The organism is Pantoea stewartii (genome assembly GCF_011044475.1).
In the GTDB taxonomy this organism is placed as follows: Bacteria; Pseudomonadota; Gammaproteobacteria; order Enterobacterales; family Enterobacteriaceae; genus Pantoea; species Pantoea stewartii.
Genome location: NZ_CP049116.1, coordinates 57,672 through 115,342, shown reverse-complemented (window position 1 = coordinate 115,342; position 57,671 = coordinate 57,672). Strand labels below are relative to the sequence as shown.

At 51.3% G+C, this 57,671-nt stretch carries 51 protein-coding genes (1 of these 51 only partly in view); 26 read left to right on the top strand and 25 right to left on the bottom strand.

Features of this window, described 5'->3' with window-relative positions:
- Positions 1–214: 214 nt before the first annotated feature.
- Positions 215–415, bottom strand: a complete 201-nt coding sequence (locus G5574_RS21990; RefSeq protein WP_155489654.1) for a hypothetical protein — start codon at positions 413–415, stop codon at positions 215–217.
- A 1,071-nt stretch (positions 416–1,486) separates the two neighbouring features.
- Between G5574_RS21990 and G5574_RS21985 the strand changes: the two genes are divergently transcribed.
- Positions 1,487–2,566 (top strand): tyrosine-type recombinase/integrase, encoded by a 1,080-nt coding sequence (locus G5574_RS21985; protein ID WP_039339626.1) that lies wholly within the window; start codon positions 1,487–1,489, stop codon positions 2,564–2,566.
- Positions 2,567–2,626: 60 nt separating this feature from the next.
- Here the strand turns inward: G5574_RS21985 and G5574_RS21980 are convergent, their stop codons facing one another.
- Complete coding sequence (locus G5574_RS21980; protein ID WP_164483304.1) at positions 2,627–3,022, bottom strand: H-NS family histone-like protein; 396 nt, start codon at positions 3,020–3,022, stop codon at positions 2,627–2,629.
- 1,775 nt (positions 3,023–4,797) lie between these two features.
- Between G5574_RS21980 and G5574_RS21975 the strand changes: the two genes are divergently transcribed.
- The 3 genes from G5574_RS21975 (at position 4,798) to G5574_RS21965 (ending at position 6,577) form a co-directional block, all read left to right on the top strand.
- On the top strand, positions 4,798–5,358 hold the full coding sequence (locus G5574_RS21975; protein ID WP_033742402.1) for a non-canonical purine NTP pyrophosphatase: 561 nt from the start codon (positions 4,798–4,800) through the stop codon (positions 5,356–5,358).
- Complete coding sequence (locus G5574_RS21970; protein WP_033742404.1) at positions 5,355–6,149, top strand: SIR2 family protein; 795 nt, start codon at positions 5,355–5,357, stop codon at positions 6,147–6,149. Before G5574_RS21975 ends, G5574_RS21970 begins: the two co-directional genes overlap by 4 nt.
- Positions 6,150–6,262: 113 nt before the next feature.
- Positions 6,263–6,577 (top strand): YebG family protein, encoded by a 315-nt coding sequence (locus G5574_RS21965; RefSeq protein ID WP_006121982.1) that lies wholly within the window; start codon positions 6,263–6,265, stop codon positions 6,575–6,577.
- A 350-nt stretch (positions 6,578–6,927) separates the two neighbouring features.
- Here G5574_RS21965 and G5574_RS21960 read toward each other — a convergent pair whose 3' ends face one another.
- Positions 6,928–7,266 carry a cupin domain-containing protein gene (locus G5574_RS21960; protein ID WP_058702524.1) on the bottom strand — a complete coding sequence of 113 codons (339 nt, stop codon included), beginning with the start codon at positions 7,264–7,266 and terminating at the stop codon, positions 6,928–6,930.
- A 156-nt stretch (positions 7,267–7,422) separates the two neighbouring features.
- Here G5574_RS21960 and G5574_RS21955 point away from each other — a divergent pair, with 156 nt between their 5' ends.
- The gene (locus G5574_RS21955; protein WP_054634027.1) at positions 7,423–9,354 is read left to right on the top strand and encodes a methyl-accepting chemotaxis protein; all 1,932 of its coding nucleotides are present in this window, start codon (positions 7,423–7,425) and stop codon (positions 9,352–9,354) included.
- A 57-nt stretch (positions 9,355–9,411) separates the two neighbouring features.
- Here the strand turns inward: G5574_RS21955 and G5574_RS21950 are convergent, their stop codons facing one another.
- Complete coding sequence (locus G5574_RS21950; RefSeq protein ID WP_033742410.1) at positions 9,412–10,686, bottom strand: Glu/Leu/Phe/Val family dehydrogenase; 1,275 nt, start codon at positions 10,684–10,686, stop codon at positions 9,412–9,414.
- Between the two features lie 496 nt (positions 10,687–11,182).
- A complete protein-coding gene (locus tag G5574_RS21945; protein ID WP_033742412.1) occupies positions 11,183–12,064 on the bottom strand; it encodes a LysR family transcriptional regulator in 882 nt (293 codons plus the stop codon).
- A gap of 104 nt (positions 12,065–12,168) precedes the next feature.
- Here G5574_RS21945 and budA point away from each other — a divergent pair, with 104 nt between their 5' ends.
- From budA to G5574_RS21925, 4 genes are all read left to right on the top strand, one after another.
- Positions 12,169–12,951, top strand: coding sequence for an acetolactate decarboxylase (gene budA / locus G5574_RS21940; RefSeq protein ID WP_033742414.1), 783 nt, complete (start codon positions 12,169–12,171; stop codon positions 12,949–12,951).
- A 15-nt stretch (positions 12,952–12,966) separates the two neighbouring features.
- The gene (gene alsS / locus G5574_RS21935; protein ID WP_033742415.1) at positions 12,967–14,646 is read left to right on the top strand and encodes an acetolactate synthase AlsS; all 1,680 of its coding nucleotides are present in this window, start codon (positions 12,967–12,969) and stop codon (positions 14,644–14,646) included.
- A gap of 25 nt (positions 14,647–14,671) precedes the next feature.
- On the top strand, positions 14,672–15,445 hold the full coding sequence (locus G5574_RS21930) for a (S)-acetoin forming diacetyl reductase (RefSeq protein ID WP_033742618.1): 774 nt from the start codon (positions 14,672–14,674) through the stop codon (positions 15,443–15,445).
- 178 nt (positions 15,446–15,623) lie between these two features.
- Complete coding sequence (locus tag G5574_RS21925) at positions 15,624–16,040, top strand: hypothetical protein (RefSeq protein WP_006121976.1); 417 nt, start codon at positions 15,624–15,626, stop codon at positions 16,038–16,040.
- Positions 16,041–16,255: 215 nt separating this feature from the next.
- Here the strand turns inward: G5574_RS21925 and G5574_RS21920 are convergent, their stop codons facing one another.
- Together G5574_RS21920 and G5574_RS21915 are read right to left on the bottom strand one after the other, a co-directional pair.
- Positions 16,256–16,729, bottom strand: coding sequence for a nuclear transport factor 2 family protein (locus G5574_RS21920; protein ID WP_033742417.1), 474 nt, complete (start codon positions 16,727–16,729; stop codon positions 16,256–16,258).
- Between the two features lie 86 nt (positions 16,730–16,815).
- On the bottom strand, positions 16,816–17,250 hold the full coding sequence (locus G5574_RS21915; RefSeq protein ID WP_006121974.1) for a 6,7-dimethyl-8-ribityllumazine synthase: 435 nt from the start codon (positions 17,248–17,250) through the stop codon (positions 16,816–16,818).
- A 431-nt stretch (positions 17,251–17,681) separates the two neighbouring features.
- Here G5574_RS21915 and G5574_RS21910 point away from each other — a divergent pair, with 431 nt between their 5' ends.
- Complete coding sequence (locus tag G5574_RS21910) at positions 17,682–18,389, top strand: phage antirepressor KilAC domain-containing protein (RefSeq protein ID WP_006121973.1); 708 nt, start codon at positions 17,682–17,684, stop codon at positions 18,387–18,389.
- Between the two features lie 58 nt (positions 18,390–18,447).
- Here G5574_RS21910 and G5574_RS21905 read toward each other — a convergent pair whose 3' ends face one another.
- Entirely contained in the window at positions 18,448–19,245 is a 798-nt protein-coding gene (locus G5574_RS21905; RefSeq protein ID WP_033742422.1) for a MetQ/NlpA family ABC transporter substrate-binding protein, read from the bottom strand.
- A 239-nt stretch (positions 19,246–19,484) separates the two neighbouring features.
- Between G5574_RS21905 and G5574_RS21900 the strand changes: the two genes are divergently transcribed.
- Positions 19,485–19,886, top strand: coding sequence for a cupin domain-containing protein (locus G5574_RS21900; RefSeq protein WP_006121972.1), 402 nt, complete (start codon positions 19,485–19,487; stop codon positions 19,884–19,886).
- Positions 19,887–20,016: 130 nt separating this feature from the next.
- Here the strand turns inward: G5574_RS21900 and G5574_RS21895 are convergent, their stop codons facing one another.
- The 6 genes from G5574_RS21895 to G5574_RS21870 form a co-directional block, all read right to left on the bottom strand.
- A complete protein-coding gene (locus G5574_RS21895) occupies positions 20,017–20,697 on the bottom strand; it encodes an SDR family NAD(P)-dependent oxidoreductase (RefSeq protein ID WP_033742424.1) in 681 nt (226 codons plus the stop codon).
- Position 20,698: 1 nt separating this feature from the next.
- Positions 20,699–21,169, bottom strand: a complete 471-nt coding sequence (locus tag G5574_RS21890) for a NanQ anomerase/TabA/YiaL family protein (protein WP_164483303.1) — start codon at positions 21,167–21,169, stop codon at positions 20,699–20,701.
- Between the two features lie 4 nt (positions 21,170–21,173).
- Positions 21,174–22,331, bottom strand: a complete 1,158-nt coding sequence (locus G5574_RS21885) for a sialidase family protein (protein ID WP_039339480.1) — start codon at positions 22,329–22,331, stop codon at positions 21,174–21,176.
- 1 nt (position 22,332) lies between these two features.
- Positions 22,333–23,754, bottom strand: a complete 1,422-nt coding sequence (locus G5574_RS21880) for a sodium:solute symporter family protein (RefSeq protein WP_006121967.1) — start codon at positions 23,752–23,754, stop codon at positions 22,333–22,335.
- Between the two features lie 77 nt (positions 23,755–23,831).
- Entirely contained in the window at positions 23,832–24,713 is an 882-nt protein-coding gene (locus G5574_RS21875) for a dihydrodipicolinate synthase family protein (protein ID WP_054634020.1), read from the bottom strand.
- A 22-nt stretch (positions 24,714–24,735) separates the two neighbouring features.
- Entirely contained in the window at positions 24,736–25,881 is a 1,146-nt protein-coding gene (locus tag G5574_RS21870; RefSeq protein WP_164483302.1) for an iron-containing alcohol dehydrogenase, read from the bottom strand.
- Positions 25,882–26,384: 503 nt separating this feature from the next.
- Between G5574_RS21870 and G5574_RS21865 the strand changes: the two genes are divergently transcribed.
- Together G5574_RS21865 and G5574_RS21860 are read left to right on the top strand one after the other, a co-directional pair.
- On the top strand, positions 26,385–27,371 hold the full coding sequence (locus tag G5574_RS21865; RefSeq protein WP_006121964.1) for a D-threonate 4-phosphate dehydrogenase: 987 nt from the start codon (positions 26,385–26,387) through the stop codon (positions 27,369–27,371).
- 850 nt (positions 27,372–28,221) lie between these two features.
- Positions 28,222–29,694, top strand: coding sequence for a mannitol dehydrogenase family protein (locus tag G5574_RS21860; protein ID WP_164483301.1), 1,473 nt, complete (start codon positions 28,222–28,224; stop codon positions 29,692–29,694).
- A gap of 38 nt (positions 29,695–29,732) precedes the next feature.
- Here the strand turns inward: G5574_RS21860 and G5574_RS21855 are convergent, their stop codons facing one another.
- The 3 genes from G5574_RS21855 to G5574_RS21845 all read right to left on the bottom strand — a co-directional run bounded on the left by G5574_RS21855 (position 29,733) and on the right by G5574_RS21845 (position 32,729).
- Positions 29,733–30,767 carry an alpha/beta hydrolase gene (locus G5574_RS21855; protein WP_033742440.1) on the bottom strand — a complete coding sequence of 345 codons (1,035 nt, stop codon included), beginning with the start codon at positions 30,765–30,767 and terminating at the stop codon, positions 29,733–29,735.
- 384 nt (positions 30,768–31,151) lie between these two features.
- Entirely contained in the window at positions 31,152–31,247 is a 96-nt protein-coding gene (gene mgtR / locus G5574_RS24060; RefSeq protein ID WP_110268492.1) for a protein MgtR, read from the bottom strand.
- Positions 31,248–31,844: 597 nt separating this feature from the next.
- Positions 31,845–32,729, bottom strand: a complete 885-nt coding sequence (locus G5574_RS21845; RefSeq protein ID WP_164483300.1) for a helix-turn-helix transcriptional regulator — start codon at positions 32,727–32,729, stop codon at positions 31,845–31,847.
- A 169-nt stretch (positions 32,730–32,898) separates the two neighbouring features.
- On the opposite strand from G5574_RS21845, the gene G5574_RS21840 reads away from it, so the two are divergent.
- Positions 32,899–33,804, top strand: coding sequence for a DMT family transporter (locus tag G5574_RS21840; RefSeq protein ID WP_164483299.1), 906 nt, complete (start codon positions 32,899–32,901; stop codon positions 33,802–33,804).
- Positions 33,805–33,808: 4 nt separating this feature from the next.
- On the opposite strand, the gene G5574_RS21835 is transcribed toward G5574_RS21840, so the two are convergent.
- Positions 33,809–34,153 (bottom strand): gamma-glutamylcyclotransferase family protein, encoded by a 345-nt coding sequence (locus G5574_RS21835; RefSeq protein WP_033742448.1) that lies wholly within the window; start codon positions 34,151–34,153, stop codon positions 33,809–33,811.
- Positions 34,154–34,465: 312 nt separating this feature from the next.
- Here G5574_RS21835 and G5574_RS21830 point away from each other — a divergent pair, with 312 nt between their 5' ends.
- Positions 34,466–36,124, top strand: coding sequence for a methyl-accepting chemotaxis protein (locus tag G5574_RS21830; RefSeq protein ID WP_033742450.1), 1,659 nt, complete (start codon positions 34,466–34,468; stop codon positions 36,122–36,124).
- A gap of 252 nt (positions 36,125–36,376) precedes the next feature.
- Here the strand turns inward: G5574_RS21830 and G5574_RS21825 are convergent, their stop codons facing one another.
- The 5 genes from G5574_RS21825 to G5574_RS21805 form a co-directional block, all read right to left on the bottom strand.
- A complete protein-coding gene (locus G5574_RS21825) occupies positions 36,377–39,451 on the bottom strand; it encodes an efflux RND transporter permease subunit (protein ID WP_164483298.1) in 3,075 nt (1,024 codons plus the stop codon).
- The gene (locus G5574_RS21820) at positions 39,448–40,581 is read right to left on the bottom strand and encodes an efflux RND transporter periplasmic adaptor subunit (protein WP_164483297.1); all 1,134 of its coding nucleotides are present in this window, start codon (positions 40,579–40,581) and stop codon (positions 39,448–39,450) included. Before G5574_RS21820 ends, G5574_RS21825 begins: the two co-directional genes overlap by 4 nt.
- Positions 40,582–40,698: 117 nt before the next feature.
- Positions 40,699–41,886, bottom strand: coding sequence for a sensor histidine kinase (locus G5574_RS21815; RefSeq protein WP_164483296.1), 1,188 nt, complete (start codon positions 41,884–41,886; stop codon positions 40,699–40,701).
- On the bottom strand, positions 41,883–42,575 hold the full coding sequence (locus G5574_RS21810; protein ID WP_006121952.1) for a response regulator: 693 nt from the start codon (positions 42,573–42,575) through the stop codon (positions 41,883–41,885). The genes G5574_RS21815 and G5574_RS21810 overlap by 4 nt, the downstream gene beginning before the upstream one ends.
- A gap of 639 nt (positions 42,576–43,214) precedes the next feature.
- Entirely contained in the window at positions 43,215–43,499 is a 285-nt protein-coding gene (locus tag G5574_RS21805; protein ID WP_006121951.1) for a hypothetical protein, read from the bottom strand.
- Positions 43,500–43,674: 175 nt separating this feature from the next.
- On the opposite strand from G5574_RS21805, the gene G5574_RS21800 reads away from it, so the two are divergent.
- Entirely contained in the window at positions 43,675–43,947 is a 273-nt protein-coding gene (locus tag G5574_RS21800) for a hypothetical protein (RefSeq protein ID WP_164483295.1), read from the top strand.
- A 46-nt stretch (positions 43,948–43,993) separates the two neighbouring features.
- Here G5574_RS21800 and G5574_RS21795 read toward each other — a convergent pair whose 3' ends face one another.
- On the bottom strand, positions 43,994–44,380 hold the full coding sequence (locus G5574_RS21795; protein WP_033742461.1) for a bleomycin resistance protein: 387 nt from the start codon (positions 44,378–44,380) through the stop codon (positions 43,994–43,996).
- A 528-nt stretch (positions 44,381–44,908) separates the two neighbouring features.
- Between G5574_RS21795 and arnB the strand changes: the two genes are divergently transcribed.
- Genes arnB through arnF form a run of 7 tightly spaced genes read left to right on the top strand, consistent with a single transcriptional unit; the run spans position 44,909 to position 52,262 of the window.
- Positions 44,909–46,045 carry a UDP-4-amino-4-deoxy-L-arabinose aminotransferase gene (arnB, locus tag G5574_RS21790; protein WP_110268486.1) on the top strand — a complete coding sequence of 379 codons (1,137 nt, stop codon included), beginning with the start codon at positions 44,909–44,911 and terminating at the stop codon, positions 46,043–46,045.
- Positions 46,046–47,026, top strand: a complete 981-nt coding sequence (arnC, locus tag G5574_RS21785) for an undecaprenyl-phosphate 4-deoxy-4-formamido-L-arabinose transferase (RefSeq protein ID WP_033742463.1) — start codon at positions 46,046–46,048, stop codon at positions 47,024–47,026. It abuts the gene before it with no gap.
- On the top strand, positions 47,026–49,008 hold the full coding sequence (gene arnA, locus G5574_RS21780; RefSeq protein WP_033742464.1) for a bifunctional UDP-4-amino-4-deoxy-L-arabinose formyltransferase/UDP-glucuronic acid oxidase ArnA: 1,983 nt from the start codon (positions 47,026–47,028) through the stop codon (positions 49,006–49,008). Before arnC ends, arnA begins: the two co-directional genes overlap by 1 nt.
- The gene (gene arnD / locus G5574_RS21775; RefSeq protein WP_039339451.1) at positions 49,005–49,898 is read left to right on the top strand and encodes a 4-deoxy-4-formamido-L-arabinose-phosphoundecaprenol deformylase; all 894 of its coding nucleotides are present in this window, start codon (positions 49,005–49,007) and stop codon (positions 49,896–49,898) included. The genes arnA and arnD overlap by 4 nt, the downstream gene beginning before the upstream one ends.
- Before the next feature lie 5 nt (positions 49,899–49,903).
- Positions 49,904–51,562: a lipid IV(A) 4-amino-4-deoxy-L-arabinosyltransferase gene (gene arnT / locus G5574_RS21770; RefSeq protein ID WP_058708901.1), complete on the top strand. Its 1,659-nt coding sequence runs from the start codon at positions 49,904–49,906 to the stop codon at positions 51,560–51,562.
- Positions 51,563–51,564: 2 nt separating this feature from the next.
- Positions 51,565–51,888, top strand: a complete 324-nt coding sequence (arnE, locus tag G5574_RS21765; protein WP_164483294.1) for a 4-amino-4-deoxy-L-arabinose-phosphoundecaprenol flippase subunit ArnE — start codon at positions 51,565–51,567, stop codon at positions 51,886–51,888.
- On the top strand, positions 51,885–52,262 hold the full coding sequence (arnF, locus tag G5574_RS21760; protein ID WP_039339445.1) for a 4-amino-4-deoxy-L-arabinose-phosphoundecaprenol flippase subunit ArnF: 378 nt from the start codon (positions 51,885–51,887) through the stop codon (positions 52,260–52,262). Before arnE ends, arnF begins: the two co-directional genes overlap by 4 nt.
- A gap of 128 nt (positions 52,263–52,390) precedes the next feature.
- Here arnF and G5574_RS21755 read toward each other — a convergent pair whose 3' ends face one another.
- The gene (locus G5574_RS21755) at positions 52,391–54,319 is read right to left on the bottom strand and encodes a methyl-accepting chemotaxis protein (RefSeq protein WP_164483293.1); all 1,929 of its coding nucleotides are present in this window, start codon (positions 54,317–54,319) and stop codon (positions 52,391–52,393) included.
- Between the two features lie 587 nt (positions 54,320–54,906).
- On the opposite strand from G5574_RS21755, the gene G5574_RS21750 reads away from it, so the two are divergent.
- The 3 genes from G5574_RS21750 to licT all read left to right on the top strand — a co-directional run.
- Positions 54,907–55,449 (top strand): chorismate mutase, encoded by a 543-nt coding sequence (locus tag G5574_RS21750; RefSeq protein ID WP_033742476.1) that lies wholly within the window; start codon positions 54,907–54,909, stop codon positions 55,447–55,449.
- A 537-nt stretch (positions 55,450–55,986) separates the two neighbouring features.
- Positions 55,987–57,222 (top strand): carbohydrate porin, encoded by a 1,236-nt coding sequence (locus tag G5574_RS21745; RefSeq protein WP_244964703.1) that lies wholly within the window; start codon positions 55,987–55,989, stop codon positions 57,220–57,222.
- A 166-nt stretch (positions 57,223–57,388) separates the two neighbouring features.
- Positions 57,389–57,671, top strand: partial view of a BglG family transcription antiterminator LicT gene (licT, locus tag G5574_RS21740; protein ID WP_033742480.1) — the 5' portion only. 551 nt of this gene lie beyond the right edge of the window; 283 of the gene's 834 nt are visible here — the first part of the coding sequence; it begins with the start codon at positions 57,389–57,391; its stop codon lies off the right edge, out of view.

The following is a 57,671-nucleotide window of genomic DNA, read 5'->3' as shown; positions in this document are numbered from 1 at the left end:
CCCCTTTTTACAGACATAAAAATCGTTCCAACCATTTTCAGAATAACGCGAGCAGGCCAGTTAACGGCCTGCATTTTTTTGCCGGTAAGCTGGCGTTCAGTATGACGTGGCGATCAATCCTGTATTGCACACGAAGTTAATGGGTGTTTAAAGAGTGATGTCTGGCTAACCGACTGAAAAGTAGTACTTTATCGATGTGATTCAGGCGGCAGAATTAACGACTGTCGGCAGAGTGAACAGGCGAGTCGTTCACATGCAGCACGGCCATAGCCGTCACCTTCAGCCTTTGTCTTGCGGTGGCGAAACCGGAAATCGTATTGACAGAGAGCAGCGGTAATTCATCACGCAACGTTTTTAATAATGTCGACATGCCAGTACGGAATTTTAGTACGCCATCGGGCGGTCTGTAGGCCATAATACGCATTCGGACATTTATTGCAGTGAATGCTTATTTTGCCGATATCATAAGAAGATAGTACAACCCTTGTAACACAGCGCGATGCAACGCATGTCAAACTCATCTCCGGGAACAACGTAATGCGATCACTAATTATCATGGGCCTGGTGTGGGTTCTTGCTGCATGTTCTAACTCTGTGGGACACAATTTCGATACGGCGACTATTCAGAAGATTAAACCCGGTCAGACGACACGCGCGGAGCTCATTCGTATGTTTGGACCGCCTGATACAGAATCACCTTACCCCAACGGGCAGCAGGTCATGATGTGGAAATACAGTCAGGCCAGGGCCCTGGATACATCGGCGGGAAAGACGCTTACTGTGCAAACTCAAAACGGACGAGTTTTTAACTATACGTTTAGCAAGAGCTGAAGCGGCTGGTGTTACGCGCAATTGTTTCATTTTCAATGTTAGAGTGCAGTGCCGCTGTATCAAATGCATTCTGACCACATGGTCAACCCGAGAGTGCCTTGTTATCGATAATCTCTCCCGTAGCCCGAGCCAGGTATTGCAGAGATCTTACTGGCGGTGCGACTCATAATTTATGGCAGGGGGCGTACTCATGAAGCGGTAGCACGACGATCAGAACCCCGTAATTTATCTGCGCCTCCTGGTATTAGTGAAGCTGTCTCACTTGCTATTACTGCGCCTGTTCATCTGAACGTGCGCAGAGGTTTCCTGCCCGGATCTCCGTACAGCGAATAGCTGTCAAATGCACAAAACGCATCGCGGAATTTTTGACCGCATACTTTGCAGTTAGCTGACGTATCCCATTCATCGTCTTTATCTCCTGAGAAAGCGCCGTTGTGGAAATAATCCATCATTTATCGCGTTGTTCTCTGCGGGTTTATTAACCAATCCATTTAAAAATAATGAGAGTCTTTCCCTTAATGACTTTCTTAAAAAGCGTACAGCGCTACCATTGTGACTCCAGACTTAACAGGTCTGGAGTCACAGGCTGTTGGAAGGTAGAATCTGGCCGACAGTTTTACGATCAGGAGAGGCAGTGGCAGAAATTTTGACAGAAATGACATCGCCACATGTGGGCCGTCACGTTATGTGTTGGCTCAATCAGATCAGACATGCTTCCTTGTCTGATCTGGATAATTTTGGCGACGAAGGAACAGTGGAGCAGGTTATCCGCGTGTGGGTAAAACTGTCGTTGCTTGTCACCCGACGTCGTCCCGAAATTGCCATATCATCACTACTCAGGCATGTGTTGCCGAATATTGGCACTTTACCGCTAAAAAACCTGACGCGTTTACGATTAAACAGGCTCTATAACGTCCTGATTTCTGAAGGTAAAAAAGAGGAAGCCCGGCGCGTTTTTGCTCTGACTAAACAGTTTTTGTCCTGGGCCGAAATGCAGGGTTACCTGGCGCATTCGCCCGTGGCTTCACTGAGGAAACGTGATATTGCGGGCCGTGCGTCACCTCCACGAAGCCGGCAACTGTCAGACGCGGAGATTTGGGTTTTCTGGCATGGTCTGGATAACTGGTCGTTGTCAGAACAGGTACGCTGGGCCTTACGCCTGTGTCTGGTCAGTGCCCGTCGGCCCGACGAAGTGGTTCAGGCGCGGAAATCAGAATTTAATCTGCAATCCGGATTATGGAAGCAGGGAACACGTAACAAGTCCCAGCGCGAACATACTTTACCCATTTCAGCGTTAATGCGCCGTTGTATTGAGGCCTTAATTGCCGCCAGCGATCCGGCTTCTCCCTGGCTCGTACCTGCGCCGCGTGATGTCATGCAGCCGCTTTCGAAAGGTGCGCTGAATCAGGCACTACGCCGGATGTTGCGTGCGCCTCGGGGATTAGGGCTGGAACCTTTCACGCCGCGTGATTTACGTCGAACGGCACGTTCGAAACTCGCCGCGCTGGACACGCCAAACGATGTGGCAAGAAAAATTATGAATCATGCATTAGAGGGAATCGATCGGGTATACGATACGCATGATTATGTTGTGCAAATGCGGACTGCGCTGGAGCGGTATTCAGAAACGGTTGAGCGTATTACTGAAAGCGACAGCTACCATCATCTCCCTCATCGGTATGAGAATGAGACGCTACAATTAGCCAGTTCATCAATAATGATGATGAGCAGATAATCTCTTAAAACAATGTTTCCAATAAAATGCGCGGTATCGAAATCAATACCGCGCATTTTGTCAGATCAGGAAATCGTCAAGCGAACCGCCAGCGTCCAGCACCTTTTTAATTGGCGATGGTGTACGGCCCTGGCCTGTCCACGATTTAGTTTCACCGTTTTCATCGGTATAGCGATATTTAGCAGGGCGAGGTGCGCGCTTAGCTTTTGTTTTTGTCTCTGTGGGCAAATCAACCAGTTCAGAAATATCAATGCCGTCATTCATCAGCATTTCTTTATACTTAGCTAACTTATCTGCTTTCTCGCGCAGCATAGCTTGCTCAGCTTCTTCTTCTTCACGGCGTTCAGCGACAACGACAGAAAGCTTTTCGAGCATTTCATTTAACACATCAAGCTCAATTTCCCGGGCTTGTGCGCGTAGAATACGAAGGTTATTTAATGCTTTGAGCGCATCCATTGGTTAATCCTTAAATTACAGCGAATATTTAAACAGGGTCATTCTACGAAAAATAATCAAGGAAAGAAATATCTCTTCTGTCTGAAATGTACAAATTTGTTACCGCTTAGGATTATTACGGCATTTTAAACGCATTAAACATACATAAAATTTAAATGCCAGACGCATTGTCAGCGCCTTTTTCGTTGAGGTCCAGGTGATAAACGGTAGCATATTACGGTGACGTATTGAAAATAACGCCCATTTATTTACTTAAAAAAGCAATAAAAATCAGTGTGTAATGCATTGCCTCCTTACCAGTTACAGGGATATTACGGCATAATAAAGTCGCTTCATTCCAGCGCAGGTAAATGATAACGTCAGGTTAATAATTCCCCATGATAAATTGTCCTTATCTTCATTCTGCTCCAAAATGGTTGTGTCTTAATCGCCGGATAATGTGTTAACCGTCTTGTTCATTCCTGTTCACGGGATTAGTTTTTGTGAAGCCAGACGATTACTGAAGTCTGCAACTTTTCTTACAGGACAAATCCTTCTTTTAACACGGTTAGTCAGCGCAATATAGATCGCTATGATGGATAACATTGTGGGTACGCGCGCCTGTCTGTCTTAAGGTTTAATCACACATTTCGTGCTGTAAAGCAGAGCTATAAGCGGAGCGTTGACAAGTGACGGCAAGAATAAAAACGGGTAGCTAATATCATCCTGATGGCCTCTCTCCGTCACTGTACTTAAAGCCAGTCGGGAGGTTATCGTCGCTATAAGAATTTATCAGATCAACAACATTTATATGGCTGCGGACGTGATGCCGTTTGCTTATGAAAACACAACGTATTGCTGCCATTAGATTCTTGCACTTTTCGCTAAGGCGGATATTGTCATCTTTTCCGCTATGGGATGCTTTTCATTCCACGTCTGAAAAGTGAGTCGCTCTGTCTGACAGAATAACGTGCAGGGGGTTTCTGGAACCATTCAAAACCGCTTTTCACATAAACATGCGTAGTGCGGCGTCTTTATCATTTTCCTCAGGATGAATTTTGAAATGCCGGAAGGGTGAACAGTCGGTGTGAAGGGCGGCACTGGTCTGCACATGCCGTACATTAGCAATAAAAGATATAAACGTTCATCGCTGCCGTTTGCAAAACAGCTTTGCCACCGATAAATACACAGGTCCTTGTCAGGGCGTCACGTCCGACTTTCTTCCCGATTCTTTTATACAGCCTCGCCAGAGCACTCTCTGCCAGTGAAAGACAGGTTCAGCCCCTGACGAGTGATGCGGCTTTGACGAACGGAACAGAGAGCGCAGGATAAACGGCTTATGCTATGCGTAATATTTTCGATTCATCTGTCAGGCATTGGATGGAAAATAAAACGTCAGTGACTTGATACTGTCAGTACTATGATGACGCCTGCATCAGTCTGGCTGGCGAACAGAGCCCCTGAAAGAACTTCGCGGCCGGTTTCTCTGTGGCTTACGGTATTTCCGCGCTTTGGAAAGGTGCAAAAACGCAGACGATGCGCAAAAGATGGTGTGTCTTTAAATAGCCAATGCAGCGGGTGCTTATTAAACGGAGCGGTGTTTTACATCATGCCTTATTCGGACTTATTCACGTCCTGCGTTGTTCTGTTTTATCCGCTCTACTCTGTAACCCCGCGTTTTGCGCAAATGTTCACGCCAGAAAGGCGCGAATTTGCGCTACACTCACCAGCGATAACCTCTTGTTCTGTCTCAATGATAAATTTGACTGAGGCAGCGTAATCAACGTGGAAGAAGCATGAAAATCAGATTCCTTTCGGCCAATGAGCAAAAACTGGCGGAGGTCCGCGGAATACTGGAACCTGTGGGCGTGGACGTCGTACCCATCGCGCGTCGCATTGAAGAAATTCAAACGGAAAATGAACTGGATTTAGTGCGAGATAAACTGACGAAGGCCTTCTCTATTATCGGACGTCCGCTTTTTGTTGAGCACACCGGGCTGTATCTGGATGGCCTGAATGGTTTGCCTGCGGGGCTGACGCGTATTTTCTGGAATCGCCTCGGTGCCGATCGCTTTGCATCGCTGGTACAGGGCCTCGACAGTCAGGGTGTAACCGCCAAAACCGTACTGGGTTATTGCGACGGACGCAAAATGTACCAGTTTTTCGGCGAATTGCGCGGCACTATTGCACCTGAACCTGCCGGTCCCCATGGATTCCAGTGGGACTGTATCTTTATTCCCGAAGGATACGATCAAACCTTCGCTGAGATGGGCGAGAAGAAAAACGAAATTTCCAACCGTCGCATTGCGCTGGATCGTTTTGCTGCCTTTTTAAAAACTGCACGAGGCGTGGCATGAAACCTGAGCTCAAACGCGCATACGATTCCGGCAAGCTCATTCTGTTTGCCGGAGCCGGTCTTTCCCGTAATCTCGGCCTGCCTGAATGGCATGAGCTTATCGCTCATCTGGCTAATGAACTGGGGTACGATCCGAAAATTTTTAATACTTACGGTACGCACCTCTCTCTGGCTGAGTACTACAAGCAGAAAAAAGGTTCGTTAGGACCGTTACGAAGCTGGATGGATCGCGAATGGCACCGGCCTGATATTGATGTCCGCAGCTCTGAAATTCATACCATGATCACTCAGGGCAACTTTTCACGCATCTATACCACGAATTACGATCGGTGGCTGGAAGCCGCGCATGAGGCCCATGGCGTGCCTTATTCAAAAGTGGCGAATGCAGCCGATCTGGTTTCACTCACCGAAGATAAACGTCATATCATCAAACTTCATGGCGACTTTGATGACGATACTTCTATCGTACTGGATGAAAGCAGCTACTTTGAACGCCTCTATTTTGATTCGCCGTTAGATATCAAGCTGACCCATGATGTCATGGGCAATTCGGTTTTGTTTGTTGGCTACAGCATCAGTGATTTTAATATTCGTCTGCTCTTCTATCGGCTGACAAAAATGTGGGGGCGCACAGGCCTGGCAACCGCCCGACCCAAATCTTACCTTTTTACCAATCGCAATAACCCGGTGGCAAAAGAAGTATTGGGGCAATGGGGAATCGAAATGATCGTGTCGGAAGAGGACGATCCCCGTAAAGCGTTGGCTGAGTTTATGGAAGAATTACTGGCCTGATGCACACCGAATGGCGTAAGCAGGGCAGGTTTAACCGTTGTGTCTTTTCTTCACTGGAAAACGTCGCCGACTGTGTTATACTGTATAAATAAACAGTATGTGAGGGCAATAAAATGGCTGTCGAAACCAAATTTGTAGTAGTCAGAAAGGGTGAAGAGAAGATGACATTTGCCAATAAGAAAGAGGCCGATGCCTACGACAAAATGCTGGATATGGCAGAGGCGTTCACCGACTGGTTACTGGCACACCAGGCCGATATGGACGAATCGCAGGCTGAAACCTTAGGGTTGTTGCTGGCAGAGCAAAAAGACGCGGTACAGCATATTCTTCGCACCAGCAAATTACCTGGCACGGCGCAAAATGTGTCAGAAACAGCTGACGCGACTGCGCAAAGTGAGAAAAAAGTCCGCGCCGTTAAAGCGGCCTGATGGTTCATTCCAGGCAGTTCATTACCTGTGAACTGCCTGCCTGTTATCACGCACAACGCTCTCTCCATAACGCTTCGCGCGCATTGACTGGTTTGCGCCGTGCTTGCCTGCATTACGATCAGCCAGTCAAATGTGTGATGGCAAAAGCGTAGTGATGGAGATATCTGGCAAGCCAGCCAAAACAAAGCGCAGAGCTGTGAAGCCAGCCAGTATGATTCCACATGAATAAGTCCGGTTTTTCATCCCGCCAAAAAAGAGGGCACAAACTGACATATTTTTTCCGCCCGTTTATTGTTTCAGGTCAAAATCATCGCGATAAGTTACCAAAATTTCACTTTCCCGCCCGGTGTTCAGACGACATCGTGACGATCGCCACGCGTTGTGGGATGAGAAATGACTAAAAAAGTGACGCTGTTATCGCTGATATTGCGAGCCTGATGTTTTGCGCCGGGGGGAATTTCAATTCCCTGTTGCGTCTGCAGATGATGCACCACACCTTCCACCTCAAGGCTGAGCTGGCCTTCCAGCACAAAAAAGAACTGCCGCGATCGCACATGATAATGCCGTATTTCATGTGTTGCAGGCGGCATCTGCTCATAAATAATGCTCAGATCGTGTCTTTTAAGCAGATGCCAACCCTCACACTGCTCACCCCAGAAATAATGTTCTGCGTTCTCTTTCGAAATCATGCGCTTTCCCCCTGATGATGAACGTTGTGATTAAGGTCTGACTTGAGTCATGAGAATTAAAGTTCGTTTATTGAGCGCCGATAGATCCTTAAGGAACATAAAAGCGTCTGTCTGGCAGGGAAGTCAATTAAGTCGATCGATTTCAGGGGAATCCGCATGACTTCTCAACCCGCAAAAAAAACACTGACCACCCGCACCCAGATGCTGCTTGCCGGTGGCCTGACTATTACGCTTGGTTTTACCGTCACTATTGGCGTCCTGAGCTGGCAATCGGCAAAAGAGCAAAAAAACTTAGCGGAAAATTATCTTCAACAGATTGCACAAAGTCGCGGCCTGCAGATTCAGCAAGAGCTGAGTTACGCGCGCGATATGGCACACAGCCTTGGCCAAAGCCTGATTGCCTTACCAAAAGCGGGCGTTAATGACCGGAAAATTGCCGACAAAATTATGGAGTATTCCCTCAGGGCCAACCCTGACTATCTCTCTATGTCCGTGATTTTTGAACCTGACGCGTTTGACGGTCGCGATGCGGAGTTTGTTGGTCAGAAAGGACAGCCACCTCAGGGCCGCTATGCCTGGTTTGTTGACCGCGATCAGTCCGGCAACTATGCCATGCATCCGCTGCTCTCCTATTTGACGCCTGGCCAGGGGGATTATTATCTTGTCCCTCAACAGTCGCGTAAAGATACCCTGATAGAGCCCTACAGCTACCCGTACAACGGCGTGCCAACCTTACTGACCTCGGTTGCCTCACCCATTATCGATCAAGGCAAGCTCATGGCGGTGGTCACATCGGATATTTCGCTTGCGTCATTACAGCAAAAAGTGAACCAGATAAAACCCTGGCAGGATACGGGTTATGCGCTGTTGCTTTCGAACAGTGGCAAAGTGGTATCTTCACCTGTCAAAAATGACGCCGGTAAGGAATGGAAAGGCGACAAAGACAATTTTACCCGTCAGATCGTCGAACATGATGATCCGGTGTTGGGTGAAAGAGCCATGTACACCTGGTATCCGGTGGTGACAGGCAACAGCGATAAGCCCTGGTATGTGGGAATTGTCGCCCCTGTAAGCCAGGTCATGGCCGCCGCGAACCGCCAGCTCTATTGGGCTATCGGTTTAATGCTTGTGAGCATCCTGCTGGTAGGTGCCGTACTGGGGTTATTGTTTAATCGCAAAGTAATGCGCCCGCTTGGTGGCGAACCCGCAGAAGCAGCCCGCATTGCGCTGGCCGTTGCGGAAGGCAAACTGAGCAATGATATTCAGGTCGCGCACGGTGACAACGCCAGCCTGTTTTACGCCCTGCACACCATGCAGAGCCAGTTGCAATCCATTGTGGGCCAGATTAAAGATGCCAGCGCGTCTGTCAGAGAGGGGGCCAGTGAGATAGCCAGCGGCAACCTGGATTTAGCCTCGCGCACCGAACAACAAGCGGCAGCACTGGAAGAGACAGCAGCCAGCATGGAACAAATCAGCGCCACGGTTCGCCTGAACGCGGATAACGCCCAGCAGGCTACGCACCTGACCGGAAATGCGACAACCATTGCCAGCCGGGGCGAAAACCTGGTGGGCCAGGTGGTACAGACCATGTCGCAAATTGATGACAGCTCAAAGAAGATTGGCGATATCACGACCATGATCAACAGCATTGCCTTCCAGACCAATATCCTGGCGCTCAACGCAGCCGTTGAGGCGGCCAGGGCGGGCGAGCAGGGGCGCGGATTTGCGGTAGTGGCCTCTGAGGTCAGAAACCTGGCGCAACGCAGTGCCGGTGCGGTCAAAGACATTGCCGCGCTTATTGAAGAGTCCAGTGCCCGGGTACAAAGCGGCGTCACGCTGGTCAATGAGGCAGGCAAAACGATGCATGAAATGACCCAGGCTGTCTCCTCTGTACAAAGTATCATCAACGAAATCGTTGCCGCGTCAGATGAACAGGCGCGAGGGATCAGTCAGGTGACGATTGCGGTAAATGAAATGGACGGAACCACGCAGCAAAACGCGGCTTTGGTGCAACAAATGTCGGCGGCAGCCAGTTCGCTTGAAGATCAGGCGCAACAGCTGGCCCAGACGGTGCAGCAATTCCGTTAAGTGAAAGCCGCTGAATAAAAACAACCCGCGCACATCGCGGGTTGTTTTTTTACTGGCTTAGCCCGGATAGATACCGCGATCTTTACGGGCCATCAGAATACGCTCACAGGCAACGATATAGGCTGCGGTGCGCAGAGAGCAGTCTTTCTCTTTGGCTTTTTCCCAAACGTGAATCATGGCTTCAGTCATGATTTTATCAGACCGTTTATTAATCTCGTCTTCACTCCAGAAGAAACTGGCCATATCCTGCACCCATTCGAAGTAACTGACCGTCACACCGCCGGCGTTACAGATAACGTCTGGGACCACAATCACGCCACGGTTTGCCAGCACATCGTCAGCATCGGGATAGGTAGGACCGTTGGCACCTTCAAGTACCAGTTTACAGCTCAGGGTCTCAGCGCGTTCACGGGTAATCTGACCCTCAAGGGCTGCCGGAATGAGAATATCCATTTCCGTGTGCCAGAAGGCCTCTTTATCAATGACTTGTGCGCCTTTGAAGCCAGCAATCTGTTTGTTTTCGGCCTGCCATTGCGTCAGTGCATCCATATCAATACCGTCGGCATTGAACAGGGTAGCGGTATGATCCTGAATCACCACGACGCGTGCGCCAGCCTGGCTGAACAGACGTGCCGCTTCACTGCCAACGTTACCGAAGCCCTGAACGGCGACGCGCGCACCTTCAATCTCAATACCGGCACGGCGCGCCACTTCGCGACCTGTAACAAATACGCCGCGACCGGTGGCTTTTTCGCGACCCAGCGATCCACCCAGGTGAATAGGTTTACCTGTCACGACGCCCGTCACGGTGGTGCCCAGATTCATGGAGTAGGTATCCATCATCCAGGCCATAACTTTACCGTTGGTACCGACATCGGGTGCCGGAATGTCTTTTTGTGGACCGATGATGATACCAATTTCGCTGGTATAGCGGCGGGTTAAACGCTCAAGCTCACCTTCAGACAATTTGAAGGGATCTACACGAATCCCGCCTTTAGCACCACCATAAGGCAGGTTCACAGCGGCACATTTGATGGTCATCCAGGCGGAGAGTGCCATGACTTCATTCAGGTCAACATCCGGATGATAGCGGATTCCGCCTTTGCCGGGGCCGCGTGACAGATTATGTTGAACACGGTAACCCTCGAAATGACGAATCGTACCGTCATCCATTTGCAAAGGAATATCAACGATTAAGGCACGTTTAGGATGACGTAACGTATCGATCCAGCGAGAGAGATCGCCCAAATAAGGGGCAACGCGATCGATTTGTTGAAGGTAGGTAGACCAGGCGGATGTACTACTGTCAGACGCGTAAGATAACTTATCCATACAAAACCTTTCTTATCGACGTTATTTATTGTGTTGAGCCGTGGAAAAAACACGCTTTTCAGCGCCTATATAATTTATCACTGCCAGAAAAAATATGATGTCGGCCCGGCACGCATTATCGCTATGCTATTTCGATTAACGCTGAATAAGAGTGAATAATAGTGCAGGTAAACCGGGTAAAATTCCCATTACGGGTGCATAAGGAATGCATAAAAGATGCATAAACTAAAAAATCAACCATTTATCAGTTCTTTGAGAAGGTTCAAAAAGTTAATTAAATGTTAGAAATGGCATTGACTTTTTTGCACCAATGTGGTGCATTAATTCAGCTAATGCGAATGAAAATTTCATTTATGTGAAAACACAAAGGCAACATGAAATAGCCCCGGTGACGCATCAGGGGGATATATTCGCAGCGCTTATTTCCCCTTTTCATACTGCATCTTTCATTTTTCCCGCTTCGTTTCTGCCACCGAAAGGAGTGATCGCTGAGTGTTTAACGCGCAGGAATGAGTGCTAATAAATGGTTCACGGCCTTGGAGGCATTATTACGCCGCCAGGCAAAAGCGACATCCGTAAAGAGCGTATTCTCTGCAATGTCACGAAAGCAAATGTGGGGATTCTGTACGCAAATCATGGATTCAGGGATCAGCGCAATCCCGCAGCCCGCGCCGACCATCCCCAGCGAAGAGCTGATTTGCGGGGCCTGCTGGAAAGAGGAAGACGAAAAACCTGCCCGTAAACAGGCACTGACAATGAGTTCATACAAACTGGGCGAAACTTCACGTGGAAAAATAATCAACGTTTCGTCTGCCAACTCACTTAGCGCAATGGCCGTTTTATGTTTCAGATGATGGTCGGCAGGCAGTGCCAACACCATCCGCTCGGTCGAAATAACCCGCAAATTAAATGACCGACTGCTTTCACAGGGTAAACGAATAAACGCCGCGTCCAGTAGTCCTTCCTGAAGATCCTGTATCAGCAAAGACATGTTTTCTTCGCGGGTCATTAATTCCAGTGCAGGATAGCGGGCTTTAAAGTGCCGAATGATTTCGAACACACGAGGATTAAACGCCACCGAACTCGCAAAACCTAATGACATTTTTCCGCTCATCCCACGGGCAACGCCTCTGGCTTTCTCCAGGGCATAATCGGCCAGCTGAACAATTTCAATCGCATCTGTCAGAAAAGTCTTTCCAGCCTCTGTCAGTTCCACACCACGTGTCAGCCGCTTCAACAGCGGGGTACCAATTTCATGCTCCAGGCGCTGAATTTGTTGACTCAGCGGCGGCTGCGAAATGCCCAGTAGTTCAGCCGCTCGGGTGAAGTGTTGAGTCTGTGCGACCGCAACAAAATAACGTAGATGGCGCAGTTCCATATTAAAAACGTCTCAAAGTTAACAGGTTTTGCTATTGGATTCTGTCGGCAAACGGGACCACCATAATGTTAACACGGCTTAACAGTTAACCCATGAGGCATCCAATGAGCAATTTTGTAACTGATTGTTCCTGCGAGGATCAACTTAAAGATACGGTGAACAAACTGCAAAAAAATATGCCAGAAAGTGTTATGTATCAAACCTCTTTGATGAGTGCACTTCTGAGCGGTGTTTACGAAGGTGAAACCCGAATTGCAGATTTACTGCGTAAGGGCGACTTTGGCCTGGGCACGTTCAACCAGCTCGACGGAGAATTGATTGCATTCGACAGCAATGTTTATCAGTTACGGGCGGATGGCAGCGCCCGTCCTGCCCATCCTGAGCAGAAAACGCCCTTTGCGGTTATGACCTTCTTCCAGCCTCAGCATAAACACACTTTCGAACGTGCTGTTCCACGTCATGAGCTGCACCAGTTAATTGACAGTGAAATCACCTCGGACAATCAGTTCTGTGCCTTACGTGTCAGCGGCCACTTTTCATCGGTACAAACCCGTACCGTCCCGTGTCAGTGCCGCCCATACCGCTCGATGCCAGAAGTGCTCGGCAATCAGCCCATCTTTGAATTTTCTCATCGCAGCGGTGAGCTTATCGGGTTCCGTACGCCACAGTACATGCAGGGCATTAACGTCGCCGGGTACCACGAACATTTTATCACCGACGACAGAACCGGAGGCGGTCACATTCTCGACTACGTGCTTGAAGAGGGCACGCTGACCTTTGGCGCCATCAGCAAGCTGGTCATCGACCTGCCGGAAAACAGTGATTTCCTGCACGCCAATTTGACGCCCGAAAACCTGGATGACGCTATCCGTTCTGTCGAAAGCTAATAACGAGGCCTGAATATGAAAACCCTCTCAGATACAACCCTCTGGACCTGCGGCGCCGACCTGGTTGTCGCGCAACTGGAAGCACAGGGCGTCAGCCATGTGTTTGGTATTCCGGGTGCAAAAATCGATAAAGTCTTTGATTCATTGCTGGATTCGTCTGTTCAGACCATTCCCGTGCGGCATGAAGCCAATGCTGCGTTTATGGCCGCTGCGGTGGGCAGACTGACCGGAAAAGCAGGGGTGGCGCTGGTCACCTCCGGTCCTGGTTGCTCCAATCTGGTGACCGGTATGGCGACCGCGACCAGCGAAGGCGATCCGGTTGTGGCGCTGGGGGGCGCCGTCAAACGCTCTGACAGCGCCAAGCAGGTCCACCAAAGCCTGGATACCGTCTCTATGTTCCGCCCGGTTACAAAATATGCGGTAGAGGTGACCGATCCCTCCGCCCTGGCTGAATGCGTGTCAAATGCCTTTCGCCATGCGGAGCATGGTCGCGGAGGCGGTGCGTTTGTCAGCCTGCCACAGGATATTGTCGACCAGCCGGTGACGGGCAAAGTCCTGGCCAGCAAAGGCGGTATCACCCTGGGGGCGGCACCCGACGTCATGATTGATGCGGTCAGTCGTGAAATAGCCAAAGCAAAAAATCCGGTGATTCTGCTTGGCCTGATGGCAAGCCAGCCTGAGAACAGCGAGGCCATTCACGATCTGTTAAACCGCAGCCATATCCCTGTTACCAGCACCTATCAGGCAGCAGGCGCGATACGTCAGGAGCACTTTTCCCGTTTTGCTGGCCGCGTGGGTCTTTTCAATAACCAGGCCGGTGACAAACTACTCCAGCAGGCGGATCTGATTATCACGATTGGCTACAGCCCGGTTGAGTACGAACCGGCGATGTGGAATACCGGTAATGCGACGTTAATTCATATTGATGTCGTCCCGGCGGAAACCGACAACCGCTATTTACCTGATGCTGAGTTAGTGGGGAATATCGCGGCAACGGTGGGCAAGCTGGCGACACGGATAACCTCACCCTTACAACTTAGTCAGCAGGCTGCCAGCATACTGGACGATCGCCAACAACAGCGACAGTTACTGGCGCTTCAGGGGGCCAGTCTGAATCAGTTTGCACTTCATCCCCTGCGTATTGTCCGGGCGATGCAGGACATCATCAACAGTGACGTCAGTCTTACCGTGGACATGGGCAGTTTTCATATCTGGATTGCCCGCTACCTCTACAGCTTCCGTGCGCGTCAAATCATGATTTCTAACGGACAACAAACCATGGGCGTTGCGCTGCCCTGGGCTATCGGTGCCTGGCTCGTCGATCCATCACGTAAAGTGGTGTCGGTATCAGGGGATGGCGGTTTTCTCCAGTCCAGTATGGAGCTGGAAACGGCGGTCAGGCTCAACGCCAATATCCTGCACATTATCTGGGTCGACAATGCCTACAACATGGTGGCGATGCAGGAAGAGAAAAAATATCAACGTGTGTCCGGTGTCAATTTTGGGCCCATTGATTTTAAAGCCTATGCCGAGGCGTTTGGCGCCGCGGGGTTTGCGGTGACCAGCGCAGCTGAACTTGAGCCGACACTACGTAAAGCAATGGATGTGCAGGGGCCGGCGGTTGTGGCTGTACCGGTGGATTATGCGGATAACCCCCTTTTGATGGGACAACTCCATCTGAGTCAGCTTCTTTAATCACGAAGGAACGGAGGACATGATGATGAAAAATCGAGTGGCGCTGGTAACAGGTGCGGGCCAGGGCATTGGTGAGGCCATTGCGTTACGCCTGGCGAAAGATGGCTTTGCCGTTGCGGTAGCGGATTTTAATTTTGATACCGCTTCTCAGGTCGCGGAAAAAATTAAAAAAGCGCAGGGCAGTGCATTAGCCATCAAGGTTGATGTATCAAAGCGTGATCAGGTTTTTCACGCGGTTGAGCAGGCACGTGAAGTGCTGGGCGACTTTAATGTCATTGTCAATAATGCCGGGATTGCGCCGTCCACGCCTGTTCAGGACATTACGGAAGACATCATTGATAAAGTCTACAACGTCAACGTGAAAGGCGTGATTTGGGGTATGCAGGCCGCGGTTGAAGCCTTTGCAGCGGAGGGGCACGGCGGAAAGATCATTAATGCCTGCTCCCAGGCTGGCCACGTCGGAAATCCTGAACTGGCGATATACAGTTCGAGTAAGTTTGCCGTGCGCGGTCTGACCCAAACGGCAGCCCGGGATCTCGCCCCGGCGGGCATTACCGTAAACGGTTTTTGTCCGGGCATTGTCAAAACCCCCATGTGGGCAGAAATTGATCGGCAAATTTCCGAAGCCGCAGGTCAGCCTGCAGGTTATGGTACCGAGGCCTTCGCCAAAAGAATCACACTGGGCCGTTTATCCGAGCCCGACGATGTGGCCGCCTGTGTAGCCTTCCTCGCAGGACCGGACTCGGATTATATTACCGGCCAGTCTATCCTGGTTGATGGCGGAATGGTGTTTAGCTGATCGCGATCAGGCCTGGCACGCTTGTGCCAGGCGACCTCTGTTCAGCCAGGCTGTTTCTCGTTACCCTTCGCATTGCTTACTGACAAAATTCAGAGCATGCCGAGCGCCTGCGGGCTTCCATCATGCTCTGAAATCGCTAAAATAACGTGCTCATTTGTCAGGGAGTCACACAGCCACAATGCGTTATCGTTATCTGTTTGCCGCACTCGCGGTCGCCACTGCCTTGTCAGGCTGCGCCAAAAAGCAGCCTGCCGCCAATCCTGCTGACGCCTTTGCCGAAGGACAAACGCAGATTGATGTCTCTCATGTGATTACGCGTGCTGACGACGGTTCCCATATTTACCTGACCGTGGATGGTAAAGATGCTGGCGAATTGCCGAATGGCGAAAGTAAAGTCCTGCATGTCCCGGCGGGTAAACATGAAGTCGGCGGTTACGTCCGTACCTTATTTGGTCTGGGACGCGTAACCATTGATCCCCTTGAGGTGACAACGTCACCTAACGACGTGAAAAAAGTGGCCTACACGGTGACGCGCAATAAAGCGACCTTTGTTGAGCAGCCTAAATCAAACGACGCTGCGCAGGAACAAGGTTAAGGCATCAGGCGGGAGGGTCAGTCCGATGTGACTGACCTGAATTGTCGGCGTGAACAGCCTTGCCGGAACTAAAATGCCCAGGTAGTGGAAAAGTCAGGGCTGCTGTTTACGGCCTGAAGGTGAACGGTTCAGACAATATGGTGCTGTTCTTTTCTGTCTCACCCGACGCGAGAGGGTGCGTCAGGTGGATCTCAGACATGTTTCACGGAAATTGCCTACAGGCCAAGATCACTGAGTGAAGGATGGTCGTCCGGTCGGCGGCCCTGAGGCCAGTGAAACAAACGCTGACTCTCGGCAATCGCCACGTCGTTTATGCTGGCGTGGCGCCTGACCATGAAGCCATTCTCGTCAAATTCCCAGTTTTCATTGCCATAAGAACGAAACCAGTTTGCCGCGCTGTCATGCCATTCATAGGCAAACCGAACCGCAATGCGGTTTGAGTGAAAACTCCACAGCTCTTTTATCAGCCGATACTCGGCTTCTCGCTGCCATTTCTCGCGCAAAAACGCCACGATTTCGCTACGTCCGCTCAGAAAGATATCGCGATTTCGCCAGACGCTGTCAGGTGAGTAAGCCAGTGAAACGCGTTCGGGGTCGCGGCTGTTCCAGGCATCTTCGGCCAGACGCACTTTCGTTATGGCCTGTTGTACATCGGTAAACGGTGGTAAAGGCTGGCGTGGGGCTTCCATACTGTCTCCTGAAATAGCGGCACTCTGGATAAGCGCGCCGCCTGGCTGTGATAAACAGACTGTTAAACAGACAAAACCACGTGCGTTTACAGTGAAATGGCGTGAATTTGACGGACTGCGCGTGCCGCTTCTTTGCCTTTTTTCACAAAATGCTCGGTGTAGAAGCGAATGAATTCATCGGCAGGCTGAAAATTATGTGGTGTCAGTGAGACGGAAAACACGGGCACGTTGGTCGCCAGTTGTGCCTGCATGAGTCCGTTCACGACGGCCTGAGCGACAAAATCGTGGCGGTAAATGCCACCATCCACGACCAGAGCCGCACAGACAATTGCATCGAACTTACCAGTTTGTGCCAGGCGTTGTGCCAGTAACGGCATTTCGAAGGCGCCAGGCACATCCCAGGTTTTGATTTCACAGGGCGTGCTGCTGTTGTCCATTTCCTGCTGAAATCCAGCCAGGGTTTGAGAAACAATCTCGCTGTGCCAGTTTGCCTTGATAAAGGCGACTCTTAACGGTTGCATAACTTACTCCAGTCAACGTGACATCCGGTTCCTGAGAGATCGGCAGACGCGCTCATCTTCCCGAATGACTATAAATTCTCTGATGCGTACCATTGCCAGTCACACATCATAAAGACATCGATCCCGCTGCCGGACAGCAGTATCCGGCTGAATTCAGTGATGAATAGCGGACAGTATAAACCGATGTAAACCCCGTGCGCTTACCTTTCACTCGCTTTTGCGGTCTTCCGCGTGTGCCCCGGGTTCCCTGGCAAGGTGAAAAGCACAGGGCCATGCTTTGCGTGCCTCCGGTATCGCGATCGCTGTTCGATTGTGTAACGCATTCCATTTATGATGTTGCTTAAAAATAATACTGGATATTTAAACAGGTAATTGTATAATTATTCCACTGCCCGCTGGGTGTTGTCTGGAATGATTAGGGGGTAAAGCCCATGATGATGTCGACAGAAACTTTCAACGCAACGGATCATGCCATCACAATGAGTAGCCGGGAAATTGCTCAAATGACCGGAAATACACATGGTGAAGTTAAACGGTTAATCAAAAGCCTTGAAACGGCACAGCGCCTGTCCCAGCCACTTTTGGTCAATCTCTATGAACACCAGGGCGAAATGCGCCAGGAATATCACCTGAATAAACGCGATTCCCTTCTGGCGGTGGCCCGGCTTTCGCCTGGCTTTACCGCGGAAGCGCTTGATCGCTGGCAGGCGCGTGAAGAACGCGTTCATCTCCCTGATTTCACGAATCCCGCCGAGGCGGCCCGCGCCTGGGCGGAGCAGTTTGAACAGCGCCGTGCTGCAGAAAAGCAACTGGCCGAATCTGCGCCAAAAGCCGCCTTTTTCGACGATTTCGTGAATGTGGACACCGCGCTCGGTTTTCGTCAGCTGTGTAAAATGCTGAAAGTGAAAGAAACGGATTTTCGTCAGTTTCTGCTCGACCGCAATATCATGTACCGTGAAAAGGGCGCACTGACACCACAGCATTACCATCTGCAGGCGGGTTACTTTACCCTGCATGCAGGAACGGCAGAAAATCAGCATACTTTCTCACAGGCGCGGTTTACCACGAAAGGGGTCCGGTGGATTGCCAGCTTATGGGCCGGGCATCTGTCCGCACAAACCAAAGGCGCTGCCGCCTGACGGCACGTTATGCCTGGAACAGGCCGCCTGCTGCGCGGCTTGCCCCAGGCTAGCGGATTTACCAACCTTTAATGGCATCGCCTTTATAAACGTCTTCTGCTTTTGCTGCGACCTCAGGAGACTGAAATGCAGCTTTCAGCTTTTGAATCTTATCGCTGTCTTTATTGTCCTGACGTGAAACCAGGGCGTTAACGTACGGCGAAGAGGCGCTTTCCATAAACAAACCATCGCGATGAGCAGATAACCCCGCCTGCGCAGAGAAGTTGGTATTAATAATGGAAAGGGTGACGTTTGGGTCGTCCAGCGTGCGGGTAAGCTGTGGTGTATCCACTTCGACCAGCTTCAGATGTTTGGGATTATCGGTAATATCCAGCGATGTTGGTAAATAACCCACACCGTCTTTTAGCTTAATCAGCCCCTGAGCCTGTAATAGCAGCAGGCTGCGTCCAAGCGTGGTGGCTTCATTTGATATCGTAATGGTATCGCCATCCTTCAGCTCACTGATATTTTTAATTTTGTGCGAATAGGCAGCGATAGGGAAAACAAACGTTTTGCCCACAACGGCAAATTTATAGCCGCGCTCCTTTGACTGCTCTTCAAGGTAAGGCAGGCTTTGAAAGGCGTTCGCATCCACTTCTTTATTATTCAGTGCTTCATTGGGCAAAACATAATCATTGAAGTTCAGCACTTCAACATCCAGCTGATACTTATCTTTGGCTACTTTCTGTACTTCTTTCCAGATAGCTTCATCAGGACCCGTATTAATAGCCACTTTCACTTTATGATCGTTATCAGGCGAGCAGGCGGACAATAATAATACGGAACTGGCGATTAGCGCCGTCAATAAACCTTTCATATCTAGGGATTCCCGTCAGTATTTGATGCCGAAAGCCTAATACAAATTCACGGTATTGCGTACTTACGCGTCGCTATAAGATATAACCATCATGCTCTGATTGGGATAAAAAAACATCAGCGCTGTTATCGCTGTCTCTGCCGCCTTTCAATTGCTGATGTTAAGTGTGCTGGCGAATTATCAGCTATTTTTAAACGAGTCACTCAGCCCGGCCCGGGGCGTCATTATCAGGAGAAACGATGTCAGGTGAAAACAGCGATAACGCATCAGCATCAGAAATTAAGGCGGTAACGCTGCTCAAAAGTTGCCAGGCATGGAATGGCCAACATATTGACGCTTATCCGCAGGGACAACCCGAACTGACAGTCATACGCTTAACCCTTCCGGCGCAAACCGCCTTGCCCTGGCATACTCATCCGATGCCCAATGCAGCGTTTGTCCTTTCAGGGACGTTAGTGGTGGAGGATAAAGAAACGGGTGAGCAGCAAACTTTTCAGGCTGGTGAAGCGTTGAATGAAACCATCAACAGTGCGCATCGTGGTTTTACGCTGGAAAGTCCTGCTGAGCTGATTATCACGTACGCGGGTGTGAAAGGGCAGGAACTGACCGAACCGCTACCCGGCGAGCCGGAAGAGTTTTAGATCGCTATGCGGGCAAAGCCCGTGACGTAATGTGAATAAAAAAGGGGAAGGGCTCACGTCATTTCACCGGAATAAGCGCGACAGCCGTGGTTAAACCAGCCGGTAAACGCGGGTTTAACCACGCGGCGAATCAGGCTTTAAGTGAAGCGCCTCCACATATCACCAGCTCCTGACCTGTGATGGGAGCAGCGCGTTCACTGAGTAAATAACTCACCAGTGAAGCCACTTCTTCTGGCTGAATCAGGCGTCCCATTGGCGGCAGGATGGGGGCGGATGAGGCCCGTTCAGGTTTGGTCAGCATCGGCGTTTCGGTTGCGCCGGGAGCGACAACATTCACCGTAATCTGCCGAGGAGCCAGTTCCATTCCCCATGAGCGGACCATGCCAACCAGCGCCGCTTTGGTTGCCGCATACTGCGAGCGATTGGCGGCACCGCGCGAGGTACGACTGCCGATAACGACGATCCTGCTGCCTGGCTTAAGCGTTGGCGCAAAGTGATTGATCAGCACTTCGGCTGCGTGAACGTGCAACGACCACAAGCGTTTGCTGGCCGCTCCGTCCAGTTCGCCCAGCGGGGCGGCGACGATCATTCCTGCGGCGTGAATCAGCGCATCCGGCGTATCAAGCCCGCTGATTGCCGACCTGAGTTGATCGGCATCAGTGAGATCAACGGCGATGCCGTTGAGGTTGGGTAAGGCTGCCTCGCCCTGCGTCCGGCTCAGCCCCGTAACTTTCCAGCCCTTTTGCAATAAATCCTGAGTAATCGCTTTGCCGATGCCAGAACTGTAGCCTGTAACGATAGCGTGACGCATCTCAACCTCCTGACATCGATTTCGGTACCTTAAAGACGGCTTTACGAACGGCTACTGGCGCGCCTGCGGCACACAGGGCCTGATGGGGTTCACCGGGCAAAAAGACCGCAAAGTCTCCCTTACGCAAAGTGATGCTAACCGGTAATGCTTCTGGCTGCGCGATATACAAATCGGGTTTGCGCTCTTCATCTCCGGCCCTGGCAATGGACTGGGTGCCAGCATAAATGACCTCTTCACCCTCCAGCATCACCTGAATGTCAGTCCAAAGATGGTGGTATTCCGTATGACGCAGCGTGGCGTCCTGGGTGGTGGCCTGTTGGATCGTGCAAAACCACGCTGCATTTTCCGGCTGCCATCTACCGATATCCCTTGCGGCCAGTGCTTCAAGAGAACAGTCGGGTAACCGGAGCAGAGCCAGTAAGGATTCGGGTAACCCTGCCAGCGGCAGGGCGTTCAGATTGCCGATAATCATCTGCTTACTCCTTCACCCAGTCGGGTGTGACGCGCGCATATTTAATCGCCTGGCGGAAATAGGTATACGCGATATGTAAGGTACCCTGTGCATCCTGTTTAATGCTCGGGTAGGAAAACTCACGGTTCAGTTTTTCCTGAGAATTGTTTGTCATACAGTAACCGTCACCTTCATCCAGGTTTTTCTGCCACGGCCAGGTTTTGCCGCCATCGGCGGAAATTGCGACAGTCATTGGGGCGCGTGGCGCCCCCCAGAAAGCGCTTCGTCCGGTTGCTTCTGGCTCCTTTCTGCCGTCACCGTCATCGATCTCATCATAGAGTGACGCGCGACGTTCCGTTGCCCCGGCTGCGCTCATGCTATTAAACACCAGCGCCAGTTCGCCACTTTGCAGCGTCGTCACCTGAATTGACGAATTGTTGTTAGGTAACACCGTGGCTTCAGGCGCTGTCCAGCTCTCACCACCATCGGTGGATCGGCTGAGATAGATATTGTCTGCCCAACGGCTGCGGTAAAGGGCAACCAGCGAACCATCCTGCAGGGCAGTGATATTCATATGCACGCACCCCAGGCTTTCCGGCACAACCACATCCCGCCAGCTTTTACCCTGGTCGGATGAAATCTTCACCGCACTGATATCGTCGTTACCCACCCACTTTTCACCCGGCTGTGTGCGGCAGTAAAACACCGGGAGTAACCAGTTGCCGTTTTCCAGCACGGTGATGGGCTGACGAATAAAGGTGCCCGGTTTATCCAGTAACGTGTCAATGGGCCCCCAGGTTTTACCCAGATCGCCAGACTGGCGGTAGCGGACAATCGCCGTATCCTGATTACCGGACAGCTGTGCGGTCCACAACAGCCACAGCACGTTGTCGGGCGCGAGGAACAGAACGGGATTCTGCTCAGAACGGGTTGGATCGTCGGACAGTTTTATCGCCTCACTCCAGATATGGCTGCCTGCAGGTAAGCGCGAGCACCAGACAGAGATATCGGCTATGCCTTCCTGTGTGCCGCCAAACCAGACGCAGAGCAGGGAACCATCGTGCAGCGGTAAAATATTGGCGGCGTGGTTCTGTGGGCATGACGAAGGCAGCATTGCGGTCAGTACGCGGTCATCTTTTTCCCATGGCGTCAGGATGCCATCGCGCGTTACGGTTACAGTCATTTTATTCTCCTTTTCCTGCGGCAGCTCTGGCGTGTTCAGCCGCTGCGGTTCTGGCTTTGCTGGGGATCATATGGTCAATCGCCATGATCAATGCGGGCGTCAGTAGCGCGATATACATGTTATTAATACCGAACGGATCGCCTGCCAGATACCAGACTGAGGTCACGACACACGCACCAATCAGGCCGGCATTGGCACCGCGAGTACTTCTGTAGAACGGGGCATAGAAGGCAATGACCGCGACAACGGTAATAGACAGGCGAATCGCTCGGGTAAAAAAGGACAGTTTCAGAACTTCAGGGACAAACAGGACAAAGATCAGCGGCAGAAAGCCAATCAGCAGCGACAACCAGCGCGTGGTTTTAAATTCCTGCTCTGTCGTGGGTTTGAAATAAGGCACATAGAAATCCTTCACCACCAGCGACGCGATAGCCAGGGCAACGGTACTGACGCTGACAAATATAGAGGCAACCAGTGAGGTCGTTACCAGACCAGCCAGCCAGGGATTCATATCCTGCAGAAACACCGGCAATGCATACAGGCTGTCAATATTGGGGTGGAGATATTTGGCTGCCACACCGATAACGGCAATCGCCAACGCAATCGGCATACAGAACAGAAAGGCAATCCAGGTCGAGCGCTGCGCTGACTTCACACTTCTGGTCGACGAGATAGCCTGAATGACAAACTGGGTGCAGAAGATCGAGCCAATCGTCCCGATAAGCCAGGCGACAATGGTTGACGCGCCGATATTACCGTCCCAGGTCCAGTAATAAGCGGGCATTTCATTGATCATAGGCTTGAGGCCGCCCGTTTGTGACAATGCAAACCAAAGAATAGCCAGGATACCAAAATATTTCAGCGCGCTGTGTAGCATGGTGACCCAGGCGATTCCTTTTAAACCGCCGAAGGCAAAATAGAACGTACTGACTACAGCCGTAATAAAAGCGGCAACCGGCAATGTCACGTGTAATACAGTGGCGATTGCCGCCGCACCACTGACATAATTTCCCACATTGACCAAAAGCAGGGCATAAATCATGATCAGTGAAATAATATTTTTGGTGCTGTTACCGTACTTTTCAGCAATCGCACCCGAGATGGTAATTTTACCCGTATTATAAATGCGTTTTACCAGAATCATGCCAAAAAGGGGAAAGCCAATAGCGGCGCCAATGACTGACCAGGACGCGGCAATCCCACCTTCAAAGGCGGCCTGAGCCGTGCCGATAGTCGATTTTGCACCGATATATTCTGACATCAGCAGAATACCTACAATAAAGGCTGGCATGGCTCTTGAGCCTTCCATAAAATCGCCCGAGTTTTTACTACGTAACCGGAATGTCAGCCAGGTGGTAAAAAGAATATATGCCAATACAATGCCGATAATTATCAGGGTGTCCTGAGCGTTGAATGTTTTCATTATAGCCTCAGATAGAGCAAGATAAATTCGGGGAGCACTTTATGCTCCCGGTATTTAAAATTTATAAATTCTTATTATCATTTCAGGTACAGGTTAATGATTCTGCGAATTTCCTCTTTCTGCGCAGCGTCAAAATGAATGGCATAACGGCTCTCGCCCACGTTATGGCCTAAAATTTGTAGCGCTTTTTTTACTGCTGCAGGTGAAAAGGCGACCTTATAAAGATCGGTGCGTAACCCTGTGACCTGTTCCTGCGCCTGACGTGATCCGTCAATATCGCCGGCATGAAAGCGTGACCAGATCGCATTTATCTGGTGCGGTGCAACGTTAGCCAGGCCTGATATACAGGCAGAGCACCCTTCAACAAAGCCTTGATGGATAAGTGAATCGGGGCCGTTAAGCACGTCAAAGTTATCGCATTCTTTTACCGTGTCCAGATAGTCGCGCAGGCTTTCATAACTTCCGGCACTGTCTTTTACACCAATGATATTGGGATGGGCAGCAAGGGTGCGGGCGGTTTCTGGTTCAATCGTATTGCCTGTTCTGGCCGGAATGTTGTACAGAAAAACCGGTACGGAAAGGCCATCCGCAATTGCCGTGTAATGGTTAATCAGTTCGCGTTGATTTAACGGCACAAAATAGGGCGTGATTACTGAAACCGCATCCACGCCCAGCTTTTCAATTTGTTTACCCAGGCGAAGGGTGTCCCGGGTCGATATCTCACCAATATGGGCAACAACCTTTGCCCGCCCCGACACTTCGTTAACACAGGTTTCTGTAACAGTAAGCTTTTCTTTTTCGTTGAGAACAAAGAACTCACCATTTGTGCCGCCGCAAAAAATACCGTTACCGGCATTGAGTTGTCGGGTAACCTGGCGTTTCAGTTCATCAAGATAAAGATCACCTTCCTGAGTAAAAGGCGTCACAATCGCTGTAAGTACACCTTCTATTTTTTTCATCTTTACCCACTCCTTTCGGCGGTTAAATTTTAGGGAACAGGGTCCGGTAAATATCAGCCACATCCTGATGATTTACAGCGCAGGGTGAATTGTTCATTAAACGCTTCACATTGAGTGCAGATTCGCTCAGCGCATCAATATCACCTGACGGCACGCCTAATGTTTCCAGGTTATCCGGCAGATTGAGCCGTTTAACTAATTTGGCGAGATAGTCGACCAGCGCGTGCGATTTTTCTTCCGGGGTCAATGTGATATCGGCGCCCGGAATCAGGTCCCAGACAGTGGCAAATTTGTCGATGGCAAACGGGCGCACCACTTTCATACAGGGTGCCAGCAGAATGGCATTGGCGACGCCGTGAGGCAGGTGATAAGTGCCTCCCAGAGGATACGAAAGCGCATGAACAAGATGGGTGCCGGCGTGCGCGATTGCCGCGCCGCCATAATAAGAAGCCCATAGCATTTCCAGCTTCGCGTTCAGGTTATGCGGTTCAGTGACGGATGTTTCCAGATTCCGGAACAGCTTATGCAGGCCCATCAGCGCAACGTTGTCACCCACAGGGTTCGAAATGGTGGCGGTATAACATTCCAGTAAATGGCACAGTGCATCAATGCCCGTTGATGAGGCGATATGCGCAGGCATGCTGGTGGTCAGTTCTGGAATTAATGCGACATAATCTGGCAGCATCACAGGGGAAATGATGCCTGATTTGGTGTTTTTTTCAGGGATAGCCAGAATAGCATTGGGCGTTGCTTCCGAACCCGTTCCCGCCGTCGAGGGAATAAGCAGTGAGGGTAAACGGGCTGTAATTTTCACGCCATCAAACAGCGCCTTAAGGGAGGGTGACGCAACGTGACATAACACAGAAAGCAGCTTCGCCACATCCAGTACGCTTCCACCGCCAATGCCCACCACTAAATCAAACGTTTTACCTGCTGTACGCGACAGCACTGCTTCAACATCGGTATGCGTGGGTTCTGCCGGAACATCATCGATCAGTTTAACGTGACGGCCATCCTGACTGAGCAATGTCATGATTTGCGTGGTCGCGGGCAAATTTACAATGTTCTTGTCTGTCAAAACCAGCAGGTGTTGTTTGTCCGCGACAACCGGCGTCAGTGCCTTTATCGCGTCGGAACCGCTCAATATTGTGCTGTTAATTAATGCCACGTCTGTCTCCCCATAAATGACTGAAATTCTTCATTCCGCTTAACTTCGCTCACTCACTGTCTAAATTTATAAATAAAATGGCGCTTTATTAAATTGATCTTGCTCACATATAATCGAATGTGATTGAATATAATCATTATGGTGAGGAGTGAAAACTGATGAGGTGCGTTGTGACTCTGATCTTCAGGCGCTTTTGACGACATGGGGCGACAAAACAAGAGGGCCATATCTCTGACCGTTGACCGGATGAGTGAAATCGCTCAACGACGGCAGTGCGGGTTTGCACGCTGGGCTGATTTTAGCGACAAGGCGTCAGGGATGGCTAAATGGGCTGCTGCAACCGTCTCGGCCCGGACGCAACGCGGCACAGAAGGGCGGCGGAATATGTTCCTGGTGGGCATGCATCCGGTTGTGACTGACGTCAGGCGGGATTAACGAAAGCCGGTGTTTGGGTAATGAATCTCCCCCTTTAAAAATTTTGAGCGTCGTTGAGGAGAAAATAAGTGACGAATGTTGTGGCGATTACGATGGGCGATCCGGCTGGGATCGGTCCTGAAATTATTATTAAGGCCTTAACCGAGGGCGCGTTAGCGGGTTCGCCCGTTGTGGTTATCGGTTGTGTACAAACGTTCCGCCGCATACTGGCAATGAACATAACGCCGCAGGCGGAATTAAACGTCATTAATAACGTGTCCGAAGCCACCTTTATGCCGGGCGTTATTCATATTATCGATGAGAAAGTGGCACATCCGGAGGCACTACAGTGTGGGGTTGTGCAGCCTGAAGCGGGCGATGTGGCTTATCGATGCATCAAACGTGCAACAGAAATGGCGATGCGCGGTGATGTGAAAGCGATTGCGACGGCTCCGCTGAATAAAGAAGCGCTGCATATGGCTGGCCATCATTATCCAGGCCATACGGAATTACTGGCAAAATTAACTGACACCAAAGATTATTCGATGGTGCTCTACACCGATAAACTCAAAGTGATCCACGTCAGCACGCATATTTCTCTGCGGACATTCCTGGATACGCTCAGCCAGGCGCGCGTTGAAACGGTAATCAGAATTGCCGATACGTTTTTGCGCCGGGTCGGTTATAGCCAGCCGCGTATTGCGGTTGCGGGCGTTAACCCACACGCGGGTGAAAATGGGTTGTTCGGAGATGAGGAAATTCGCGTGCTGACACCGGCGATTGACGCGATGAAGGCGCAGGGCATAAACGTCTATGGCCCGTGCCCGCCGGACACCGTATTTATGCAATGCAATGAGGGCATGTATGACATTGTTGTGGCTATGTATCATGATCAAGGCCATATTCCGCTCAAGTTGTTGGGCTTCTACGACGGCGTAAACATTACCGCAGGCTTACCGTTCCTGCGCACCTCAGCCGATCATGGCACGGCCTTTAACATTGCCTGGACCGGTAAAGCGAATCCCGAAAGTATGGCTATCTCGATTGATATGGCGCTGCAAATTACGCAAGCATAGCGTTGTGCGGGAAGGGAGGCTCAGGGTGACATGATTGCGTTGCCCTGCATACGGCTTCTGGGCGGCTGTGCAAACTTTCGCGATAAAACAGGCACCTGAACCGATATAACCTTAATACAGCGACGCGTCGGGAAACGGGTGTCTGTCATCGCATGCGGGTGCAATATCAATACAGCACCGTATCGGATTGGTTTAAATGCTCCGGCTCCACAGAGGCATAACTGACAGCCTTACCACGTACACGTCGAATGACGCCAGATGAGGGAATAAAAAGCGTTCAGCGTTAATGTCCCGCCAGTCAAACACGGCGTTGAGTTTCTGCCTGATTTCCGTTTTGTCCGTAGCGAAATAGCTCACCCTCAAACCCGAGTGCTCTTAAACCCATCGGTGCGATTAAGTCTTTTTATACATGACGCCTGATGAGGTCGGCCCTTTTTAAAAGCAATCTTTCGGATTTTTTAAATTTTGGTTATTCACCCGAACCGCAAAACAGCGTGCTAATACGCATCAGCCTGTTTGAAGGTTAATTCTTCTGTAGTGCCAGCAATATTTATAGTTATAAAGAAGTTGTGATTTTTATTTTCTTTGTTAATTAATGCAATTTTACCCAAAGACATAATTGCCATTCATCACATTTTTTAATTATAACTGGTATGGTAGTGGAACAATTCTGCCGCTGACGATAGGCTTCCCGCACCAATTCTGTTTTAAAAACTTTCCTTTTGCCGTGGTGTTCTCAGGCGCTTGATCCAAACTGCGCCGCACAGGAAAACATCAAGGCGATCTCCAGGTGCTGCCGTTATTTAACGTCAGTGTCCACGCAGCTAATAAAAAATAAGGTGAGAAAGAAATGCAAACTACCCTACTGAATGCGAAGGCGACGGTTCCAAAATGGAACAGGAAGAAGCTCGTCCCGCGTATTGTCCATCTTGGATTCGGTGCTTTTCATCGGGCTCATCAGGCGGTCTATGCCGATGTTCTTGCAGCAGAACATAACAGCGACTGGGGATACGTCGAAGTTAATCTCATCGGCGGGGAACAACAGATTGCCGATCTGAAACGTCAGGGATTATTGTACAGCGTGGCAGAAATGTCGGCTCATGGCTGGGAAGGGCGCGTGATTGGTGTGGTGAAGCAGGCGCTTCACGCTCAGGTCGATGGAACCGAAGCCGTACTTCACGCCCTGTGTCAGCCCGAAATTGCCATCGTTTCCTTAACGATTACTGAGAAAGGCTATTGTCATTCACCGGCAACGGGCGAGCTGATGCGCGACCATCCTCAGATTGTCGCTGATCTGGCTCAGCCTCACCAGCCGCTTTCTGCGCCAGGGATCATCGTTGAAGCACTGGCGCGTCGCAAGGCTGCTGGTCTGCCTGCGTTTACTGTGTTGTCCTGCGACAATATTCCAGAAAACGGAAAAGTGATCGGTCAGGTCGTGCGTGCTTTTGCCCGACAACGTGACAACGACCTGGCAGACTGGATTGAACAGCAGGTGACGTTCCCTTCAACCATGGTGGACCGTATCGTACCGGCGATGAATCCGCAGAGTCTTGACGCGATCGCGGCGCTTATTCAGGTGGCCGATCCCGTCGCGGTAGCCTGTGAGCCCTTTCGCCAGTGGGTTATTGAGGATAATTTCGTCGCAGGGCGGCCGGCATGGGAAAAAGCCGGTGCAGAGTTAGTCAAAGACGTGCTGCCTTACGAAGAGATGAAACTGCGTATGTTGAACGGCAGCCATTCATTTCTGGCTTACCTGGGCAACCTTGCGGGTTATGAGCATATTTATGACTGTATGCAGGACCCGAACTTTCGCCTTGCGGCACGACGCTTAATGTTGACAGAACAGGCACCGACGCTAACCGTTAAGAACGTTGATTTGATCGATTATGCCGATCGGCTGATTGCACGCTATGAAAATCCCGCGCTACAGCATCGTACCTGGCAAATTGCGATGGATGGCAGCCAGAAGTTACCGCAACGTTGGTTACATTCCGTTTGCAGGCACCTCAAGCGCGGCAGCCGTTTTGATCTGCTTGCATTAGGTATTGCCGCATGGATGCGCTATGTCAGCGGTAAGGATGACCAGGGAAAAGAGATTGAGGTCTGCGATCCTTTATTGGCGTCTATACGAACCGCCGTTGACGGCAGCGTAGAAGGGGAGGCGAGGGTAAAAGCGCTGTTAGGACTGGAAGCTATATTCGGCCACACGCTGCCCGATAATCCCTGTTTTGTGCAGCAGGTGGTTAAGTCCTATCTCCATCTACTGGACAAAGGGGCAAAACAGACTGTCGCTGACCTGATGGCTGACGTGTCAGCAGACTGATGACCAGGCAAACCACATAAAGTGGTTTGCCTGGTGCATTACAAATTGTCGTTTAAATTGGCTGTGCTCTTGCTGCCTGTTCGTGTATCAGGGTGCAGCACCTCTGAAAACCAGTTCACAACCAGGCGGATGACGTCAGGTTGATACCAGACCTCATCACCATGTTCTGCACCTTTCACCACGACGTACTCAACCTGATCACCTGCCTTTTTAAGCGCATCAAAGAGTTGCGCACTTTGATGCGGTGAAACGAGTGAATCTTTGTCACCGTGCATAATCAGGAAAGGCGGTTTGGGGTTCGCAAGATGGCCCATGGGACTTGCCTGACGGGCTTTATCAGGATCATCCATGACAGACGCACCTGCAAAATCGTGGAAGGCCGGTCCATGAATCAAAAGGGCTTCAGTGACGGCCGGTGAGGCATGCACCTGTTGATTCTCTTCAGAGAAGCCTTCGCCAATATTGCGTAAATCTGAAATACCGTAAATCGTGGCGGCGGCCTGGACGTCAGATGATGTTTCTGTGAAATCACCCTGATCGAAAGCGGTCTGACCATTTGTCATGCCCAGCATTTGTGCCAGCCAGCCTCCTGCCGAATCGCCTAAAACACCAATACGATGAGGATCGATACCGTACGTTTCTGCATGCTGTCTCAGATAGCGTACGGCCGCTTTCCCGTCAACAACCGGCGCAGGGAAGGTATCCGGTACAACACGATATTCAGCTGCGGCCACAACAAAGCCCGCCTCTGCCAGCGCCATGCGCATCTGAATAAATTTCTCATGGTCGGCACTGGTAAACCCCCCGCCCGGAAAGTAAACAATTGCGGGTTTGACTGCATCGGTGCGGGGCACCAGTAATGACATGTGAAGCGGTCTGACCGATCGTAGCGTTGTAATCTGCGAATAAACCACGCCAGTGATCGCATCAATCTGGTTGCGCACAGGTTGGACTTCAATCACCTTTGCGCCTTCACGGTATCCGGTCAGTTCAGTATTTTTCGTTGCCATCGCGTTACTCATCGTCATGATTACGGCCAGTCCCCCAATAAAAAAAGTGTGGCATACATTCATAATTATTCCCTGAGACGTTGAAAGAAAGTATGAATTGTTAAGGGTTTTTAAAAGGTTGCAGGGGCGTTCAGCCTTTGCCAGCAGACGGTAGCGCATAAGGCATAGCGCGGTGTTGAGCAAGATTATGAAAGCGAAGGTTTTATGGGGGTTGGTTACGTGTGTTCCGCGAAAGTGGATGTTTGACCAGAAAATTTAATGGGTTCTCAGGCACCGTCGTGGGCATTACGCTGCGCCCACCGGGTCCGGTATCTGACGGACCAGACGCAGGTAATGTCTGGTCCTGAGTGGTTAACGAATCACGATCGTCAGCAGGATGAGGATGGCCGCTATGGCAACAACCTGAATAAAAATCTGGTTAAGCGTGAACTTGCGCATTGCCTTCCCTCACTGCGTCAGTATTTGCCAAATACCTGCCGACATCACGATAAAGCCGACAAAAAGAAAGATCAGGGTTATCGCGGTTTCGGATGAACGATTCATAGTATTCCTCCCTGGTTAATGATGAGTGCCTGACCCTACTGTGCAGAAAGCAACAAATCGGGGCAGGACAGGTCTGTTTCATGGCTTCAGGCAGAGCAGGGGCTCACCGGTTTCCGGTAAAGGCGTAAAGCCGCCTCACTCAAAAAGGGGTTAGCGCGTCACAGGAACAGCGTGAGGTCTGCCAGTACGTCAGTGGTGTGGTTCCGTTGTGCAAGGCAGGATCGCCGCATTGCCGTTCCGCGTTTAAAAACGCTTTACGGATGCCTTACAGCAAGGATGCCGTCCATCCGGGAGGCGGGAATAGCGCATTTTTGAACATAAACATGACGGTGGTCCTTATGGTCTGATTCATGATTAACCGGACAAAAGGCCAGTCATCGCGACGGGAAGCCTGCTGTCGCCCTAGGGCGAGCAAAACCATCACGAAAGCGTTTTACTCATCGGAAGGGTAAAAAGAAGGTTATCCCGTCACAGGGCGTCCGAATGAATCTGCACGTAGTGTAATCAGGTTACACAATGCGTCAAAGCACGAACCGCCAATGTGTGAGGATTGGTTTAGGTTAACTCGCGGGGTGCTTCGTCCATGACTGAGACGATTCACAACAATTCAGGGCCGCTGGCCATGCGTAACTGCGACGGTGTCGATCCGGTCACCTGCTTAAACCGGTTACTGAAATGGCTCAGTGAGTTAAAACCATTCTCCAGTGCAATCTCGGTTAACGACAATGATGTCGATACGATCATCTGACGCGCGTTTTCCATCCGGCGCTTCATCACGTACTGGTGAGGTGCAACGCCGAGTGACTGACGAAACATCCGGGCAAAATGATATTCACTCAGACTGGCCTGGCTGGCGAGAACGTTCAGAGTAAGGGGCAGAGCCAGGTGCGCATCAATAAACGCCAGGGTATTGCGCAACACATAGGGAGCAAGTCCGCCCGTGACAGAGGGAAGCCGCCACTGGACACACGAATAGTGTTGAATCAGATGGGTTAACAACAACGTGCTGGCGGTGCTCAGCATCAGCTGATTGGCTGGCTGCTGCCAGTCGCAGCTAAGTAAAAACTGGCGATACAACGCCGTAATCGTGTCATCACTGGCAAAAATCTTTTCATCGAGGGATAACGAGGCCGGGCTGCGATCCCAAATCTTTTCACCGACCTCTCGCAGGTGCTCATCTGTGCAGTAGAGATGCACGAAGGAGAGATCGCTGCGTACATCCCAGGTCGATTCACTGTGCTGCGGCATCAGGCAAAATTTATTCGGTCCGCCGCCGTTGCGCCATCCGTTTGCCGTTTTGTGGTAACTCTCATAACCATCAGCAATATACAGGCTGAGCGTATGATGATTGCTGTTAACGGTAACGCGGTCTTGTTTGTTGTGCCAGGCGGCCAGTCGGATGCCCGAATTAAGCATCACCGATTCCCGCAGCACGGCCTTTTTTTGACGCAGTGTTTCAAAGGTGTCGTAAACGCGAGACATGGCATGCTTCCGCTGGATAAACAGAGGTCCAGTCTAGGATGACAGACGTCAGGTAGCCAGATGTATCACGCTAAAATGCGCAAGATTTTGCAACCCGACCGCAACATGATGAAAACCAACCCCTCGCGATTACGTCACAGTGAAGAGAGTCTGAGGCAGAGGGATAACGATGAACGCAATACTTTACGCCATTGTGGTCGTGATTTGGGGAACAACCTGGATCGCTATTTTTTTACAGCAGGGGCCTGTAGATGTCACGGTTTCGGTATTCTGGCGGTTTGCGATCGCCAGCGTCATTATGCTGATCCTGTTAACGCTGCTGGGACGCCTGCGCCGCCTGGCATGGCAGGACCACCTGTTTTGTCTGATCCAGGGATGCTGTGTGTTTTGCTTTAATTTTTGGTGTTTTTACACGGCTGCGGCTTACATTAATACAGGCCTGGAGTCGGTGATTTTTTCGATGGCCGTGCTCTATAACGCGGTAAACAGTTATATTTTCTTTGGCCAGCGCCCACTCCCCCGTTTCTGGTTTGCCGCCGCACTGGGATTAACCGGCATGATCGTCCTGTTCTGGCACGATCTGCATATCAGCGACTGGAACAGTACCGCGCTCATGGGAATGGGGCTGTCAGCACTGGGTACCTTTGGTTTTTCATTAGGCAATATGATCAGCCTGCGCCATCAGCGTCGGCATCTTGAGACGATGACCACCAACGCCTGGGCCATGTTTTATGGTGCCCTCGTTATGGGCCTTATCGCTATTATTCGTGGTGCCAGCTTCTCACCGCAATGGACCTTCACTTATCTCGGTGCCTTACTTTACCTGGCGGTGTTTGGTTCCGTCATTGCTTTCTGGGCTTATTTCACCCTGATCAAACGCACAAGTGCGGGCAAAGCCGCCTACACCACACTTATGTTCCCTCTGGTCGCGTTATCGTTCTCCACACTTTTTGAAGGCTATACCTGGCAAAGTCATAGTGTGGCCGGCTTGCTACTGATTTTAAGCGGTAACCTGGTAATGTTTGCCCGCCCCCTGCAGTGGTTCAGGCGTAAAGCGCTGACAAACGCGCATTAGCTGTTTATGCGCGCGGCGGTGTGCATTGCGGTTGCAGTTGATAGACATAAGCGGTGACAGTGTCACCGTTTTCAAGGGTCACTTCCGTCCTGAGGCGATCGTACCCGTCTTCAAATTCGTCCAGCATGGGCCAGTATGATAAGAGATTATCAGAACTAAAAACGTAACCCTCAACGCGCGGACCTCGGCTATCCAGCACCAGACCAGGAAAGCCTGCGGCTGCTCCGCACCCCTGAGGATAGAAAATGCCGCTTACAAAGCCTGCCTGCCAGTTGCCTCCGACCCTGTCGAGAATGTGGGCATTACTGTGGCCCGGGCGCAAAGTGCCATAAACGAATAACCTTTCCATCATTATCTCTGTGTAAAAACCGCTACCTTAGCTGCACGAACTGCGGTTGTCATTATGGGGAACGTTCTATTTTAACGCACAGGCGGTGCGTAGCAATATGCTCTTATTATCATGGATTTATATTTTAATGAAACAACCTGTTCACATTTAACCCTATAGTTTCTGTTAGTGACAAAATATCCCGTCATAGTCGCTGTTTTCTTTTTTTCAAGGTTCTGGAAATAAAATTACGTTGTAAAGCCGGTTAGTTATTTGCCGATAAAGGCCTGTGAAAATAATTGTAGTTTTTACCTATCCGGGGGAGTTTTTTCTATGACAATCACGCAGCGTTTAGTGCTGGCATTTTCTTTGCTTGCTTTATCACTTTGTGCGCTTGTTGCTGTTTCTTTATCTGTGATTTCGGGCTTTCAGTCGCGCTTTGAATATGTTCAGGTTAATGCTATTCCCAGCATTAAAGATCTGAATAAGTCAATTAGCGCAACTAACCAACTGGGGCTGGCCCTGTATCGCCATCAGACGGCGACAGACAGCGCTAAGCAGGCTGAAGCAGAACAAAAAATTAATACCATTATTAATAACATCAAGTCATTAAATGATTATTATATGGCGAATGATATTTCCAGTGATGAAGATAAAGAAATGACCGTTGGGGCCAATCGTAACCTCGATGCGGTTCGCAGTGCGTTACCTGCTTTTCTTGCTGCCTCACGTAGCCATAATAATGAACTGTCACTTTCTCTCCTGCAAAGTGACAATGGCATTGGCGCTGCCGCACGTAAAATGGAGTCTGATTTTACTAAACAAATTGAGCTGAACATTCAGATTGGTGATGCACTCAGAGCACAGAATAATCAGATTTATTCTAAAACCGTCTGGATGATGACCTGTGCCTCACTGTTGGTTATTTTGCTGCTCGGTGCGTTCTCAATAAACATTATTGTTGGCATTAAACGTAGCCTTACCAGCATCAAAGATACCATGGCTGAAGTGAGCAGCAATTTGGATCTGACACGCTTAGCGCCGGTGTTGAGAAAGGATGAGATTGGTCAAACGGCTATGGCGTTTAATGATCTGCTTAAGCGTGTATCGACTACGCTGCTGTCAGTCAATCATGCGGCGCAATCCGTCAGCACAGGATCGACGCAGATTGCGGCTGGCAACGAAGATTTGTCATCTCGCACTGAGCAACAGGCCGCCTCGCTGGAAGAGACATCGGTTAGTATGGCTACGCTCAGCGATACCGTACGGCAAAATGCCGAGGGCGCAGTCCAGGCCAGCAACCTGGCCAATAACGCCAATAAACTGTCCAGGCAGAACGGCGAAGCCGTGAGTCAGATGCTGACCACGATGGATGAAATTCGCGGTAGCTCAGCCAAAATATCTGATATCACAGGGCTGATCGAAGGTATTGCATTTCAGACGAATATTCTGGCCCTTAACGCCGCCGTTGAGGCTGCCCGTGCGGGTGAGCATGGCCGTGGTTTTGCGGTCGTGGCATCAGAAGTTCGCAATCTGGCACAACGTTCGTCATCCGCGGCTCGTGAAATTAAAGAGTTAATCACCACGTCTGTTTCGCAGGTTGAACAGGGGCTGACGCAGGCAACAAGCGTAGGCAGTAACTCCGATAACGTGGGCCATGCTATTCAGCAGGTTGCCGATCTGGTTAATGAAATTGCCGCTGCTACAGCCGAGCAAAGCAAAGGCATTGAGCAAGTGCACCAGGCTATCGGCCAGATGGATGAGGTCACGCAGCAGAACGCCTCTCTGGTTGAGGAAGCTTCATCTGCATCCAAATCTTTACAGGAGCAGGCGGAAACGTTGTCGAGACTGGTGTCAACGTTCAAAGTTAACGAGAGCGTCACGCAGGTGGCAGTATCGTCCCCTGTAGCCGTGAGCTATGCATCGCCAGTGTTAAAAAGACCGCAACTGAATGCCACCGGTGCAGATAAGGTTAACTGGGAAAGTTTCTGATGCGCTGTCACTGGGCCTGATCGCTTCAGGCCCAGAACACGAGCGCTGCGATATCGCAGCGCTTTTTTATTGACATGCGTTTTGCTTGGCGAAAAAGCCTTTTTTTGGCGCATAAGACGCTTTTCTCTCCTTCGATGCACGCTAGTGATACTGTGCAGGCCTTGTGCGCCATTCATGCCCTCCATACCAAGACCGTATGCCTCATTCCGTTGCGCACTACGATCCGTAACCCAGTGACAATATTCGCCGCCCTCATGTGCGCGATCGGGGCGCGCGGCCGTTTTCCCATGCCATTATCAGGCTGAGTGAGGCAGGCAGCAGGGTCAGCGTGACCAATGTGCCGGTGATCAGCCCACCGATGATCGCGAATGCCATTGGCCCCCAGAAAACCTGATGTGAAATAGGTAACATGCCGAAGATTGCCGCGCAGGCAGTGAGCAGGATGGGGCGCGCCCGGTGCAGTGCGGCATGGCGGATGGCGTCACCCAGGGCCATGCCAGCCTGCGCATGGCTGTCTACCTCGCTGATCATGATTACGGCGTTACGGATAATCATGCCCGCCAGCGCAATGATGCCCAGCAGTGCGACAAACCCCATCGGCGTGCCACCCGGTAACATTGCCAGGACAATTCCCGGCAGGCCGAAAGGTGCCATCAGCAGCGCAAGCAGCATTCTGGAGAACCGCTTCAACTGCAGCATCAATAACACAAGCATGCAGCACAGGGTGACCGGCAAAACGGCAAACACCGAACTGTTACCTTTATTCGACTCGGCGACGGTTCCACCTTCTTCAATGGCGTAACCTGCGGGCAAGGTTGCCCGCAGAGTATCCAGGCCAGGTCTCAGTTGATCAGACACCGTTTCGGCCCGTTGCTCAGGTGCAATATCGGTTTGCACGGTGATATAGGGCAAACGCTGTCGTCGCCAAATCACCGGATCGTCGAGCTGCCATTTCAGTGTGGCGACCTGCCCAAGCGGAATTTTTTGCCCGGAAGCTGTGTTGAGCATCAGGCTGTCTAAGATGGCTGTGTCCTGTCGTTCCCGATCGTTGCCGCGCAGAACCACATCTATTAGCCGGTTATGATCGCGAACCGTGGTCACGGTACTGCCGGACATGACAGTATTCAGTGTGGAAGCAATGCTTTCTGAGGAGACGCCGACGGCGCGTGCAGCAGTCTGGTTTACCTCAACATTGATTTCCCGCTCGGGCTCGCCAGCCGTCATATTTACCTCACGCGTATTCGGCGAACGCGAAAGTTGAGCAGCCAGTTTTTCCGCGATGTCCCGTACTTTGCTGTAGTCAGGGCCGGTGACGCGGTATTTCAATGGCCAGCCGACGGGTGGACCCAGTTCGAGAGGGGCCACACGGGCAGTCAGATCGCTGAAATCCCGCGCCAGTGTCGCCTCCAGGCGGCGTCGAACGCGATCGCGCGCTTCCAGGTTCTTAGTCACCACAACCAGTTGCGCCACATTTTCATTGTCCAGCAAGACTTCCATGGGCAAATAAAACCGCACGGCACCTGCGCCGACATAGCTGGAGAAGTGATCGACATCGTGATCGGCGCGCAACAGGGTTTCCAGCTGTGCGGTACGCCGTGTCGTTTCACTTTGAGAGGCATTTGCCGCCAGCGAAAGATTCACTAACAGCTCGGGACGATCGGACGCGGGGAAGAATTCGCCCTGCATCAATGTAGTGCCTGCAATCCCCATTCCCAGCAATAACAAGGCGCTTATCACGGTTGTCCAGCGGTAGTGTAAAACCCGATCAAGCAGACGACGATAGCAGCGGGCCATCAGCCCGGGAGGTGGTGATGGGGCTGTCACCTGCTCAGTTAACAGCCAGGTGCCGATAACCGGGGAAAACAGAATCGCCACGACCCAGGAGCACAGCAGCGAGATCAGCACGACTGCAAAAAGGGAGTAACAATATTCACCGGCGCTGGAGGCCGCAAAACCGACCGGAATAAAACCGGCGATCATCACCAGCGTTCCCGTCAGCATAGGAAACGCGGTGGTTTTAAACGCAAAGGTTGCGGCCTGCGCTTTGCTGTCTCCCGCCTCAAGGCGGGAAACCATGGTTTCAACCGTGATCATGGCATCATCGACCAGTAAACCCAGCGCAATAATGAGAGCCCCCAGCGAAATGCGTTGCAGGCCAATACCGGCCACTGTCATGCCGACGAATGTCATGGCCAGAACGAGGGGAATCGCAGCGGCGACCACCAGCCCGGCACGGAAACCCAGCGAGAAAAACGAGATTGCCAGAACGATCAGTACCGCTTCCGCCAGCACCCGCACAAAGCCACTGACGGCGGTTTTAACAACGGTGGATTGATCGGCGATCTTCACCATCGTGATACCGTGCGGGAGCTGGGCGGCAATCGTCTCCATGCGCGCATGAATGGCCTGACCAAATTTCAGCATATTACCCGTCGGGGCCATGGAGATGGCCAGGCCAATGCCAGGCTCGCCGTTGACCCGGAAGGTTGACGCCGGCGGTTCAGCAGGCTGAAGCGTTATCGTGGCAATACTGGTCAGCGGGATAAAGCGCTGGCCGATATGTAAGGTAATGGCCTTAAGGTTATCAGCCGAGGTCAATGCACCACTGACATGAAGTGCAATATTTTCTTTATCAGTGCGTATTACACCTGCGGGCGCAACGGCATTTTGCGCGGCCAGAGCATCACTTACCTCCCGAAGCGTAAGGCCCATGCCCGCTAACTGCCGTGGCGAAAACGCGATAACAATGTGTTCTTCCTGTTCGCCGGGCAGGGTAATTTTACCCATGTCTGGCACATCCATCAGGCTTCGACGGATCTCATCGACTTTATCCCGCAGTTCTCGCGGACTGAAGCCATCGGCCGTAAAGCCATAAATCGTGCCATAGGTGTCGCCAAATTCGTCATTAACAGCGGGACCCTGAACGCCTTGTGGAAGCGATGAGGCGATATCCTGCATTTTTTTCCGAATCTGGTACCAGATAGTCGGGACCTGATCCGGCGGCGTATCATCACGCAGGTTAACAAAGATGACGGCCTTTCCCGCCCGGGTTTCACTCTCGATAAAATCCAGGAACGGTGTTTCCTGCAGTTTTTTTTCCAGCGTATCCGTCACTAACTGCATCGTGTCTTCCACCGTGGCACCGGGCCATTGTGCGGACACGACCGCCGTTTTGATGGTAAACGCCGGATCTTCATTACGGGGCAGATCGATGTAACTCAGTACACCCGTCGTCATCACCAACAGCATGAAAAACACCACCAGTTGCTGATGTGCTAACGCCCAGGCAGAGAGATTAAAGCGGGCTCTTTCAGCCGATCTTCTCATTTTTCATCCTCCCCGGACTGTACCCGCTCTCCCGGCAAGAGCGTTTTCACCCCTGCGGTGACTACGCGCTCACCCGGTATCACGCCGGCACTGAGATAGATATGTTGGGCATCGAAGCGCGCCAGCGTGACCGGCCTGAGTGAAAGCTGATGGGACTGGGTGTTCACCACAAAAACGGCGGGACGATCACCGGCACGCGTGAGAGCGCTGGCGGGCAGGGTGACAACCTGTTCGGCTTTACCGGGAAAGGCCCCCACGACGGTCGACCCCAACGCCATAGCGACCGGCGGTTGCGGCAGCATGATACGTAGTCGCCAGGTGCGGGTCTGCGGATCGGCCTGCGGACTGATATCGCGAAAATGCCCCTGTGTCTTTATCGCAGGGTTTGATAACAACGTAATGCTGAAGGGCGTGGAGGAGGCGTACTCCGCCAGCGAGGGTTCAGCAAGGTCAAAGACAGCATCGCGATCGCCATCAGCGGCAAGCGTCATTACGGACTGCGCGGCGCTGACCACCTGACCCGGCTGGACATTGACGGCGGTAATAACACCGGCGCGCGGCGCGGTAAGCTGCGTCCAGTTGAGATTATCCTGGGCATTTTTAAGCGCGGCTTCACTGCTCTGACGCCGGGAAACGGCCGCCTGCCAGTCACCTTTTGCACTGTCTAACTGCGAACGGGAAATGGCCCCACCGGGCATCAGCTGCTGCATACGACGCAGCGTAAGTGCGGCAACATGTTCTGAGGCGCGCGCACTCGCCAGATCGGCAGTGGCACTGCTGAGCTGGTTTTGAGCGGCATTACTGTCTAAGGTCGCCAGAACCTGACCGGCATTCACATGCTGTCCAATGTCCGTGGTGCGGGTAATGACGCGGCCATCCAGCCTGAAAGCCAGCGAAATTTCTTCATGGGCACGAATTTCACCCGTCTGCGTCATCAGTCCACCGCTGGAGAAGGGCGGAACCAGTACTGTCCGCACGGGACGAGGCGCTTCACGCGCAGGCGGCGCTTCCTCCCGGCAGCCTGACAGGATAAGCATGCCTGCCACGACAAACAGTGACGGTAACACATAACCCGGAAAGCTCAGATGACGCAGCGCCTGGCGGGCAAAAGCGGGAATAAAATCTGTCATAACCGTATTCCTAAAATGAGACAGGCTCATTTAAAGCGGGTTATGTCCAGAAACCTTCGATGAATTATCAAGAAATGGTCAAGGCAGACGAAAAAGCCTGTACAGGCCAGCACGCACTCAGATTGAGCGCGCGTCGTCAGTTAAAGGCAAAACGATTGTAATCTGCAGTCCGCCGTCCGCAGGCAAACGTGCAAATATCTCCCCACCGTGCGCCTCCACGATAGCCTTCGCAATAGACATGCCGAGACCGCTTCCGCCGGAATGCCGTGCGCGTGACGATTCTGCCCGGGTGAAACGGTCGAAAATGACAGGCAGAAACTGAGGATCCACGCCCGGTCCATAGTCACGAAACTGCAGTGTGACAGCGGCGGGCGAGGTATGAGCCGTCACAGAAAACCGTTTCCCCTCTGCGGCATAACGCAGTGCATTTTCCGTTAAGATGGTTACCACCTGGCCCAGCCGGGAGGCATCGCCAGTGAAAGAGAGTTGGCCGGGAGACTGCACCTCAATCACCATCTGTTCTGCTTCAGCCTGAGGCGCCAGCCACGCTGTACGTTCGCGTAACAGTTCGGTAAGGTTAAACCGGCTCAGGCTGAGCGTAAGCTGGCCAGCTTCCGCTAACGATAATAAGTGTAGTTCATCCGTCAGGCGGCTCAGCTGCGTCAGCTGCTTCATGATCATGGAGAACTGCTGAGGTTCCGGCGCAAATACGCCGTCGACAATGCCTTGTAAGCGGCCAATGGCTGCGGTGAGTGGCGATCGTAGTTCATGAGCAATGGCAACCTGCGAAGCTTTAAGTTCGCGTTCGTAACGGGCTAACTGCTGGGTCATCAGATTAAAGTCTTCCGTAAACCGCACTAATTCCTGTGGCGCGCCGTCGACCTGACCGACCGATGTGCCGAATTTCCCCTGTGCCACATCGCGTGCCGCATTCGCCAGCTGACTAAACTGTTTCGCCAGCGGTCGGGCGAAGCGCAGCCCCATTACAATAAAGAACGGAATCACCACGGCGACCAGCACGGCGACCGTCAGCCAGTCAGCCGAGGCGATTGACGGGTCGGAAAAGCCGACGCCCCACCACTGATCGACAATCTGATGAAAGCGAGCCGGTGCCTGCTCCGGGTGTAACCGTATGCGGGAAAACTCCGCCCAGACGTCCGCAGGCATGCGAGAGTAAACCCAGAGCATTTGCAGCGCAAAACGCAGCCACATGCAAAACGCGATAAGGATGACGCTTCCCAGACCGATTATCAAAATACGGATGCAGATCCAGCGCCACATTGAGTCGTGCGTTTTTAGTTTCATGGTTGTCTGAACCTGTAACCCACGCTGCGAACCGCAGGTAAGATATCTGACATGCCTGCGGCTTCCAGTTTGCGTCGCAGGTTATAAACATGGGTATCAACCACGCGCTCAAGCGCATCACTTTCAGGCAGGCAGTGTTCAAGCAAGAATAAGCGACTAAACGGGCGGGTTGGGGCGCGCATCAACGTCACCAGAATCGAAAACTCCGTTGGGGTCAGATCGAGCCGCTGAATGCCCTGTTCATTTTTTACTACCGCTGTCAGCGATTCAGTGTCGACTTCCAGGCCCGCCCAACACAATGTGCTGTCGGGGACGGTACTTTGTTGGGTGCGACGTAAAACGGCCTGAACACGTGCGACGACCTCGCCAGGATGGTAGGGTTTCACCACATAATCATCTGCACCATAGCGTAATGCGCCGATCCTGTCGGGGGCATCTCCCATCGCTGTCACCATAATCACTGGTGTATTTCCCCTGCGTCGAAGGGCCGCCAGAACTTCCGTGCCGTTCATGACGGGCAGCATCACATCAAGCAGAATGAGATCGGGCTGCCACCGTTGCGCGTGGTCAAGTCCTGTCATTCCATCGCCAGCAATCATCACCGTGTAGCCTTCACGTTTAAGATAGGCTTCAAGTACGCCGGCTGCATCGGCATCATCTTCGATAATCAGTACACGTTTAGACTTCATTGGGGCCACTTTGACTTTTTCTCCCTCATTTCCCGTATGTGCCCGCACCGCTCTATTGGCATGTCAGCCGTGTCGTCTGCATTTAATGTGATTAAGCAAAACGATAATAACCTGAAAAAATCGGCAAGACATGGTCAGTTTAATGTCGGCTGGAGGAAGAGAAGGGAATGCGCAGGATGCCAGAGAGAAAAACAATACGCCTAATAAAAAAACGTGATGAAAAAGGGCTCGATCAGAAATAATGAACGGACATCAGACGCTTTTTCATGTTGTTATCAAACGGCTGACCAGGCGGAGTCAGACGTTTACGTTTAAGGCATTACGGGGGTTGCTCAGTGTGGGGAATGTCTGCGATGCCGATGCGTTAGCGCTGGGCAGAAAAAATGACACTGTCACTTTTATGGTGAGCGTTTTGCTCAGGCAAGACTGGCATGGTGCCGGGCAGGAAGTGGTTACGGGCAGGCCAGGTGACGTTCATACAAGGCTGTCCGACTGATACGATGAAAAACCGCCCGGTTTAATAACGCCGCCGCGTAATATCTGGCGCAAACCTGATCGGTCGCGTGATTTATCGCTTCTGTGCAAGGCCGCCCCACAGCAGCCTTCATCTGCTACGGGGCGGCCAGCATGAATCCGTATTTACCCTTTATGGCACGCGACGCGATCGTAACCGGTAAGTGCGGATTTCGCCGTCGCTTTACGCTTTCTGCTGTTAACTTTGGGCAGCCAGATTTTAAATTGCTCCGCCAGTTGCTTCGCCTGTTGTTCATCCGTGGTACGACAGATAAACAGTTTACTCTTGGTTTGATTGGTCACATCGGTGGCATAAATTTCGTAACTTCCGCCACGGTGATCGTATTCAATATCCGTGAAATGCATGTGTGGCCACAGGCCCGTTCTGACCTCAAACTTGCTCAATTCCATAATTTTTACCGTTTTTGTTTTTTGCTGTGATGAATGTCGTTCCCCTGGTCGGGCCACTAAATGTAGAACAAATTCGGATTTGTGCCAGCCGACAACATTATTTTTCACTGCCAGTCTTAATTTTTTATAAAAACAGCGTGTTACCATGACATTACGTCATTAAAAGGAGAAAACGATGATTGTCAGAACCTGGCATGGTTGTGTCCCTCAGCAGCACGCAGAGGCATTTTTTACGCATCTACAGAAGACGGGCGTGCAGCATGCAGAATCGGTACCCGGTAACACAGGCGCTTTTATTCATCAGGTTGCACAGGGAGAGTGGCAGCATTTCTTTCTGGCCACATACTGGCGGGATCTGGCGGCAGTGAAAGCGTTTGCTGGCGAGGATTACCCGGTGGCAGTTACCTATGCGGATGACGAACAGTTTGGGTTGATCTCCGATCCCTAAGTCTTTCACCATCAGGTCAGCGAGGTGGTCGCGCTGTAATGTTTTTTCAGTCTAAGACCTGACAAAAACGCAGCAGGTAGCCATCTGGATCCTGAACCAGTAACTCCTGCTGGCGTTCATATTTCTCACCCGTATAGTAGGCATTTTCGCTAAGTGGTCGGAACAAGGGCGTGCCCGTTTTCACCAGGCGCGTGTGAAGCTGCTGAATATTGGAGACTTCTATCTGGAAGTTAATACCGCGTCCCAAAGGATACTGCATCTCTGCGGTGTGCCAGCCCGCGTCATGCTGCTGTTCAATCATTAATTGCGCTTCACCATAACAGAGATAAGCGAAGTCTGGGTGAATGCGTCTTATTCTCACAGTAAACCCCAGTTCATCGACATAAAACGCAAAGGATCTGGCAAAATCAGTGACAGTCAGTTCCGGCACCATCGAATTCCAGAAGCGAGAATCAGCAGGTTCAACTGACGATGTAGTGACGCGTAATTCCTTGTTCATAAGAAAAAAATCTAAAAGTTAGAAAAGTGATCACCGTCACTTTATGAGTGCAACGCGTGTATCAAAACTCCGACTTTCCCTTAGAAAATGCTATCTGTCAACAATGTAGATACCGTTTGGCAGCATTTGCAGAATGTGCGGTAATCTCTTCATGAAACTGTCAAACATATCTGTTTATTTAATGTGATTAATCTGGTAAACCTAATAAAGATCGTGTCAATTTGTGAATTGAATGAAGCGTTTAATGTTTGGTTAAGGTTACGAGCGTATCATTTGGCATCGTTATGAAGTGAATATTTTTCTAATATTTGACTTCACGATCAGAGGTCAGTGTACTTTGCCTCTTTTCGCGGATTTTAACGGAAAAAAATGAGCATAAGATTACATTTTGGCTGTTTTCATATTTCAAACTTATCCTCTTTCTTCTGGAAAAAAGGCAAAACAGTTTAAGGACATTACTTAATGGCGTTTCTTCCGTTTTCTCGTCCTTCTTTAGGCGAGACTGAATTGTCTGCAGTGCGTGAGGTCTTTGCGTCTGGCTGGATTACGACCGGGCCGAAGTGTGCTGAACTTGAGCGTGCATTTTGCCAGTTAACCGGCAATCAACACGCTATTGCCGTCACGTCTGCTACTGCCGGTATGCACGTCATGTTAATGGCGTTGGGCATCAAAGCCGGTGATGAAGTCATCACACCTTCCCTGACCTGGGTTTCTACGTTAAATATCATCACGTTACTTGGCGCGACGCCGGTGATGATCGATGTGGATATCGATAATCTGATGGTGGCCCCTGAAGCTATCGAAGCGGCGATTACGCCGAAAACCAGGGCGATTATCCCTGTCCATTATGCGGGTGCGCCTGCGGATATGGACGCGATCTATGCTATCGGCCAACGCCATGGCATTCCGGTCATTGAAGATGCCGCGCATGCGGCCGGTACCCACTACAAAGGTAAACACGTGGGTGGCCAGGGGAATGCTATTTTTTCCTTCCATGCCATCAAAAACATGACCTGCGCAGAAGGTGGCCTGGTCGTCACCGACGACGCGGCTCTGGCCGATCGCATTCGCAGCCTGAAGTTTCATGGTCTGGGCGTCGACGCGTTTGATCGTCAAACACACGGTCGTCAGCCTCAGGCAGAAGTGATTATGCCGGGCTTTAAATACAATCTGCCGGATATCAGCGCGGCCATTGCGCTGGTTCAGCTGGAGAAGCTCCCCGAAATCAATCAGCGTCGCGCGGCGATAGCGCAACGTTACCTCGATGCCCTTAAAGATACGCCGTTTAAGCCTCTTGTTCCGCCCGCCTGGCAGCATCAGCACGCCTGGCATCTCTTCATTATTCGCGTTGATGAGCAGGCGTGCGGTATGACCCGTGATGCACTGATGCAGGCGCTGAAAGAGCAGGACATCGGCACGGGGCTGCATTTCCGTGCAGCGCATACGCACAAATATTACCGTGAGCATTATCCGCATTTATCGCTGCCTGCCACTGAGTGGAACAGCGAGCGTATTTGTTCCATTCCGTTGTTTCCCGACATGACTGACGATGACGTTGAACGCGTTATCAGCGCACTACGTGGACTGGCTGGGGTTTAAATGTTCGACGATAAAAAGATTGAAAAAGTATCGGTAGTCATCCCGGTTTACAATGAGCAGGAAAGCTTACCGGCATTGATTCAGCGTACCGATGATGCCTGTAAGAGCCTGAACCTGGACTATGAAATTCTGCTGGTCGACGACGGCAGCCAGGATGCGTCCGCGACGATGATCGCCGATGCAGCCTCACTGCCCGGCAGTCATATTGTCGCCGTTTTGCTCAACCGTAACTATGGTCAGCACTCCGCGATTATGGCGGGATTCAGCAATGTCAGCGGCGATCTCATCATCACGCTGGATGCCGATTTGCAAAACCCACCCGAAGAAATTCCCCGTCTGGTGGCCGCCGCTCAGGAAGGCTATGACGTTGTCGGCACGGTACGCCAGAATCGTCAGGACAGCTGGTTCCGTCGTCAGGCATCACGCACCATCAACCAGATGATCCAACGCGTGACCGGTAAATCGATGGGAGATTACGGTTGTATGCTGCGGGCTTATCGCCGTCACATTATCGATGCCATGCTTAACTGCCATGAGCGCAGCACGTTTATCCCGATCCTGGCTAACACCTTTGCGCGTCGTACGATTGAACTTCCGGTTACTCACGCAGAACGTGAACACGGCAGTTCGAAGTACAGCTTTATGCGCCTGATTAACCTGATGTACGACCTTGTCACCTGTCTCACAACCACACCACTACGCATGCTGAGTGTACTGGGCAGTCTGATTGCGATTGCAGGTTTTGCGTTCTCCGTGATCCTGATTCTGCTGCGGCTGTTTCTGGGCGCAGCCTGGGCTGGCGATGGTGTTTTTATGTTGTTTGCCGTCCTGTTTATCTTTATCGGCGCGCAATTTATCGGCATGGGACTGCTGGGTGAATACATTGGTCGTATCTACAACGATGTACGTGCCCGTCCACGCTATTTTATTCAACGTGTTATCAATCCTCAGAAAGACCGTTCTGTACAGGAAACCGAGTAATGAAAACTATCGTCTTCGCTTATCACGACATGGGTTGTGCGGGCATCAATGCGCTGTTGAAAGCAGGCTTCACTATCAGCGCCATCTACACCCATGCCGACACGGCGTCAGAAAATCACTTTTTTGGCTCAGTGGCGCGAATTGCGGCTGAAAATTCAATCCCGGTTTATGCTCCGGATGAGGTTAACCATCCGCTGTGGATCGATCGCATTAAATCAGCAGAACCTGATGTTATTTTCTCCTTCTACTACCGCAACCTGTTGTGTGACGACATTCTGAACTGCGCGAAGCAGGGCGCTTTTAACCTGCACGGTTCACTGCTGCCAAAATACCGCGGTCGTGCGCCATTAAACTGGGCGCTGGTGAATGGCGAAACGGAAACCGGTGTGACCTTACACCGCATGGTGAAAAAAGCCGATGCGGGTGAAATCATCGCGCAACAGCGCATCGCCATTGCTGAAGAAGACAACGCGTTAACGCTGCACCGCAAACTGGTTGACTGCGCCAGTAAGCTGCTGGAAAGCACCTTGCCCGCGATGAAACAGGGCAATATCGTCGGCAAGCCGCAAAACGAAGCGGAAGCCACGGTTGTGGGTCGCAGAACACCAGAAGATGGTCGCATCAACTGGAGCCTGCCTGCTAAGCAAATCAATAATCTGGTCCGTGCCGTTACCGATCCATGGCCGGGCGCGTTTGCGTTTGCCGGCACCACAAAGTTTGTGGTCTGGAAAGCCAAAGTTTTAACGACCGCGCACAACGCTCGTCCGGGAACCGTGCTGTCAGCCGATCCGTTTGTCGTGGCTTGTGGTGAAGGCGCGCTGGAAATCCAGACGGGGCAAACCCCGAACAGCGTTTACATGAACGGTGTTCAGCTGGCGCAACATCTGGGCATGGTAAATGGCGCACTGCTGTATTCTCAGGCTGTGGCCGCCGTGAAGCGTCGCACCCGCGTGTTGATCCTGGGTGTTAACGGCTTTATTGGTAACCATCTGACCGAGCGCCTGCTGCAGGACGACAACTTCGAAGTGTTTGGCCTGGATATTGGTTCCGACGCGATCAGCCGCTTTGTTGGTCATCCGCGCTTCCAGTTTGTTGAAGGCGATATCAGCATTCACTCAGAGTGGATCGAATACCACATTAAAAAATGTGACGTCATTCTGCCGTTGGTCGCTATCGCCACGCCGATTGAGTATACCCGCAACCCGCTGCGTGTCTTTGAGCTGGATTTTGAAGAAAACCTCAAAATTGTTCGCGACTGTGTGAAGTACGGCAAACGTATCATTTTCCCGTCAACGTCCGAAGTGTATGGGATGTGTACCGACAGCAACTTTGATGAAGACCACTCGAACCTGGTCGTCGGTCCGATTAACAAACAGCGCTGGATCTACTCGGTTTCCAAGCAGCTGTTAGACCGGGTTATCTGGGCTTACGGTGAAAAAGAAGGGCTGCGCTTCACCCTGTTCCGTCCGTTTAACTGGATGGGTCCGCGCCTGGACAACCTCAATGCCGCGCGCATCGGAAGTTCGCGTGCCATTACCCAGTTGATTTTAAACCTGGTGGAAGGTTCGCCTATCAAGCTGTTTGATGGTGGCCGTCAGAAGCGCTGCTTTACAGATATCAGTGATGGTGTTGAAGCCCTGTTCAGAATTATTGAAAACAAAAACAATAACTGCGACGGGCAGATCATTAACATCGGTAATCCAGACAACGAAGCGAGTATCAAAGAGCTGGCAGAACGTCTGCTGGAGAGCTTTGAGCGTCACCCGCTGCGTGCCAGCTTCCCGCCGTTTGCCGGTTTCCGTGAAGTGGAAAGCAGCAGCTATTATGGCAAGGGCTATCAGGATGTTGAGCACCGTAAGCCTTCAATCCGTAATGCAAAACGCCTGCTGGGCTGGACACCTGAAGTGCAAATGAATACGACCATCGATAACACTCTCGACTTCTTCCTGCGCACCGTTGAGCTTCAGGACGATAAGGCATGAGGAAAGTCGGTCTACGTGTCGATGTCGATACCTGGCGCGGGACAAAACTTGGCGTGCCCGCGCTGATTGAGGTCTTCAAGAAACACGATGTCCAGTCATCCTTTTTCTTCAGTGTCGGGCCTGACAACATGGGACGCCATTTATGGCGTCTGATGAAGCCGCGCTTTCTGTGGAAAATGCTGCGCTCACGCGCAGCATCGCTTTATGGCTGGGATATCCTGTTGGCCGGGACCGCCTGGCCAGGAAAACAGATTGGGGCAGGGATGCGCGATATTATCCGCATGACGGCCGATTACCATGAAGTTGGCCTGCACGCCTGGGATCACTTCGCCTGGCAAACGTGGGCAGGCGTCTGGAATGAAGAACAGCTTATTCAGCAGATTGCGAAAGGACGGGATGCGCTGGAGGCCATTATCGGCAAACCTGTCACCTGTTCCGCCGTGGCGGGCTGGCGCGCGGATGGTCGTGTTATTCAGGCCAAGCAAACATTTGGTTTTGCGTACAACAGCGATTGCCGCGGTACCGCGCCTTTTCGCCCACAGTTGAGAAATGGCGAGCCGGGTACGGTACAGATCCCCGTGACGTTACCCACCTGGGACGAAGTGGTCGGTCCCACGCTGAGTGCTGAACGGTTCAACGATTACATCCTGGAACAGATCCACGCCGATCAGGGCACCCCGGTGTATACCATCCATGCTGAAGTCGAAGGTATCAGTCAACTCAATGCGTTCGATACGTTGTTACAGCGTGCCCGCGAGCAGGGAATACAATTTTGCCCGCTGAGCGACCTCTTGCCTGACGACCTCGATACATTGCCTGTCGGCAAGGTTGTTCGTGGGCACATTGCTGGCCGGGAAGGCTGGTTGGGTTGTGAGAATTTAACAAGGTAAGCACCATGACTGCCACCAAAAAGACGGTACTACTGGTTTCACTTTTCGTTCTTTATTATTTACTTCCTCTGGAGTTCCGCAATCTCTGGCAGCCCGATGAAACGCGTTATGCCGAAATCAGCCGTGAAATGCTGCAAAACGGCAACTGGATTACGCCGCACTTCTTCGGTCTGCGTTATTTCGAAAAACCCATCGCCGGCTACTGGTTCAATACTGTTGGACAGGCCATTTTTGGTCACAATAACTTCGCCGTCAGGATTGGTTCGGTCTTTTCAACCCTGATGAGCGCCATCCTGATTTACTGGCTGGGTTGTCGCCTGTTTGCTCGCCGTACCGTTGCTCTCACGGCCAGCGTTATCTTTATGACCTCACTTCTGGTCTACGGTATTGGTACTTATGCCGTGCTGGATCCGATGCTGACGTTATGGATGGTTGCGGCGATGTGCAGCTACTGGTTCGCCAGCGAAGCGCAAAATGTGCGGCAACGTATCCTCCGTTATCTGATTTTGGGCTTAGCCTGCGGCATGGGCTTTATGACCAAAGGTTTCCTTGCCCTGGCGGTTCCTGTACTGGCGATCCTTCCATGGGCGATCTGGAACCAGCGTTTTCGGGAACTGGTTATTTATGGCCCACTGGCGATTGTCAGTGCGGCAGCCATCAGTGCACCCTGGGCGATTGCCATTCAGCAGCAGCAACCTGATTTCTGGCATTACTTTTTCTGGGTTGAGCATATCCAGCGTTTTGCCGAAGACAACGCACAGCATAAGGCACCTTTCTGGTACTACCTGCCAGTGCTGATTGCCGGCGCGCTGCCCTGGCTGGCGTTGTTACCGGGCGCACTGCGTTCAGGCTGGACCCAACGCCAGCAGTCCTCAGGTGGTGTTTATCTGTTGAGCTGGGTCGTGATCCCCTTGGTGTTTTTCAGCATTGCGAAAGGGAAACTGCCGACGTATATCCTGCCTTGCTTTGCGCCGCTGGCGCTGCTGATGGCGGACTATGCCTGGCGTAAAGTGGGTGAGAACACGCGCGTCTTTAAAGTCAACGCCTGGATCAATATCCTGTTTGGCGCGATCTGTGTGGTTACGTTGCTGGTCGTGCTGGCACCCTGGGGATTAAGCCATCGTCCGCTCTATGGCGCACATCAGCTGGTTGCACTCATTATGGCCGTGATCGCGTTTGCGGGCTGGGCTGTCGCGGGGGCTTTCAGCCTGAAATCGCCACAACGCAACTGGCTGGCCGCCGCGCTTTGCCCTTTGGCGCTGGCGCTCTGTGTCGGTTCGGCAATTCCGGAAAGCGTTGAAAATACTAAGCAACCCCAGGTCTTCATCCGCAGTATTGAAAACAGCCTGGCGAACAGCCGCTATATCTTAAGTGATAATTCCGGCGTGTCGTCAGCCATCGCCTGGACGCTGAAACGCAGCGATATCATTGCCTACAGTCAAAAGGGCGAGCTGCAGTATGGTCTTAGCTATCCCGATGCCCAGTCTGCCTATGTCAGCAGCGAGGATTTCCCGCAATGGCTTCAGGCGCACCGTAAGCAGGGCAATGTCTCGTTGATCATGATGCTGGAACGCGGTGAAGCGACACCCACAGATTTACCGCCAGCGGATGCGGTCTATCGCAACGGTCGGATGCTGTTACTGCAATACAATGCGGCTAACTGATCGTGAGTTTATTATTGGTGCTGCTGACCAGTTTACTCACCTGCGCAGGTCAGCTCTGTCAGAAACAGGCGGCACGGCAAACAAACAGGGCTAACCTGGCCGGCTGGCTGCTGGCCAGTCTTATCATGTTAGCGCTGGGGATGGTGGCCTGGTTGCTGGTGTTGCAGCGTTTGCCGGTAAGCCTGGCCTACCCGATGCTGAGTATTAACTTTATTCTGGTTGGCCTGGCCGCACGGTTTATCTGGCGTGAAAAAATGACGCCTCTGCAATGGGCTGGCACGGTACTGATTGTCGCAGGCGTCGCCCTGATAGGGAGCTACGCATGAAGGGTTATTTGCTGGCCTTATGCAGCGTTTTGCTGGTGACACTCGCTCAGTTAATGCTGCGCTGGGCGATGCTTCAGTTGCCCAGTTTGCAGGCCGTGTTGATCCAGCATCCCGTGAACTGGCTGCCGCTGCTGATTCTGTGTGGCGGACTGACTGCTTACGCCTGTTCGATGGTGAGCTGGTTTCTGGCACTGCGCCATCTGCCGCTCAGCCGGGCCTATCCGTTGCTGAGTATCAGCTATGTACTGGTCTGGTTGATGGCAATCAGTCTGCCGCTGTTCGCTGAGCCTTTTCATACAGGCGCGATGGTCGGCGTCATGTTGGTGCTGGCAGGATTACTCTGTATGTGTATTAAGCCGCACAAAACCGACTGAAATGACCAGACCGGAACCGGCATCGTTACAAAGCAGGGCAACAAAATCAGTTCAGGATACGTGTTGCACCGCTCTTTTCAGCCAACCACAGTGACGCCGGCAGCTTGCCGGCGTCACTGTTTCCGGTATCAGAACGTTTCCCAGTTGGCTTCAGTTACGCTGGACTGGCGTGCAGACACCACGACTTTAGGTGCCGCGGACGATATAGCCTGACTGGCCACCACACTTTTCTTGTTACTGGGTACCCGGAATACAGCAACCGTTTTTTCCAGCGCTTCTGCCTGCGATTCCAGTGAGCTGGCAGCGGCTGAGGACTCTTCAACCAGCGCGGCGTTTTGTTGCGTCGTGGTATCCATCTCTGTCATCGCCTGGGCGATCTGCGATATGCCACGATTCTGCTCATCCGAGGCTGCCGCGATTTCGCTCATAATATCTTTAACCTGGGTCACCGACAGCACGATCTCGTCCATTGTCGTTCCCGCCTGATCCACCAGGGTCGAACCTTCATTGACGCGATTCAGTGAATCGCGGATCAGCGTCTCAATTTCCTTAGCCGCAACAGCGCTGCGCTGCGCCAGGTTTCTGACTTCGCCAGCGACAACGGCAAAACCACGCCCTTGTTCGCCGGCACGGGCCGCCTCCACGGCAGCGTTCAGGGCCAGAATATTCGTCTGGAAGGAAATACCGTTAATGACACTGATAATTTCGCCAATCTTACCTGAACTGGTCGTAATGCCTTGCATGGTGGTGACAACGCTTCGGATGATCTCACCGCCGCGTCCGGCATTGGCAGAAGCTTCTGTAGCGAGTTGGCTGGCGTGATGCGCGTTTTCCGCATTCTGTTTCACGGTGGAGGTTAACTCTTCCATACTGGCCGCAGTTTGCACCACGGCGGCAGACTGTTGCTCGGTCCGGGAAGACAGATCCATATTGCCGGCAGCGATCTCTGAAGAAGCGCGAGCCACGCCGTTCACGCCGTCGCGTACATGGGTAATGATGTTTTGCAGGCTGTCGTTCATCACGCTGACGGCCTGCATCAATTGCCCCAGTTCATCACGACGAGCCGTGCACAGCGAGGCGGTCAAATCGCCTTCCGCTATGCGTTTGGCTACGCTGAGCGTTTCTTTCAACGGAACCGTAATGGAAAGCGTTATTCGCCAGGCGATCAGCAGACTAAGCAGCACACAAATCGCGGCGACAATCGCAATCTGCGTTTCCGCTTTGTGTAATGCATTTGCGGATTCGGACGCCTGGTAGTTAAAAAGCTCCGCAACGGACGTATTGAGTTTTCCGGCGGTGATGTTCAGTTGTTTCGACGCGGTTGTTTCTACCGCCACGGCTGACAGATAGTCAGTAAAGGCCTGCCTGAGCTGCGCCAAATCCGTTTTCTGCGTCGCCAGCACCGCCTGGATATCCGGGACAGACAGCGCGAGCAACTGTGCGCGCAACTGAGTAACGGTGGAAATGTTGTCGTTGATTTCACTTTTACTGGATTCGGTCGGTTTGTCGACAAAACGCTCTACATCACCGGCGATCTCTTTCAGTATCGATGCTAAGCGCAACACCTGAAGCATGGCCTCAGGCTGAGCGGGAATCGTGATACCATCAAGCCGCTGACCGACAGCCAGCAGATCATTGTTTTGAATGAGGGAGGCGGCAGCAAACGTTTTTTGCGAGGCATTATAAAAAACCTCGCGGTGCGTCTTGTAGTTTTCCAGTTCGTTTGCGGCAGTAGTAAGTGTGTTTTCGCCCTGACTGTCCCAGCTAAACGTCTTAAGTCTGTTTACCTGTGCTGTTAAATCGTTCAGCGCTTTTGCGTTAACCTGCGCATAGTGTTCGTCTTTCGTGTACTGATAAAGCAGCCGGCTGGTTCGTGCTTCACCGAGTGTGTTGACAAAATCGACAGTAATGTCCTGTTTTTGCGCATTCTCCTTAATGGTTTCAAAGCCTTTAAACGCTAACAGTGCGATGGTCAGGGTTGCAACTATCAGCACAACAAAACTGAGCCCCAGCTTTTTCCCCATTTTCATATCGGAAAACGTACGCGTAATAAACATAATTCCACCCTGATAGCCGGTAAGGGAAATAATTTGCAGCGAGAAACAGGCTTCTACTGCTTAATAAAACTTATCGACTGTCACGTTGAAAACTTTAAAGACGTTTTGAAATAAATCCTCACAAATAAGGAGATGATGCATTTTCATTGTTTTAAAAGGAAAATTTAAACTTTAAGCGTCATTAATAAAGCTCATGATAATTAGCTTGCGAATAATCAGAGGCGAGTTCTGTCTGACGTTTTTTATCTTTAATGGCGATATGAGAATAAAAAGTTTACTGTTTCAAACTTCCATAAATTTATAATTTTATAATTATATTCAATGCTTTAATTAGTGAGTTGATTGATTTTCCACTGATTATCCGCTCAACTTGTTGACTAAATATTAACATTGAAGCGGCGCGGTTAGGGTGGCCATAATGATAGTGTATGTATTCTAATGATTTATGACCTTCAACCCTGAGTGTGTTTATAATTTGTATTAGTTAATTACAGAGATTAACTAATGTTTCACAGACACTTCATTATTGAGAGGTGCGTTTAATATGATTAATCTTTTTCAACTATTTGGAAACAGGCTAACCAAACATGCAATATATGACCTTTCTGCTGGCCGCCCTTATTTTTAGCGGCTCCGCTGCTGCTGCGCCTGCAGCATCTCAACCTGTCTCTCTGCTCTCACGCGCACTGCATGAAAGAATGCTGCTGATGAAAGACGTCGCAGCGTTCAAAAAAGTGCATAACAAGCCGGTTGAAGACCTGACCAGGGAAAAGGATGTGCTGGCAGAAGCGCAGGAAAAATCGGCTCAGGCCGGGCTGGATCCCCAATCTGTTACCGTCTTCTTTCAGGCGTTAATGGATGCCAGCAAAGCGATTCAGTATCGCTACATGGCGGACTGGCTGGCCAAACCTCAGTCGGTCCCACCGGCTAAAGATCTGGCTGAGTTGAGAAAGCAAATCAATCAGTTAGATGAACAAATTCTGCAAGCGATTCATCAGCAACTGTCGCAGAGCAGTTTTTCGAAAGGCGATTTAACCTCTCTTCATCACCAACTGGATGTGCAACATCTGAGTGGGGATGATATTAATAACGTTTTACAGGGACTTGAGCAAATTAAACTAAAGCGGTAACGTGCCGCAAGCGCACACGCGTTAAATAACGAACGACTTCTCATTATATCTGCATTGCAACATCACGCCCGTCCTGTCAGGCGGGCGATGCTGTTTTCACTTCCTGGCTGTTCTGCCGGAAATCCCCTTTTGATACGCGCAGGTAATGCACTCATTCTGCTCGGCGTACGACTGTTTCTTCCGACAAAACTGCTACCTGAATCACATACGTAGCCAATACATGCTTCCTGAAAACCTTACAGATGATAAGGTTTTTGGCGACTGAATTCAGGATTGTTACTGGTCGACAGGCAAAACCTGAACGCGATATGGGATAACCCATTAAGCGTTCAGGTTTTTTTTGGCCTGAAGAACAGGCAACACCCTAACAAACTGAACATTCCCCATTTTCACATATGTATGTTTATCAGGATGTAAAGAAAGATGATAAATGCTCGCTACAAGCAGTATGTACTCGCGCTTTTGCTGGTTTCACCGCTATCAGTTGGCCAGGAATGGAATGGTACGGTATTAGGTTTTGACGCTTCTCCCGCTCCCATGCTGGGCGATATGTTGGGTATTCGTAACATCCTTAATGATAACGGTTTTACCTACAATCTGGGTTATCTGAACGAAATCGGCTGGAATGCTGGCGGGGGCTACCATCAAGACTCGCATGTGGCTTATATCGATCAGTTTGCGTTGACCTTCACTCAGGATTTGGCGCGCTGGACAGGTATTCCCGATGCACGAATTGAGGGGAATATCGTCAATCGTAACCACAATGATGACCTCACCACCAGACGCGTGCAGGATCCGCGAGTGAATATCAACGACCTGACGCAGGAAAGCTGGGGCGGCCAGTCCATTACCCGTTTGGGCTGGCTGACCTTTGCGCGCAGTTTTGACGATCGCCGCATCACCTGGCGAATCGGGATGATGAATAAAGTCCAGACCTTCGATCAGATCATTCCCTGTGACTTCCAGCTACTTTCCCAGTGCGGCGGCAAGTCGGCTAACGCGCTCACCTGGCATAACTGGAACGTCCACACCTGGGGCACAACGCTGTCGTATAACGTGACGCCGGCCCTCACATTAAAGGGGGGAGTGATGGAGCAGAACCCGGATGCCTCCAGCCGTCATCATGCCTGGAGCGGGTCGACGAAGGGCAGCAAAGGCATATTACTTCCGGTTGAAATTGAAGCGCGCCCGATGATCAATCATCTTCCCGGAGCGTATAACCTGGGCGTGGTATTCACCAATGCGCCACAAACGGATCTTTATCACGGAAGATCGGGTGGGGCAGGGGCAACAGACCCAGAAGGTTATACACAACGCAATCGTACCTGGTTTGTGTACGCCGGAATGAATCAGCAACTCACGCAGCATAAGGACGATTCGAATCGTGGGTTAAGTGCCTCCGCCAGCATGAGCCTTGCCGACCAGCGTACCAATTATATTCATCAGGTTTATGCCGCCTCAGTGCGCTATCGGGGACTGTTTGACGCACGACCGGAAGACTGGATGGGTCTTGGTCTCAGCTGGATTGATATGAGCACTGGCTATGCCCGAAATCAGCGCTATATGAATACACTTAGCGGGCTGAGTGATCATAACAATCCGATGTATCATCCGGTACCGGGCCATTCCCTGAACGGGGAGTTTTACTATCGCTTCCGTCCTCTGTCGTGGCTGGAGCTACAGCCGGGCATACAGTACTGGCACCATCCGGGCGGCGTATCGCACACGCAGGATGCCTGGGTCACCACGCTGAAAACCGCGGTAACTTTCTGACCCCACAGCAAAAGTACGATATGTGTCACGTTTTTTACGCATGATACGGATAGGTTGCAATTGAAACTGATAGAGTTCCCTCACTGGATTGTGACTGCTAAAAGCAGGCAAAACCTGATTTTCTGGCTTCTGCCGGATGTCAGGTTTTTTTGTTTCTGGGGTTCCGATGAAAATCGCCAAAATTCTTAATAACAATGTGGTGGTTGCTCTGGATGAGCGTGGGTCCGAACAGGTTGTCATGGGGCGTGGGCTGGCCTTTCAGAAGCGCGCAGGGGACACGCTGGAAACCGCACTGATTGAAAAGGTGTTTGCGCTGCAGAATGACGTGCTGGTGCGTCGGCTAGGGGAACTGCTGAGTCAGATCCCACTTGAGGTGATGACGACTTGTGATCAGATCATCAGGCTGGCAGGACAACGGCTGGGAAAGCTGCAGGATAGTTTGTATATCA

Coding starts and splice junctions, on each gene's coding strand:
- G5574_RS21990 (WP_155489654.1), bottom strand. CDS start 415: ATGGCCTACAGACCGCCCGATGGCGTACTAAAATTCCGTACTGGCATG.
- G5574_RS21985 (WP_039339626.1), top strand. CDS start 1,487: ATGACATCGCCACATGTGGGCCGTCACGTTATGTGTTGGCTCAATCAG.
- G5574_RS21980 (WP_164483304.1), bottom strand. CDS start 3,022: ATGGATGCGCTCAAAGCATTAAATAACCTTCGTATTCTACGCGCACAA.
- G5574_RS21975 (WP_033742402.1), top strand. CDS start 4,798: ATGAAAATCAGATTCCTTTCGGCCAATGAGCAAAAACTGGCGGAGGTC.
- G5574_RS21970 (WP_033742404.1), top strand. CDS start 5,355: ATGAAACCTGAGCTCAAACGCGCATACGATTCCGGCAAGCTCATTCTG.
- G5574_RS21965 (WP_006121982.1), top strand. CDS start 6,263: ATGGCTGTCGAAACCAAATTTGTAGTAGTCAGAAAGGGTGAAGAGAAG.
- G5574_RS21960 (WP_058702524.1), bottom strand. CDS start 7,266: ATGATTTCGAAAGAGAACGCAGAACATTATTTCTGGGGTGAGCAGTGT.
- G5574_RS21955 (WP_054634027.1), top strand. CDS start 7,423: ATGACTTCTCAACCCGCAAAAAAAACACTGACCACCCGCACCCAGATG.
- G5574_RS21950 (WP_033742410.1), bottom strand. CDS start 10,686: ATGGATAAGTTATCTTACGCGTCTGACAGTAGTACATCCGCCTGGTCT.
- G5574_RS21945 (WP_033742412.1), bottom strand. CDS start 12,064: ATGGAACTGCGCCATCTACGTTATTTTGTTGCGGTCGCACAGACTCAA.
- budA (WP_033742414.1), top strand. CDS start 12,169: ATGAGCAATTTTGTAACTGATTGTTCCTGCGAGGATCAACTTAAAGAT.
- alsS (WP_033742415.1), top strand. CDS start 12,967: ATGAAAACCCTCTCAGATACAACCCTCTGGACCTGCGGCGCCGACCTG.
- G5574_RS21930 (WP_033742618.1), top strand. CDS start 14,672: ATGAAAAATCGAGTGGCGCTGGTAACAGGTGCGGGCCAGGGCATTGGT.
- G5574_RS21925 (WP_006121976.1), top strand. CDS start 15,624: ATGCGTTATCGTTATCTGTTTGCCGCACTCGCGGTCGCCACTGCCTTG.
- G5574_RS21920 (WP_033742417.1), bottom strand. CDS start 16,729: ATGGAAGCCCCACGCCAGCCTTTACCACCGTTTACCGATGTACAACAG.
- G5574_RS21915 (WP_006121974.1), bottom strand. CDS start 17,250: ATGCAACCGTTAAGAGTCGCCTTTATCAAGGCAAACTGGCACAGCGAG.
- G5574_RS21910 (WP_006121973.1), top strand. CDS start 17,682: ATGATGATGTCGACAGAAACTTTCAACGCAACGGATCATGCCATCACA.
- G5574_RS21905 (WP_033742422.1), bottom strand. CDS start 19,245: ATGAAAGGTTTATTGACGGCGCTAATCGCCAGTTCCGTATTATTATTG.
- G5574_RS21900 (WP_006121972.1), top strand. CDS start 19,485: ATGTCAGGTGAAAACAGCGATAACGCATCAGCATCAGAAATTAAGGCG.
- G5574_RS21895 (WP_033742424.1), bottom strand. CDS start 20,697: ATGCGTCACGCTATCGTTACAGGCTACAGTTCTGGCATCGGCAAAGCG.
- G5574_RS21890 (WP_164483303.1), bottom strand. CDS start 21,169: ATGATTATCGGCAATCTGAACGCCCTGCCGCTGGCAGGGTTACCCGAA.
- G5574_RS21885 (WP_039339480.1), bottom strand. CDS start 22,331: ATGACTGTAACCGTAACGCGCGATGGCATCCTGACGCCATGGGAAAAA.
- G5574_RS21880 (WP_006121967.1), bottom strand. CDS start 23,754: ATGAAAACATTCAACGCTCAGGACACCCTGATAATTATCGGCATTGTA.
- G5574_RS21875 (WP_054634020.1), bottom strand. CDS start 24,713: ATGAAAAAAATAGAAGGTGTACTTACAGCGATTGTGACGCCTTTTACT.
- G5574_RS21860 (WP_164483301.1), top strand. CDS start 28,222: ATGCAAACTACCCTACTGAATGCGAAGGCGACGGTTCCAAAATGGAAC.
- G5574_RS21855 (WP_033742440.1), bottom strand. CDS start 30,767: ATGAATGTATGCCACACTTTTTTTATTGGGGGACTGGCCGTAATCATG.
- mgtR (WP_110268492.1), bottom strand. CDS start 31,247: ATGAATCGTTCATCCGAAACCGCGATAACCCTGATCTTTCTTTTTGTC.
- G5574_RS21845 (WP_164483300.1), bottom strand. CDS start 32,729: ATGTCTCGCGTTTACGACACCTTTGAAACACTGCGTCAAAAAAAGGCC.
- G5574_RS21840 (WP_164483299.1), top strand. CDS start 32,899: ATGAACGCAATACTTTACGCCATTGTGGTCGTGATTTGGGGAACAACC.
- G5574_RS21835 (WP_033742448.1), bottom strand. CDS start 34,153: ATGGAAAGGTTATTCGTTTATGGCACTTTGCGCCCGGGCCACAGTAAT.
- G5574_RS21830 (WP_033742450.1), top strand. CDS start 34,466: ATGACAATCACGCAGCGTTTAGTGCTGGCATTTTCTTTGCTTGCTTTA.
- G5574_RS21825 (WP_164483298.1), bottom strand. CDS start 39,451: ATGAGAAGATCGGCTGAAAGAGCCCGCTTTAATCTCTCTGCCTGGGCG.
- G5574_RS21820 (WP_164483297.1), bottom strand. CDS start 40,581: ATGACAGATTTTATTCCCGCTTTTGCCCGCCAGGCGCTGCGTCATCTG.
- G5574_RS21815 (WP_164483296.1), bottom strand. CDS start 41,886: ATGAAACTAAAAACGCACGACTCAATGTGGCGCTGGATCTGCATCCGT.
- G5574_RS21810 (WP_006121952.1), bottom strand. CDS start 42,575: ATGAAGTCTAAACGTGTACTGATTATCGAAGATGATGCCGATGCAGCC.
- G5574_RS21805 (WP_006121951.1), bottom strand. CDS start 43,499: ATGGAATTGAGCAAGTTTGAGGTCAGAACGGGCCTGTGGCCACACATG.
- G5574_RS21800 (WP_164483295.1), top strand. CDS start 43,675: ATGATTGTCAGAACCTGGCATGGTTGTGTCCCTCAGCAGCACGCAGAG.
- G5574_RS21795 (WP_033742461.1), bottom strand. CDS start 44,380: ATGGTGCCGGAACTGACTGTCACTGATTTTGCCAGATCCTTTGCGTTT.
- arnB (WP_110268486.1), top strand. CDS start 44,909: ATGGCGTTTCTTCCGTTTTCTCGTCCTTCTTTAGGCGAGACTGAATTG.
- arnC (WP_033742463.1), top strand. CDS start 46,046: ATGTTCGACGATAAAAAGATTGAAAAAGTATCGGTAGTCATCCCGGTT.
- arnA (WP_033742464.1), top strand. CDS start 47,026: ATGAAAACTATCGTCTTCGCTTATCACGACATGGGTTGTGCGGGCATC.
- arnD (WP_039339451.1), top strand. CDS start 49,005: ATGAGGAAAGTCGGTCTACGTGTCGATGTCGATACCTGGCGCGGGACA.
- arnT (WP_058708901.1), top strand. CDS start 49,904: ATGACTGCCACCAAAAAGACGGTACTACTGGTTTCACTTTTCGTTCTT.
- arnF (WP_039339445.1), top strand. CDS start 51,885: ATGAAGGGTTATTTGCTGGCCTTATGCAGCGTTTTGCTGGTGACACTC.
- G5574_RS21755 (WP_164483293.1), bottom strand. CDS start 54,319: ATGTTTATTACGCGTACGTTTTCCGATATGAAAATGGGGAAAAAGCTG.
- G5574_RS21750 (WP_033742476.1), top strand. CDS start 54,907: ATGCAATATATGACCTTTCTGCTGGCCGCCCTTATTTTTAGCGGCTCC.
- G5574_RS21745 (WP_244964703.1), top strand. CDS start 55,987: ATGCTGGGCGATATGTTGGGTATTCGTAACATCCTTAATGATAACGGT.